Below are 40,399 nucleotides of genomic sequence, written 5' to 3'. Positions count from 1 at the left end.
GAGTTTGTCTCCGACAAACTCCCTATTAGCATTAGAGGTGAGAGTTTGTCTCCGACAAACTCCCTATTAGCATTAGAGGTGAGAGTTTGTCTCCGACAAACTCCCTATTAGCATTAGAGGTGAGAGTTTGTCTCCGACAAACTCCCTATTAGAGGAGGGACACGGTGTCACGCAGAAAATATGTCATGCTGCTGCTGAGCGTATTTACGATTTGCGCTGCGCTGCTTGTTCCCATGTTCGGCAAGCCGGGATCGCCGGTCACTCACTCCGATGACGGTCAATTATCGACCGACAAACCTCAGGTCGTTGACGGGGACGAGCAGGATCGAACGACACTTTCAATCGCAGTCTCGATGGACGAGACTGAATATCAATATTGGCAGGGTGAGAATGAGCGTTTTAAGCTCTCCCATCCTCGAATCAGTATTCAGATGACGAACATACATAACGAAGATGCTGATGAAGCAAGGAAGAAGGCATCGGAGAATGGCGAACCGTTCGATCTGATGCTGTTGGACAACGATCGCGTGCGGGAATTTGCCGTGCAAGGGTTTCTGCTCCCCGTTGATGACATTGTTTCGGGAGATACAGCTGCCGACCAAATGGAAGCGCTAACAAGTATTGTGAAATGGAATGGGTCGTTATGGGGAGTTCCGCTCGATTGCAATCCACTGCTTGTGGTTTGGCAGAAAAATGTACTCAAGGAAGCGGGTTTAAGTGCGCCGCCTAAGGATCTGGAAGCACTGAAGGCTGCCGTTGCGACAGTAGCGGCAACGAACCCTCAAATCAGTCCGTTTAATCTCAATACGGCTGATCCCAAGGAAATGGCGGCATGGATGGGCATGTTCAAGGAAAACAGCGAAGCGGCTGCTAATCTATCCCCGTTCACGATTACGCAGAAGGAACAGCTTTATTATGCCGCTGAATCTGCTGCCCAGATTTACAGGCTTGCGCCAGCTCAACAGAAGAATCAACTGCTAGGCGCATTTGGTGCCGGTACGCTCCTGTCCGCCATTATGCCGTGGACACTCTATAGATCCTTGACGAATGATGAGAGAGGACTGCTGACAATAGGTTCTACAGCCGGTCCTGTTGTTCGCGCCAATGGGAGAAGCTTCGTCATGCTGGCCGGGACGGAGAGACTGAGCGAAGCCAATGCGTACATTACAGAGATGACCTCTACAGAGGCGCAATTGGATCATTATCGGTCACTGGGGCGATTGCCTTCTCGAATATCGGCGATGACGAATGAATTCGAATATAACGATATCGAACAGCGACCACCGCATTTCCTTGTTGGCATGTTGAGCAGGGCTTCCGTAACGCCTGATCCTTCTTGGCGGGAAAGATGGGAACGCTGGTCGAAGCTGCTTGTTACGCTCGGAGGGAATCAGACTGCACTGGTGCCGGAGCTGGCGAGCACATTTATATCACAGTGGAATGGCGTGCCGGAACAACCAATAGGCGATGCCGAAGCACCGCCTGAGGAGCCGTTAAAGACTGATGCTAAGCTTAATCAATAGCTTGCCGTCTTCAACGGTGACCGATTTGGTTTTGAGGAAGGATACGATTTTGGAAGGATAGAAGCCGAGGTCGAATTCTTTCTCAAGTGCCGTTCTTGTCGTGTCCGGAAGCTCCAGGCCGTTAAAAATTAACGAATCGACATGAAACAAGATGGAGCCGTCCTTCTCTAGCGAATAATGCCCCGTTAATTGCACTTCCATGTTGTCGCGTTTGCCGGTTACGATGACTTCGCCTGGTTTGAAGACGAAGGAGAAATTGTTGAACAGCTCGTTCTGCTCTCGGAGGAATGCGTTAAGTTTATCATCCGGGATGGAGAGGGAATAATTGAAGCCGTCAATATCGAGCATGTCTTTATTGTTTTGCACCCAAGCCGGCATTTTCTTCATCGCTTTGGACAAGGCGCTGAAATATCGTTTTACCTCTAACAAACCGACATTTTGCCAGAAGTCCGTAAATTCGGTGATAAGCAGCTTGAGATTGTCAGCATCAGACCGCCCGCTTAGCGAGGAGTCGACATCCTGCTGAAGCGCAATAACGCGGTTTCGCTGCGTAGTAAGGCGTTCTTCGACTTCGGCAAGCTGTTCAGACTGCGTATCGAGCTTGCTGATGTTTTTCTTCAGCTCTCGATATTGCTTCATGTAGGTGTTCAGCGTAAGCTTGTCATTAGATAAGATAAGATCAAAAAAATCAAGCAGCTGCAGCAGCTCCGATAAATTGTCCGAGGACACAAGAGCCGTCAGAAAAATATCTCGTTCACCGGTGTAGTAGGCGCGAAGTACTTTCCCCGCCTCTGCACGCTTCTTCTCGATCGTTTGTTCTTGGCTTGCCAGCTTCACTTTGGAATCATCCAGCTGCGCAAGGATGGTCTGCTGCTGCTCTTTCACGCGTGCAATTTCTTTGTCAATTTCAACGACGGAGAGGCTTTTCTCCAGTATCGCTCGGACCTCTTCATCCTTAGGAGTTGCCGGGTCGGCGAATACGGGGTAAATGGTCAGCCAAACTGCGAGCGCGCAAACGGCGAACGCCGCAATCCGGCGGCGTATCGTTCCTTTCACGAAGGGCTCCCCTTTCTTCACACTTTGCATGCACTACTATATGCATGTACCAATTCTATTATATCTGCAGGCATTAATTTTGTCCTTGATTTGGAGGGATTGCATGAACAGAAAGAGCCGACGAATATCCTTAAATATTGAGGAACAAATTGCACAAAGTCAGATGAAGGGCAGGGCTTCCTTACACAACGGGGAGAATGTCGAAGTCAGCTGCATTTCGTTTCACGATTATATGGCCATTTGTTTATATGACGAGAAGGAAGGCTATTATCGTTCCGGAGAGATACGAGTCGGCAAGAAAGGCGATTTCTATACGAGCTCTGCGATCGGCTCCATTATGGGAGAGAAGCTGGCAAGCTGTGCAGCCGAATTGGTGAACAGCCGGAAGGATTCCCTGGTAATGATTGCGGAATGGGGAGCGGGTACGGGATTGCTCTCGCAGCAAATGATTGCGGCTTGGTCCGACGCTCGCCACTCGTGGTTGACACAAGCGCAGCATTACATCGTGGACAGCAACCCCGTGCATCTAGATGCGGCTCAGTCGAGGCTGGAGCTGGCGTTGGCTGATCTCGACAATGCAGCCGTACCGCGGCCTCAGCTGCAATTCTTGACGCCTGAAGAGGCGAAGAGCGTTATGAATGAGGCAAACCGCAGTAACGGAGCGACATCGGCGGCATGGCCGTATACAATCATTATTGCGAATGAGCTGCTGGATGCTTTTCCGGTGCATCGGGTCGTTATGAAAGAAGGTCAGCTGTGGGAGCTCGGCGTAGCAGGGAATGACGACGATGATGAAGAAGCTTTTCGCTACGTCTATACAGCCCTAACCGACGAACGGATTGCAAGGGTACTGAATCGGGATGGAATCGAGTTGCTGGAAGGGCAGATCACCGAGGTGAACCTTGCTGCCGAGCAGTGGATTACAGAGCTGGGACAGCTGATTGAACATGGAGCATTATTGCTTGTGGATTATGGTCACGAGGTGCCGGAAATTACGGCATCGCATCGTATGCAAGGGACACTGCTATGTTATAAGGAACATATGGCGCATGACCGTCCATTCAGCCTTCCGGGAGAGCAGGACATGACCTCGCATATCAACTACACGGCTTGCAGACATGCAGCCGAACAGGCGGGCTGGCATGTGCAGTATTATGACACGCAGAAGCAATTCCTTCTTGATCAAGGCTTGCTGCAGGACCTAGTTGCCCATGACGGGACTAATCCATTCAGCGAAGCGGCAAGACGCAATCGATCCATTCGTCAGCTTCTGCTGAGCGATAATATGAGCGAGTCGTTTAAAGTGATGGTACTGGTCAAAGGTGAATAAAGCAGGGAAACGAAAAAAGGCTGTTCCGGAGATGGTCGTCCATCTTCTCGGAGCAGCCTTTTGGCTATTTGTGAATGTCGGAAGGTCCGTTTAATTAGAATGGGTTACCCATTACAAATACGGTCCAATACGTGAAGCTGACGAACGAGATAAACATGTATCCCCAGAACATCAACATATAGGTTCTTTCGGAAAAGTTCAAATAGCCTAACAGGACAAACACGACGGTTTGAATAAAGAACAAGAGTGCCATCTCGGTCATATGCCCTGCAAACGCCATTAGCGCGATTACAAGCGTCCAGAAACCGAGCACTCGGAACATGCGTGCCATGATTTCATCCCCCTTCTCGTCAATCTCGACCCAATTACTATTGCCCATTATAACGTTTCAGGTAACATGTGTAAACTGTTTCAATCGTGACGAATTGGCAAACTTTTTGCCTTCTTTTCACGCTCTGATACAAGTTTGCTTCAAATTGCAATAAAACATGTATGAGCCGTCAAAAAAATGGATATACAAATTAGTATCCGATAGATTCTATGAACTCTACCAAGGGCATAGAGATAAAGTAAGCGCCTAATGTTAGGAGGTTTTGGTTGCATGACAGCAGTCAGACAAGATGCCTGGAGCCCGGATGACGATCTCATCCTAGCCGAAGTGACGCTGCGGCATATCCGCGAGGGAAGCACGCAGTTGGCCGCTTTTGAGGAAGTTGGAGAGCGGATCGGCCGGACTTCGGCCGCATGCGGATTCCGCTGGAACAGTTGTGTCCGCAAACGCTATGAAGATGCCATACAAATTGCGAAGCAGCAGCGCCAGAAGCGGAACTATATGAAAAAACAAACGTACGTTGCAACACCTCATGTATCCGCAATCAGCATGATCGACACAGAAGAGCGTACATTCAAGAATGATCCGTTGACGGAAGAATCGCTATCAATTGATACCGTTATCCGATTTCTGCGGCAATGGAAAGGTACTTATCAAGAGCTTAATCGCCAGATCAAGACGCTTGAACGCGATCTGCGCGAGAAGGATGAAGAATTATTCACCTTACGTGAGTTGAATGAAAGGTTGTCGCTTGAAGTCAACAATGCCCAAACGGATTATCGCGCGGTCAATGACGACTACAAGACACTCATTCAAATTATGGACCGTGCACGCCGCTTGACCGTGCTGACAGAAGAAGATGAGGCTAAACCTCGCTTCAAGATGGATGCAAACGGTAACTTGGAACGAATCGAATAGCCGGCTTGCTTCATTGAAAGGCGGCTCTCCAAAATCTCTCCGAACCTGCTATAGGTGCGGCGGGATTTTTTAGTTTGCTTCTGTTACGATAAGTTTAATCAGGCAGAGGCAGAAATGAGGCAAACCAGTGAAGATGATCATCGTAGGAGCGGGGGCGCTCGGACTTTTATATGGGGCAAGGCTGGCGGAAGCCGGAATGGAAGTTGTCTTATTGACACGATCGGAAGAGCAAGCGAAGCTGCTGCGCGAGGAAGGGATCCGGTTGACCAAACGGGATGGCGTGCATAGCCAAGTGCGTGTACAGGCTTCTACGATTGATAGCTATGTTCCGGATGTACTGCGACAAGAGGATTGGATATGGCTCACCGTTAAGCAAGTGCATCTGAGTGATCAACTGCTTCATCAGCTAGGATATATGACAGCTCGGGGCTGTTCCGTGCTTGCGCTTCAGAATGGGATTGGGCACCTGGATTTGCTCAGCAAGGTATGTCCTAAGGAGCAGCTTCACGCCGCCATAACAACAGAAGGTGCGATGCGAATCGACGATTATTCTGTTCACCATACAGGAAGCGGGACGATTACGTTCGGTAGTTGGCCGAAAAACGAAGAAAAAGCGAGCAAACCTCAAAAAATGTTGTTAAAAGCGCTCTTTGGTGCAGGAATTGAAGGCAAACTGTCGAATGAGATGGATAATGTTGTTTACAAGAAATTACTGATCAATGCTGTCATCAATCCGCTGACAGGCATATTCGCGGTGAAGAACGGAGAGCTCCCTTCTGATCCAAACCGGTTGCGCTGGATGAAGGCGCTGCATGAAGAGAGCGAACGTATTCTCATTCTTGCCGGGATGAAGAAGGACTCGGCCAGCTGGGATCAGCTGCTCCGGATTTGCGAAGCGACCGCGGGGAATCAGTCTTCCATGCTGCGAGATGTACAGGCAGGACGGATAACTGAGATCGATTGGATTAACGGCGGCATCGTGTCCTTGGCCGGGACAATGCAAGTATCTGCTCCGATGAATGAAGCGGTCCTGACACTAATTAAAACACTCCAGACGAACTAATAACCGTAGAGAGGGGCGAACCGAGGATGCAGTGGATTTGGGAAAGCATCAAGAATGTCTACGCTTTTCTTGCCGTTCTTCCGATAATACCGTTTCTTCTCGTTTATTTTGGTTATGGAGCTTTCACAGGAGATAAGAAGCGAGCATTTAGCACCGCTATGGATGTAACTACGGCACTTCTGATCGGCTGTGTGGCCGTATTGTTTAATAAAATATTTCACAGTTCTTTTGGTATTTACGGGATCTTGCTCGTTCTTCTTCTGGGCGGCGGGCTGCTCGGTAACGTGCAGTACCGATTAAAGGGCAATATCAATATGCGCCGCATCATGCGCGCTATCTGGCGTCTCGGTTTCTTTCTCATGAGTCTTTGTTACGTCATACTGATGTGTATCGGCATCGGGAAGAGTTTTTTTAACGTGTAATCGTTGTCAGCTAATCAATAAGAGATTAGAGGACCGCTCTCCGTTTCAGGAGGGTGGTTTTTTTTGACGGTGCGCTTTACGTTGTGTACAATGAATGAGAAAAACCGGACTTATTAAGGTTGATATTTACGAGGGAGAAAGGTAGAGACTATCCATGATAATCGATACGGTTCAGCTGCCTTTCGGACAGCCTGTCACCGAAGCTTATATACATCGAAGCCACCCCGGCGTAGAGGCGTTGTTCGGCAGCCACGCGGCAGAAAATATGCACTGGAAACGCAGGATGAGTTGGCTCTCGGAGAATGGAGATAAGCGCACGAATGCCCGTCTTCTTGGGGATACGCTCCAAACGTACAATACACGCTACAACAACGAAGCTGCGGTCATGGCGAATATCGACGCGATCCGCTCGGGGGCGCCGGTCATTGTAACCGGTCAGCAAGCAGGCTTATGGACAGGTCCGCTGCTAGTCATTCATAAAGCGGTTACGGCGATCTCGGCTGCGAAGGAAGCTTCGGCACGGCTGGGTTCTGTTGTTGTGCCGGTGTTCTGGATTGCCGGTGAAGACCATGACTTCGATGAAGTCAATCATGCCTATGTGCGGGGAGAAGCTGCTGCACTGACCCGGTTGGCCGTCACACGACCGAAGGGTGCTCGCACTGCTGTCAGCAGGACGAAGATTACGCAGGATACGTTCACGGAAGCGGTCCAGCTCTTAAGTGCTTCATTGCCTGACGCGTCGTTTAAGCCAGAGCTCCTTGAGAAGCTGGGCCAATTCGCGAAACAATCCGAGACGTTGTCCGATTTGTTCGCTTATTTGCTCGGGTGGCTGTTTGGCAGCCAGGGGCTTATTCTGCTCGATGCGGATAATGCTGCCATTCGGAAGCTGGAAGCGCCGATGTTCGGTCAAATGCTGGCACGTAACGATGAGCTCGAATCGGCTTACTTCCACAGCGCCAGCCAGCTTAGAGAGCATGGATTCTCGCCTGCAGCGGATGTTACGCAGGGCAGCGCGAATTTGTTTCTCTTCGACGAGGAAGAACGGATTCTGCTACATAAGCAGGAAGGTCAGTTTCGGAATCGTAAAGGCACCAAATCATGGCCAGTAGAGCAATTGCGTGAATGGGCAGAGCATGAACCTCAGCGCTTCAGCAACAATGTTCTGACAAGGCCGATCATGCAGGATTATGTGCTGCCTGTTCTGGCCGCGGTTCTTGGTCCTGGCGAGGTTGCTTATTGGTCGCTGACCGGTGAAGCCTTCAAGGTGTTAGGCATGGAGATGCCGATTATTGTGCCGCGGATGTCTTTTACGTTAGTAGAAGACAAAACGTCGAAGTATATGTCCAAATACGGATTGTCTTTCGAGGAAGTGGCTTTCCGATTTAAGGCCTGTAGAGAAGCATGGCTTAAGGAGCGGGATGAAACCGGAATTGAAGCTGGTTTCGCTGCAGCCCTTTCAGGAATTGAAGCACTCTACGAGCCCATTAAGGCATTAACCGTTTCTGTTGAGAATGGCCTAGGGGAATTGACCGATCAGAATCTGCATCGCATCAAGGATCAAATCTCGTACCTTGAGAAGCGAACCATGGATGCGCATGCCAAGAAGTTCGGAGCCGCGCTTCGACAATTGGACTGGATCGCCTTGTCATTATGGCCGGAGGGCAAGCCTCAGGAACGCGTATTGAATATGATGGAATTCTATAATTTATATGGAAGATCATGGATCGACAAGCTGCTGGACATTCCTTATGATCAACAGAGCGGCCATCATTTGATTTCGATTTAATGCAAGGATCAACAACGAGAACGTAGATGAAAGGGTGCTGAAGAACAATGACCGTTAATGCGAAGCAAAACAGTATCGTACGTGATATGGCGCTTGCGCCGGAAGGACATTTGAAGATTGATTGGGTTGCAGCCCATATGCCTGTACTTAACCGAATCCGGGAGCAGTTCGAGAAGGAGCAGCCGTTTAAAGGACTGAAGGTTGCGATCTCCCTGCACTTGGAGGCCAAAACAGCCTATTTGGCTAAAGTCGTTCAAGCCGGCGGCGCAGAAGTCACGATTACAGGCAGCAACCCGTTGTCCACGCAAGACGATGTATGTGCGGCGCTCGTTGAAGACGGCATCACCGTGTTTGCCAAATACAATCCGGAGCCGGCAGAATACAAGTCTCTGCTAGTTAAGGCGCTTGAAACGAAACCAGATCTTATTATCGACGACGGCGGCGATTTCGTCTCGATCCTCCACGCCGAACGCCCTGACCTCATGGAGAATATTCGCGGCGGTGCGGAAGAAACAACGACAGGTATTCTGCGTCTTAAAGCGATGGAGAAGGATGGTTCGCTGAACTTCCCGATGGTTGCCGTTAATGATGCTTTCTGTAAATACTTGTTCGATAACCGTTATGGCACAGGCCAATCCGTATTCGACGGTATCAACCGGACGACAAACCTTGTCGTAGCCGGCAAAACAGTCGTTGTTGCAGGTTATGGCTGGTGCGGTAAAGGGGTAGCGATGCGGGCGAAAGGTCTTGGCGCGCAAGTTATCGTAACGGAGATCGATGCAATTCGTGCAGTAGAGGCTTACATGGATGGATTTACTGTCCTTCCGATGATTGAAGCAGCTAAGCTGGGTGACTTCTTCGTTACGGTAACGGGTAACAAAGATGTCATTCGCGGCGAGCATTTCGAAGTGATGAAGAATGGCGCGCTTCTGTCCAACGCCGGTCACTTTGACGTAGAAGTGAACAAACCTGAGCTAGATGCACTTTCCAATGGCAAGCGTACAGTACGCCGTAACATTGAAGAGTACCAATTGAAAGACGGCCGCAGCATTTATTTGTTGGCGGAAGGTCGCTTGGTCAACCTGGCAGCAGGCGATGGTCACCCAGCCGAAATCATGGACATGACGTTTGCTCTGCAAGCGATGTCGCTTAAATATGTGAATGACAACTATAACAGCATCGGCAAGAAAGTCGTAAACGTTCCTTACGCGCTGGATGAGCAAGTAGCCCGCTACAAACTTGAAGCGATCGGTACTGGCATCGACAAGCTATCCGATGAGCAGAAGGAATATCTGGACAGCTGGCAAGAGCATTAATTTAGCTCAGTAATAGAGTCATACAAAGGCGCATGAACATGAGTTCCAATCGGAACCGGTTCATGCGTCTTTTTTCTCCCACAATATGCAACTTCTGCCTTTCACCCAACGTTTGATAGGTAAGTCGATTATATGACAAAGAAAAGTGGGGGTTGTATCATGAACATGCTTTATGGCGGAGGCGCAACAAAAAAGAGAAGCGTCAGATGGTTGATGCTGGTTGGCATTGCAGTCATGGTATGGATGCTGGCGGGTTGCTCTGCGAGCAACAGCGATCAGAATTCAGCGAAGAGTGATGGGTATGCAGGCAGCAGTGCAACGACGAACAACGCTGCGGCGAGTACGGAGGCAGCGGCGCCAATGACAGACGGCGACACAGAAATGACCACGTCGTCTTCAAACTCCAGTGCAAATACAGCTGCAAGCGCCGAAGAGCAGCCTGCAGCCGGAATGAGCGACACGAGCAGCAACATACCGGATGGCGAGTCCAGCTTCACTCGGAAGATCATTTATAAAGCGAACGTGAACATGGAGGTTGAAGACTACGGCAAAGCTCAAACCTCGCTGCGCAATTTGATTCATTTGTCAGGCGGTTATCTGCTCTCTTTCTCGGATAAGAAAACAACCTCCGAGCTGGGCGGGACCTATACCATTAAGGTACCGGCTGCCGGCTTCGATACATTCATCAGCGAGCTGGAGAAGATCAAGCACGAAGGCTTCGAAAGCAGTGCGCAAGGAACGGATGTGACAGAGGAATACGTCGATATGGAGGCAAGGCTGAAGGCTCGTCAAGTGGTAGAGGCTCGGCTGACCGCATTCATGGAGAAGGCGACGAAGACGACGGATCTGCTGCAAATTTCGAACCAGCTCGGCGACGTGCAAACCGAGATCGAGCGGATTAAAGGCCGAATTCGGTACTTGGACAAAAACGTGGAATACTCCACCATCGATCTAAGGATGTATCAAGTGTTAGAACCTGTTACTGCGAAAGATGAAGAGGAACCCGGTTTCCTGACTCGGATTACGGATGCCATGTCAGGCAGCACGAATGTGGTTTACGCGTTCATACAAGGTGTATTTATCTTCCTTGCAGGAGCGTTACCGGTATTGGCATTGGTCGCAATCGTAGGTATTCCTTCTTATTTGGCTTACCGAAGCAATCGGCGTAAGCGTAGTTCACTTCAGGCAGCCAGCACACAAAAAGTCCCGGAGATTGAGGCTGTAGAACCAGCCAAAGAGGAATCAGAATAGTAGAAGACCTAAGTAGCAAATCAAAGAGCTGCATCACATGTCCCCGGCGACATGTGGTGTCAGCTCTTTTTGCCGTGTTTGACTGCCGCCGGCAGCATGCTGAAGGGCAACAGTTATGGCGGTTTTCCTAGCGATCGCAGAGCGTTCCTCCTCGGAAGCTTCCAAGAAGATGGGGTTACGGAATAGAGCGGTCAGTGCTTCTTCGCTGGCAGCTGCTGCTTCTTCCTCACTGCGGAGTAAATAGTGTGTTACTTGATAGCAAAGCAGCTCGACCTTTCGAAGAAGGCTTATTTTATAGGTCAAGGCGGAAGTGCCGGTCACAGGCAGGCCCCCTTATGTATGATTCATCCAGCATTTCTTTTCTAGTGTACACGATCCAAAGCACTAAAAAGTTTCAAAATCGTTACAAGGTTAATCCCATAAATTATTTTATTAAATCCTGCTTAAGGAGCAGGATTTCAATTATTGGTGGCGAATAGTTCAACCTAAGTGGTGGAAAGTGGGGTTAAGTGGAGAATTTGGGGGAAGAGGTGGAGCGGTTCAATGTTTATGGGCGAACATCAGCATAGCATTGACGAGAAAGGCCGCATCATTATCCCGGCTAAATTCCGCGAACAACTCGGCGACCACTTTGTTGTCACACGAGGACTTGATAACTGTTTGTTTGTTTATCCGCAAAGCGAGTGGAGCTTGCTTGAACAGAAGCTGAAATCGCTGCCCATGATGAAGTCGGATGCACGTGCGTTCTCTCGTTTTTTCTTCTCGGGGGCAACGGAATGCGAGCTCGACAAACAGGGAAGGGTAAACTTACCGAATACGCTGTGCGAATATGCCAAGCTAGACAAGGACTGCATTGTGCTGGGCGTTTCGAACCGCGTAGAGATCTGGAGCAAACCGATCTGGGAGAGCTATTTCAAGCAATCCGAAGAGACCTTCAATGATATTGCAGAGAAGCTTGTTGATTTTGATTTTAATTTTTAGCTCGCTTGCCCAATCAGTAAGGACGAGCGAGGGGTTTAAAGCAGGGAGGATTACAGCATGTTTCAACACATCACGGTATTGAAAGAAGAAGCAGTAGATGGACTTGCCATTAAACCGGACGGCATCTACGTGGATTGTACACTCGGAGGAGCAGGTCACAGCGAGCTTATCGCATCCAGGCTTGGACCTAAGGGACGACTTATTGCATTAGATCAGGACGACTGGGCGCTCGATAACGCGCGCGTCAGGCTGTCCGCTTACATGGATCGTGTCACGCTGGTCAAAAGTAACTTTCGTTATTTAGCGCATGTGCTGAAGGGTTTGGGCATTTCCGGTGTAGACGGCGTATTGTTCGATCTTGGCGTTTCCAGCCCTCAGCTTGATGAAGGCGAACGCGGCTTTAGCTACAATCACGATGCGCCGCTTGATATGCGGATGGATCAAGACGGCATGCTGACGGCAGATGATATTGTCAATACATGGGACGAACGTGAAATCTCTCGTATCATTACGAACTACGGTGAAGAACGTTTTGCCAGATCAATCGCCCGTAAAATCATCGCGGCCAGAGAGCAGAAGCGAATCGAAACGACCGGCGAGCTGGTTGAGATCATTAAATCAGGCATACCTGCCGCTGCTAGGCGGACAGGCCCGCATCCTGCGAAGCGTACGTTTCAAGCGCTGCGCATTGCGGTTAACGATGAGCTTGGTGCAGAAGAGGAAGGTCTTGAACAGACGATAGACGTATTGAATGCCGGAGGACGAGCTTCCGTCATTACGTTTCATTCCCTGGAAGACCGGATTTGCAAGCAGCTGTTTGCGAAATTTGTTGAAAAATGCACCTGCCCAACCGACTTCCCGATGTGTGTTTGCGGCGGAGGCGGCAAGCTTAAGTTAGTGAATCGCAAGCCGATTCTTCCTAGTGAAGAGGAGCTGGAGCAGAATAAAAGATCACGCTCCGCAAAGCTGCGCGTTGCCGAGAAATTATAATCGCATAGAAGACAATACACCATAGATGAAGATGGAATAATAGCAGAGAAGGGGAGAGGGAACCGCAATGGCATATGTGAATGGGAATCTGGCGCTGCAGCCCAAACGAAAGCCGGAGCAGCGGCCGCAGTTCCGCGAGACCAAAAAAGTTGTCATCAAACGGAAGTCGCTGCCGGTGCAGGAGAAACTGCTGTATATGTTTACGATTCTCGTTTGTGTGGTTGTAGCTTTCGTCGTGATTTTCCGCTATGCGCAAATCTATCAGATGGAGCTTCAAATCAAGCAATTGACGAAGCAGCATGAGCAGTTGACCGAGCAGGTAGCCTTCTTGACATCTGAATACGAGAAAGCGAATGACCCGGCTAGTATTCGGAAGAAAGCGGCGGACCTGGGCTGGAAGCCGGATGACAATCCGATCAAAGTCAGCGTGGCGGAACCAAAAGCAACGAATGCAAGTGGAAAGAAATAGGTGGCAGCCATGACAAAGCGAATACGAATACGGACATTGTTGGTCGGAGGGTTTATCACCCTCCTTTTTCTTTTATTGGTGGGCCGAATCTATTGGGTTCAAGTTGTGAATGCCGACTTCTGGTCGGAGAAAGCTAGGGAAGTATGGTCGAAGTCGGAGAAGCTTATTCCGGTTCGCGGTACGATTTCAGATCGGGACGGTAATGTACTTGCAATGGATGTTGCGGCCTATACCGTCGCGGTTAATCCGAAGGTCATTCATGACCTGAAGCTGGAAAATGTCATCATTAACAAGCTTAGCGGCGTGCTTGGCAAATCGCAGATTACACTGCGTGAGATTGTCGAGGCCAAACAGAAGAACGGCGAATACTATCAGCAGCGTGAAGTGCGCAAAGAAGGCTGGAAGATTGACAAGTCGGTTGCGGATCGGATTCTTCGTTTCCGAGATCAGCTTGTCGAGGAAACCGGCCACAAGGATGTTGGTATCTACTTGATCGACCAACAGAAACGTTCCTATCCGAAAGGCAGCTTGGCCTCGCATATTCTCGGATATGAGAACAAGGAAGGCAAGGCTGTAATGGGGCTGGAAGCCTCGCTGAATGATCAGTTGAAAGGTACTGAGGGCGAAATTAAATACGAGCGGGACGGCAATGGTGTCATTCTGGAAGATGGGACCGTCAGCTTTAAACCTTCCGTGGACGGCAAAAATGTAAAGTTGACGATTGATATTGAGATTCAGCACTACATCGAAGAAGCAATTAAAGAAACGTATGATCAATATAAGCCGAAGAGCATTACCGCGATTGCGGCTGACCCGCAAACGATGGAAATTCTCGGCATGGCGAATTTGCCCAATTTTGACCCGAACCTGTACTGGACTGCACCGCAAGAGAACTTTTACGATCATGCTATTAAGTCCTTGTACGAGCCTGGTTCGACGTTTAAGATCGTGACGCTGTCAGGCGCTGTTCAAGAAGGCCTGTTTAACCCGGATGCGACTTACAAATCCGGTGCTATTAAAGTACCCGGCGGCACGATCCATGATATAAACAGAGAAGGCTGGGGAACCATTACGTACTTGGAAGGACTCAAACGGTCCAGTAACGTCGAATTCGTTAAGCTAGGCTATGAAGGGCTAAAGGCAGATAAGCTCAGAGACTATATCAACAAGTTTGGATTTAATCAAAAAACAGGCATAGAGTTGTCGGGTGAGCTGCCAGGACTTGTCCAATTTAAGTACCCGAGGGATATTGCTGCGGCAGCCTTTGGGCAAGGCGGTGTTCAAGTAACTCCGATTCAACAGGTTGCAGCTGTAGCCGCTGTAGCCAATGGCGGTAAGCTGCTCGTACCGCACCTAGTCAAGGAAATTCAAGATCCGATTTCGAAGAAAGTAGAAGTCATTAAACCACAGGTTGTCCGTCAGGTCATCTCCGAACAAACGGCTAAGAAAGTGGATGAATACCTGGAGCAAGTCGTATCTGACCAGGAGATCGGGTCCGGACGCAGAGCCTTTATTGAAGGCTACCGTGTAGCGGGCAAAACAGGTACGGCACAGAAGGTCGTTAACGGCAAATATGCGGAAGACAAATACGTGATATCTTTCATTGGTTTCGCGCCGGTTGGCAACCCGAAGATCGTCCTTTACCTCGTCATGGATGAGCCGAATGATCGGTTAGCGTCCGGTGGTACGGTTATGGCACCTGTATTCAAGAAGATTGTGCAGCAAAGTCTTCGCCATATGGATGTTGATCCCGTTACCAAAGTGAAGACAACCGCTTCAAACACGCCGAACCAAGAGCAAACCGTCGAAATTCCGAACTTGAATAAACTGGATTTAACGATTGCGAAAAATAAATTGAAATCCAGCAAGCTCAATTACGAAGTGGTCGGTAAAGGCAAAACCGTCCTGCAGCAAATTCCGAAGGCGGGCACATCAGTCAGTCCGGATCAGCGGATCTATCTCTTGACCGAAGAGAGAACGAAGCTGCCGATTCCGAATATGAAGGGCTTATCGCTTCGTGATGCTATGGAGATGTGCTCGATTCTGCAGATCCGCGTGATGACGACAGGGGAAGGTTTCGTAACCTCGCAATCATTGGCGAAGCAGGGAGAGAACAAAGTGCTTAAGCTTGTTCTGTCACCGCCGGCGATGCAAGTCTCCACGCAGACAGGCGAGGGCGAAGAAGCGACAAAAGAAGCAACAGACAACAGCAAATCGGGTACTACTTCTGGGGGATAGGCTTGTTCTAACCCCCTTTTTCTTTGAATAGGCTTGGATTAGGAAACGGATGGACGAACGTTCCCGTTTTACGAGCTATTCGGAGGGGATGTTAAGTGAAGGTTTCGAGTGTGACGATCAGGCGCAGGCTGTTTACGGCGCTTCTTATTGGCATTCTTGCATTCTCGCTGCTTGCAGGACGTCTGGGTTATGTGCAGCTGTGGAAAGGCGAGGAGCTGGCGGCCAAAGCGGAGGATTCCTGGCGCAGGGAAATTCCGTTCTCGGCGAAGCGGGGCGAGATTTTGGACCGAAACGGCACGATGCTTGCGTATAATATAAGCTCGCCTACCGTAATGGCGATACCCGCGCAAATCAAGGATGCAAAGTCGACTGCCGCTCAGCTTGCCAGTGTACTGGATATGTCGGAGGATGTTATCTATACAACGATCAAGAAGAAGCAGATGATAGTCAGTCTCAAACCAGGCGGTCGCAAAATCACGACGGAGAAAGCCCAGCAAATAAGGGACCTTAATTTACCTGGGATCGTGGTAGCCGAAGACAATAAGCGCTACTATCCGCTCGGCAGCTTTGCTTCCCATGTGCTCGGTTTTACCGGCATTGATAATCAAGGCTTAACCGGAATAGAAGCCAAATATGACGATATGCTGGAAGGCATTAACGGGAATATTTCCTTCTTATCTACGGCCGGAGGCAAGCAAATGCCCGGTTCAGGCGATACGTATTTGGAGCCCAAAGATGGACTTAATTTAGAACTGACGATAGACAAGCAGATTCAAACGATCATGGAGCGGGAGCTTGACCAAGCCATGGTCAAATTCCAGGCCGATGACATCATTGCCATCGCAATGGACCCTACGAATGGAGAGATTCTCGGAATGGCCAGCAGGCCAACTTACGAACCGGACAAATATCGTGATGTTGATCCGGCCATCTACAATCGCAATTTGCCGATTTGGATGACGTACGAGCCGGGGTCCACCTTCAAAATTATTACGCTGGCAGCTGCTTTGGAAGAGAAGAAGGTCAATCTCACAAGTGAGCATTTCTTTGATCCGGGTGCAGTTGAAATTGGCGGGGCAAGGCTGCGCTGCTGGAAGAAAGGCGGCCACGGCAGCCAGACCTTCCTCGAAGTCGTACAGAATTCTTGTAACCCGGGATTCGTTGCGCTTGGCAACAGACTTGGCAAAGAGAAGCTGTTCGATTATATTAAGAACTTCGGCTTCGGTAAGAAGACCGGCATCGACCTCGGCGGCGAGGAGAACGGGATTATGTTCAAAATGAGCCAGGTCGGACCTGTTGAGCTTGCAACTACCGCATTCGGTCAAGGGGTGTCGGTTACGCCGATCCAACAGATCACAGCTGTTTCGGCAGCGATCAACGGGGGTACACTGTATAAGCCGCATGTCGCCAAATCATGGATTAATCCGGAGACAGGCGATACCGTAAGCACGGTACAGCCGGAAGTCGTTCGAAACGTTATATCCGAGAATACGAGCAAGCAGGTGCGAGAAGCGCTGGAGAGCGTCGTAGCCAAAGGAACAGGACGCAACGCTTTCATAGACGGCTATCGTGTCGGCGGCAAGACAGGTACAGCCCAGAAGGTTATCAACGGCCGTTATTCACCGAATGAGCATATCGTTTCCTTCATCGGCTTCGCTCCGGCAGACGATCCGAAGATTGTTGTCTATGTCGCAGTCGATAACCCGCAAGGCATTCAATTCGGGGGCGTCGTTGCCGCGCCGATCGTACACAATATTTTGGAAGATGCACTGCCGTACATGGGCGTTGCTCCTCGTAAGGATCAGCTGAGCAAGGAGTATAAATACGGTGAAACACCGATCGTGGAAGTTCCGAATCTCATCGGCAAGACCGTCTCTGATATCTATGAAGATTTGAATATGAATTTCAGCCTTACCTCGGCAGGGAGCGGAGACACCGTGATCAGACAGTCACCTGCTGCCGGTACGCGGGTCGATCGAGGGTCAACCATACGGATTTATTTAGCAAAAGACGATGATGAAAGCTCTGTTCGCTGACTATAATGAGTATAGATAGATGAAGTAGGCCGCGACAAAGCTTTGCTGCTTCTTCATAGGCGGCCCTGCGCAGATTAGATCTGCTCACGGGAGGGGACTTAAGCGATGCGTGTGGAACACTTGGCTGCACTGCTGCTCACATCTGTTCTTGTCGGTGAAGGGACCGTGGAGGTTGGTGGAATTGAGACCGATTCCCGCCGCGTCTTGCCCGGCTGCGTCTTTATCTGTTTGCGTGGACATAAAGTTGATGGGCATGATTATGCGGGAGAAGCCGTTGCCAGAGGGGCCGTTGCTTTGGTGGTGGAGAGGCAGCTTGATCTGCCGATTCCTCAGCTTATTGTCAAAGACAGCCGTTATGCGATGGCCGTGATCGCGAATCATTATTTTGATTATCCGAGCCGTAAACTGAGATTGATCGGTGTTACGGGCACGAACGGTAAAACAACGACAACGTATTTAATCGAGAAAATCATGAGTGATGCCGGGTTCAGCACCGGTGTTATTGGAACGGTAGAAATGCGCTACGCCGGCCATACGCTGCCGATGTCGGGAACGACACCGGAAGCCCTTGAGCTTCAGCGTTCACTGGCTGCCATGGCAGAAGCAGGGACGGAGTATTGCGTCATGGAAGTTTCCTCGCATGCGCTGGAGCAGGGACGGGTGAAAGGCAGCAGATATCGGATTGCCATCTTCACCAATTTGACGCAGGATCATCTCGACTATCATGCTACTATGGAGCGATATGCATCAGCGAAAGGGTTGCTGTTCTCCCGGCTTGGCAATGAATTCGGGCGTGCGCCGGAGGATCGTTTGTTTGCGGTGCTGAATGCGGATGACGAAGCCTCGCCGAAGTACGCGGATGTTACGACAGCGGAGGTCGTCACCTATGGCATCGATCATGATGCGGATGTACGTGCCGACAAAGTGCGTATAACTGCGCACGGGACTGCCTTTCATGTAGAGACGTTCGCCGGATCTGCGGATATTACGCTGCGTATGGCCGGTAAATATAATGTATACAATGCGTTAAGCGCCATAAGCGCTGCTCTGATTGAAGGCGTGTCGCTGAAACAGATCAAGCAAAGTCTGGAAGATCTCCCCGGTGTTCCGGGCCGAGTCGAATCGGTGCAAGCCGGACAGAAGTTCGCGGTCATTGTGGATTATGCGCATACGCCTGACGGATTACAGAATGTGCTCACAGCCGTCAAGGAATTTGCGGTAGGTCGCGTCATTTGTGTGTTTGGCTGCGGTGGTGACCGTGACCGGACGAAGCGACCGCTCATGGGCCAAATTGCGGCGCAGCTTGCGGATTATTGCATCCTTACATCGGATAATCCGCGTACGGAGGATCCGGAGCGTATCCTGCTGGACGTTGAAGCAGGGCTTATACAGAACGAACCTGCGGCGATTCGTTATGAGCTGCTTGTTGACCGCAGAGAGGCGATACAAAAAGCGGTTGAAATGGCGAGGCGTGACGATGTAGTATTAATTGCGGGGAAAGGCCACGAAACCTATCAGGATATCGGCGGCGTCAAGTATGACTTCGACGACCGCGAGGTGGCTAAAGAAGCGATAAGGAGTCTTTCATAGTGATTACACGTAAATTAAGCGCGATTGCCGCCATGTGCGGTGGAACGATACAAAACGATACAGATGCCGGCAGTGTCGAAATAGCCGGCGTCTCCATTAACTCCCGGCGCATGTCGCCGGGTCAGTTGTTCATTCCGATCAAAGGCGAGAACTTTGACGGACATGATTATGCAAGCAGCGCGATCGAAAGCGGCGCTGTCGCTACGCTGTGGCAGCGGGACAAAGAACTTCCTGAGGCGCTTGCGAGTGGAGTGCCTCTTATAGTAGTAGACGACACGACTGCGGCGCTGCAGAAGCTTGCTTCCGCCTATCGCGACGAGTTAAAGGTACGTGTTATCGGCGTCACGGGCAGCAACGGCAAAACGACGACAAAAGATATGGTCGCAGCGCTGCTGTCGGGCTTTTTTCGCGTGCATAAAACAGATGGCAACTTTAACAACCATATCGGCTTGCCGCTGACGCTGCTGGCGTTAGCAGAAGGCGTAGAAGTTGTTGTGCTTGAGATGGGGATGAGCGAGTTCGGCGAGATCGATCTGCTGACTCGACTTGCGAAACCCGATGTCGCGATCATTACGAATATCGGCGAATCTCATATGCTTCAGCTTGGTTCACGTGCAGGCATTACACAAGCGAAGCTTGAAATTGTGGCCGGCTTAAAGCAGGGCGGTCTGCTGCTTATCAACGGCGATGAACCGCTTCTGCACGAAGGGCTTAAGGGGCTTGCGTTGCCGGAGCTGACAGAGGTACAAACCTTCGGTTTGCAAGGGGATAATCGTTGGGCGGCGGAGAACGTAATCGTGAACGCTACGACTTCAACCTTTGATGTAAAGGGCGATAATGGGCTCCAGCATGTTGAACTTCCTGTGGCCGGGACGCATAATGTATCCAATGCGCTCGCTGCGATTGCCACAGCGAAGAAATTTGGTCTGCCCGACGATGTGATCCGCAAAGGATTTGCTGGGCTGAAGCTGACAGCGATGCGCATTGAGCCGGGTGTTGCGTATAATGGAGCAATGCTACTTAATGATGCCTACAATGCCAGTCCGACTTCCGTCCGCGCAGCGATTGATCTCGTAGCAGGGCTGTCCGGTTATCACTGCAAATGGCTCGTCCTCGGCGATATGCTGGAGCTCGGGCCGGACGAAGAAGCGATGCATGGTGAAATCGGCGCCTATGTGAATCCGTCCAAAGCAGAGCGGGTGCTGACATTCGGCAAGCTTTCACAGCATATTGCTTCTGAAGCTGCAAAGCAATTTGCTGACGGCTCCGATCATATAAAAGCATTCGAAGACAAGCAACAACTTATAGAATGGCTCCGCGCACATCTGGTGCCGGAAGATCTCGTACTGGTGAAAGGATCCCGCGGCATGCGCATGGAAGAAATTATCCATGACCTGCAGCGTGCATAGAGGTGAAAATATGGACGTAAAGGTCATTCTTCTGTCAATCGGCGCTTCCTTCATGCTTGCATTACTGTTCGGACCTTTGTTCATTCCGCTGCTGAAACGGTTGAAATTCGGCCAGCAGATCCGTACAGACGGCCCGCAAAGCCATCTGAAGAAATCAGGGACACCGACGATGGGCGGCATCATTATTATGCTGGCTGTGCTGCTGGCGTTTCTGAAGTTCTCGGATAAAACGTCTTCTTTCTGGGTGCTGCTCGTTGCATCGCTCGGCTTTGGGCTGGTCGGATTTCTGGATGATTATATCAAAATCGTATTTAAACGGTCGCTTGGCCTGACAGCGATGCAAAAGCTGGTTGGCCAGCTGATATTCTCCGTCATTATATGCGTACTGCTCTATCAAATGCATCACAGTACGGTAATAAGCATTCCGGGAACATCCGCGGAGCTTGATTTCGGATGGTTCTACTATCCATTCGTCGTTATCATGCTGTTCGCCACAACGAATGCGGTTAACTTCACAGACGGCGTTGACGGATTGTTGGCAGGGACAGGCGCAGTGGCGTTCACGGCCTTCGCGATTCTCGCGCTGCATGCAAGTGAACATGAATCCGCCATCTTCTCGGCGACGATGATCGGCGCGATGCTGGGCTTCTTGGTGTTCAACGCGCATCCGGCAAAGGTGTTCATGGGCGATACAGGCTCACTTGGCATCGGCGGCGGTATGGCGGCTGTGGCGATTCTAACCAAAACCGAAATCTTGCTGGTCATAATCGGCGGCGTTTTCGTTCTCGAGATGCTGTCGGTTATACTGCAAGTAGGATCATTTAAATTACGAGGCAAACGTATTTTCAAAATGAGCCCGATCCATCATCATTTCGAATTATCCGGCTGGTCCGAGTGGAAGGTTGTTACTTCCTTCTGGTTCGTCGGCATCGTCTTCGCCGCGATCGGCTTGCTGCTGGGACGGTAAGTGCGTAAAGGGATGAAAGAGAATGGGACGCTGGGAGTACAACGCTGCGCGTGCGGATCATTGTTACGATCGCTGTTGTCCGTCGGATTTCTTTGAATCTATAGCAGATTTATCGGTAGAAATCCGCCAGACAAAGGCGAACGCTGACGCTTCTACACCACGACCGCCCGCTCCGCTCTTGTACCCGGCTATTCTTTCAAAGTCCCGAAGGGACAAGGTAACGAAGTTGCCGACAACTAACCCTGCGCGGGAATGGGAGCGTGTCCCGGAGGGACGAAAGCGGGCACTACGCCAAATGTTGCAACAACGACGCGCCTCTGGGGCTCAAACGTTACGATGTGACGAAGTCAACAGGTAACACGGGAGCGCCAAAATGAAAGTCAGTCCCGGAAGGGACTTCGAGCACCTCCACCAAATGTAGCTAGGAGCGTTCCTCTGGAGCACCAACGTTATACCTTCCGGGTGTCCAGAGGGCCGGGGCCCTCGGGGTCCCCCTTTCAAAGGGGGATTTAGGGGGATTGTCATTAAATAGGGGAATAATATTCCAATCTTAAAAAAGTGGATTGTCACTTAGGGAGTTGGCACATAGATGAAACACCCATCCTTATACAAGGATCAACAGGTTGTCGTACTCGGCTTAGCCAGAAGCGGAGTCAGCGTCGCGAAGATATTCCATAAACTCGGCGCAAAGGTAACCGTCAACGATATGAAGGAACGTCATTTATCTCCCGAAGCGGACGAGCTGGACGCTTTGGGCGTTTCTGTTATTTGCGGCAGTCATCCGGCGGATCTTATTGATGCGGATACGGCGCTGGTGGTGAAGAATCCGGGAATCCCTTATACGTCACCACCGGTTAAGCAAGCGGTGGAGCTGGGCATCGAGGTCGTGACGGAAGTCGAGGTGGCCTATCTATTGTCGCCTGCACCTATCATCGGGATTACCGGTTCCAATGGGAAAACAACGACAACGACTTGGATCGGCGAACTGCTGGAAGCAGCAGGGCTCAATCCGATCGTAGCCGGCAACATTGGGACGCCTCTGTGCGAAGCGGCGCAGACGGCATCGAGCGAGGATTGGATTGTCGCCGAGCTTAGCAGCTTCCAATTGAAAGGGACAACGGAGTTTCGGCCGCGGATCAGCATGCTGCTCAATGTGGTGGAGACCCATCTGGACTATCACGGCGGCATGGAAGACTATGTGGCGTCCAAAGCGAAGCTTTTTGCCAATCAGACGCCTGAGGATACAGCGATCTTGAATGCAGATGATCCGGTTTGCCGCGAGCTGATGCATGCTGGATCGATTCGAGCGCGCATTCTGCCGTTCTCTACAACCAAAGAGCTTACATATGGCCTATGTGTCATACCGCCGTACCCAGCGGATCTGACAGAGCCGGTCGGAGACGCGAACCGTCAACTTGTATGGCGTGATGAGCAGGGGCAGTCCCATGAAATAATCTCAGTTGATGAAGTGGGCATTCCGGGACGCCACAATACCGCGAACGCACTTGCGGCCATTGCTGCTTGTATAACAGCAGGGGCTAACATCGAAGCGCTGCTAGAGCCGCTTCGTCAGTTCCGCGGTGTGGAGCACCGAATGGAGTTTGTGCGCAATCATGGCGGAATCGCTTATTACAATAATTCCAAAGCAACGAACGGAACAGCTGCGATTATTTCGCTGCGTTCCTTCCAAGGACGCAGCATTGTGCTCATTGCCGGCGGGCTGGACAGAGGCTCCGATTATATGGAGCTGCTGCCGCATTTCCGCGATCAAGTGAAAGCGGTAGTAGCTTTAGGCGAAACCCGCGGCAAAATTGCCGAAGTCGCAAGACGTGCAGGTTTAACGACCATTAAAGTCGTCGAACCTGTGGAGGACGCCGAAAGCACGCTGCAGCTCGCAGTTCGAGAAGCAGCAGCCCTCGCGGAGCCCGGAGATACCGTTCTCCTGTCTCCGGCCTGTGCAAGCTGGGATATGTTCAAATCCTATGAAGAACGAGGGCGCATTTTTAAAGAATCGGCGCATAACTTGTAAGTAGGGGGCTTGTCCCTACTTAAGCTTGCAAGAGGTGTTCTCGCTATGGCAAAAGCCAGGTCTGCCCCGGATATGTGGATGATCATTTCGATTGGACTCATTTTGGCTATCGGACTTGTAATGGTGTACAGCGCCAGTGCGGTGCTGGCCTTCCATGAATTTGGAGACAAATTTTATTATGTGAAACGACAGGTGCTGTTTGCAGCGCTCGGCATTGGGGCGATGATCGTCACGATGAACGCAGACTATTGGATTTGGCGCAAATGGGCGAAGCTCGGTCTATTCGTTTGTTTCGGCATGCTGCTGCTCGTCTTGATCCCCGGCATCGGGGTCGTACGCGGCGGTGCGCGAAGCTGGCTTGGTATCAGCTCGTTTGGCATTCAGCCATCCGAGTTTATGAAGCTTGCGATGGTTATCTTTCTCTCGAAGATGCTTGCGGACAAACAGCAGGCAGTAACGCAGTTTACGAAAGGCCTTCTGCCGCCGCTTGGTATTATGGGACTGGCCTTCGGCCTCATCATGATGCAGCCGGATCTGGGCACAGGAGCCGTCATGATCGGCGCTTCGCTGCTCGTTATTTATACAGCAGGCGCGCGTTTAACGCATTTGGGATCGCTGGCTTTAGTAGGTGTAGCCGGCCTTGTCGGACTTATTCTGGCAGCGCCGTACAGGCTGCAGCGAATTACAGCCTTTCTCGATCCATGGGCAGATCCGCTTGGTGCAGGCTATCAGTCCATTCAGTCGCTTTATGCGATTGGACCAGGGGGGTTGGTAGGCCTTGGCCTCGGAATGAGCAGACAGAAATTCAGCTATCTGCCAGAACCGCAAACCGATTTTATTTTCTCGATTGTGTCGGAGGAACTTGGCTTCATAGGCGGAACTACGATTATTACATTGTTCGCTATCTTGCTATGGCGAGGCATGCGGACAGCAATTGCAGCTCCCGATACGTTCGGCAGCCTGCTGGCCGTCGGCATTATCGGCATTGTTGCCGTACAAGTGTTTATCAATATCGGGGTTGTTATCGGCATGATGCCGGTTACGGGAATCACACTCCCGCTCGTTAGCTACGGAGGTTCCTCGCTGACACTGCTTCTGACATCGTTAGGTATTTTACTGAATATATCCCGTTACTCGAGGTGACTAATACATGCGTATCGTATTGACAGGCGGCGGAACAGGCGGCCACATCTATCCCGCGCTTGCAATTGGCAAGCAGGTGATGGAGGAGCAGCCGGACTCGTCCATCCTGTACATCGGCTCCCCGAAGGGGCTTGAAAGCCGGATCGTGCCTGCGCAGGGCATTCCCTTCGAATCGGTCGAAATTACAGGCTTTAGACGAAAGCTTTCGTTCGAGAATGTCAGGACGGTCATGCGTTTCCTAAAAGGTGTTCGGAGATCCAAGCAGCTGCTGAGAAACTTTAAACCGGACGTAGTTGTCGGTACAGGCGGTTATGTGTGCGGACCCGTTATCTATGCGGCTGCAAAACTGGGCATCCCGACACTTATCCACGAACAGAATGCGGTTGCAGGCTTGACCAACCAATTTCTCTCCCGATATGCGAGCAGCGTAGCGGTCAGCTTCAAGGATGCGCTGTCGCAATTCAAGCGGCAGCCGAATACGATATTTACCGGAAATCCGTGTGCGACCAGCGTCGTTCGCGCCGATAAAGAGCAAGGCTACACCAGGCTAAACATTCCGGCAGGCAGTCGAGTCGTGCTGCTTGTAGGGGGCAGCCGAGGGGCGAAAGCGATAAATGATGTCATGGTGGACATGGCACCGCTGCTTAAGCGGCTGCCAGACGTCCATTTTGTGTTTGTGACCGGAGAAAGCTATTACGAGAATACGAAGCGCCGCATGGATGAAGTGCTGCAGGCACGTTCCGAGTACCTTCAAGTGCTGCCGTATTTGCATCACATGCCGGAGGTGCTGGCGATTTCCGATTTAGTAGTCGGAAGAGCCGGCGCATCCTCGATCGCCGAATTGACGGCACTTGGCATCCCATCGATTCTGATTCCGTCGCCGAACGTGACAAACAACCATCAGGAAGCGAATGCCAGAAGTTTGGTAGATGCCGGTGCAGCCGAAATGATCCTTGAACGCAACCTGAACGGTGAGCTCCTCTTCGAGCGAATCAATCAGATTATGAATAGCAAGCAAACGCAAACGGCGATGAATACCGCTGCGAAATCACTAGGCGTGCCGGATTCGGCAGCGCTGATTGTCAATCAATTGAAGCAATTAACAACAAGACAAAAATAAGTCTGTCCTATAGGCGATTGTCACACTCCTGTGCGGGAAGGCATAGTATATGGCATAATCGTGACCGTCACCCGGCGGGCCTCTCAGTCTTTGCTAAACAGCAAGGCGGCGGGCCACCCGGAGGAGCGAACGAGCGCCAGGCAAGTTTCAATCGCTATAGCAGAAGGAGGTACGACAGATGGAGCAGTTTTTGGCGGAGCTAAGCGAAATAGATGCAGGGAAAGTCCTGTTTAACAAGCCACTCTCCGAATTTACAACTTGGAAAATCGGTGGACCGGCAGATGTACTTATTATTCCGAATACCGAAGACCAGCTGGTGTCGGTCGTCCGGTTGCTCCATATACATGGGGTACAGTGGACCAATCTCGGACGCGGCTCCAACATGCTAGTCAGCGACAAAGGAATCCGCGGCGTCGTCATTCAACCGGGTGAAGCATTCGATTATGCACGATTTGATGGCACGCTCGTTCATGCAGGTGCCGCTTATTCCTTTATCAAGCTGTCGGTTCTGGCAGCCAAGGAAGGGTTATCCGGATTGGAGTTCGCGGGGGGAATTCCAGGATCGGTAGGCGGAGCTGTTTATATGAACGCCGGCGCTCACGGGTCGGATGTGTCACGTATCTTCAAATCAGCTGACATTGTACTGGAAACAGGGGAATTGGTTCGCTACGGAATAGAGGATATGAAGTTCACTTACCGTCATTCATGCTTGCATGAACGACCGGGCATCGTCATTGGAGCCGTGTTTGAGCTTGAGCAGGGAGAGCGTAAAGACATTATGTCGACTACTTCCTCTTATAAACAGCGTCGTCTGCTGACTCAACCGCTGCAATTGCCATGTGCCGGAAGTGTGTTCCGCAATCCGCCGAATGATTTTGCCGCAAGGCTCATTCAAGAAGCGGGTCTCAAAGGAATGCGCTGCGGTGGCGCCGAGATCTCAAACTTGCATGCCAATTTCATTGTCAACACCGGGCAAGCGAAAGCTGAAGACGTTCTCACCCTGATGAAAACCATTCAAAGCACCGTGAAGGACAAATTTGGAGTCGAACTGGTGGCGGAGGTACTGGTTATGGGTGAGCGGTAATCCGGAGGTGATAAATTGGACAAATTGGTGATTGAAGGCGGGAAACCTCTCTCAGGAACCATTGTTATCCAAGGCGCGAAAAATGCCGCTTTGCCGATTTTAGCTGCTAGTATGCTGGTAGAAGGAAAAGTGACGATCGATCATGTACCTAAACTGCTTGATATCGACGTCATGCTTAACATTTTGCGCGAACTTGGCTGCCGGGCAGAGCACGAGGACGAAACCGTCACGCTCGATACGTCAAGCTTGCATTCTTCCCACATTCCTGAGGCTCTTATGCGTCAAATGCGATCATCCATTTTTCTTATGGGGCCGCTGTTAGCAAGGTTTGGCGAAGTAACGATATATCAGCCAGGCGGCTGCGCGATCGGAGAACGGAAAATCGATTTGCATCTTAGCGGCCTTCGGGCGCTGGGGGCGCAGGTCGACGAGGAAGACAGCCGAATAGTCTGTTATGCAAAACGGTTGAAAGGCGCGGAAATTCACCTGGATTTCCCGAGCGTCGGAGCTACGGAGAACATTATGATGGCCGCGGTGCTCGCCGAGGGGCTGACTACGATCAGCAATGCTGCTCGTGAACCGGAAATTCAAGATTTACAGCATTTCTTGAACAGTATGGGTGCTAAGATTTTCGGTGCCGGTACGGATACGATTACGATCGAAGGAGTAGAGAAGCTGACGCCATGCCGCTATCAAGTCATTCCGGACCGGATTGTGACCGGAACGGTGATGGTAGCCGCTGCCGCAACGCGCGGGCAGGTGACGCTGCTGAATACATGTCCTTCGCACTTAACCTCTCTCATCCATGTGCTTAGACGCACAGGTGTTCAAATAACGGTTGACGATGATATAATCAAAGTAGGTACTGCAGCACGCCCTAAAGCTGTTGACCGCATCGTAACCTCGCCTTATCCAGCATTCCCTACCGATTTGCAATCGCAAATAATGGTTCTCCTTGCACTGGCAGACGGTGTAAGTGTAATGAAAGAAACGATTTTTGAAGGCAGATTCAAGCATGTCGATGAACTCTCACGCATGGGAGCGGACATCCGCGTTGATCTGAACTCCGCTTTCATCCGCGGGGTGTCGCGTTTGTATGGTGCTACGGTTGAAGCAACGGATTTGCGCGCAGGTGCAGCTCTAGTTATTGCAGGGCTTGCCGCGCAAGGAAAAACCGTCGTGGAGCAGGTGCATCATATCGATCGTGGTTATGACCGGATTGAGACCATGCTGGGCAGGCTGGGAGCCAGAATTACCCGCTATTCACCTGTGCCGAACAACCAAATCGTTCCATAACATCGTGTGTGGACAGATATAAGAACGCGTGAGCGGCTCTTGCCATGATTGGCGGGAAGCCGTTTGCGTTTATACAAAGAGGGGACAAGCTATGCAAGAGAAGATGCCCGTGCTGCGCGAACCCGTGAAACGGCGCAGAAGCGGCAAGAAGCTGTTAGCGGTGCTTTTCTTATTATTCGTCGTCATTCTTGGTGTACTATTCTTTAATTCTTCCATTAGCAAAGTAGCAACTGTGACTATTGAAGGCCAGCATTACCTGAATGCAGCCGAAATCCGCAAGGTAGTCGGCATCGCCGCAGGAGATTCTTTCTTCGGTACTTCCGAAAGCAAATTAGAAGCAAGAGTGCATACGATCAAGGCCATCGAGAATGTAAAAGTAACCAAATCGTTCCCCGGCAGCATTACGATCCATGTGCAGGAGTTCGAAACAGTCGCCTACACATTGTCGAAGAACGGAGAAATCACGGCGATTTTGGCTAACGGAACAGGGATTGCAGCCGGTTCCGAAATGATTGTCGACAAGCCGATTCTGTCCGGTTGGAAGTCGGATGACCCTGTATTGGCTGAGCTTTGCAAAACGCTGTCAGCGATTCCGGAAGACGCTATAGCAGACTTCTCAGAGATTAAACCAGAACCGTCCCCCTCTTACAAGGATCGGATCAAAATCTACACCAGGACGCGTTTTGAGGTCATTACTGCCGTGTCGCTGCTGCCTGAGAAAATCCCAACGCTGAATGCCGTGATTGAAATTCAGCCCCCGGGACTAATTACTATGCTGCTTGCGGATAAATATGCATCGTTTACGCCTGAAGTCGCAGATAATCAGGGTATTTCCCAAAAAGAGACTACTCAATAGCTTCAAAGAATGATAGAATTTTAGTTATGTAGATTTAATTGCCCTTTTTGCATTTTTTCGGAAGAACATCAACCAGAGCATGTACATTCATGTAATGGACGTTTAAATAAACCTTGAAAAAATTGTAGAAAAAAGAGGGATATTCAGGATTGCGTTGAATTAAAAAGAAATGCAAAGCAGTCACGACAATTAATGTGCCTAATTAATGTACCTAATTAATGTTGAACGGAGGTGCCAGAGGTTGAGCAGCAATGACATCATCGTCAGTTTGGACATCGGTACATCCAAGGTTCGTGCTATTATTGGCGAAGTGAATAACGGCGTCATTAATATTATTGGAGTTGGATCTGCCGACTCGGAAGGTATCCGTAAAGGGGCTATCGTTGATATTGACCAAACCGTTCAATCCATTCGCAATGCGGTGGATCACGCCGAGCGTATGGTCGGTATTCAAATAAGCGATGTATATGTAGGCATTCAAGGCAACCATATCGGTTTGCAAACGAATCACGGCGTTGTCGCCATCTCCAACGAAGATCGAGAAATCGGCGAAGAAGACATCGAACGCGTATTGCAAGCGGCGAAAGTAGTAGCTTTACCTCCGGAACGCGAAATCATTAACCTAGTTCCAAAGCAGTACTTGGTTGACGGTCTTGAAGGTATCTCAGATCCTAGAGGCATGATTGGTGTTCGTCTGGAAGTAGAAGCAACGCTCGTTACCGGAGCCAAAACAGCAATACATAATTTAGCCCGGTGCGTCGAGAAAGCAAATTTGCGTATTGCCGGCATTATTCTAATGTCATTGGCGTCTGGACAAATGGCGCTCACCAAAGATGAGAAAATGATGGGTACTGTCCTCGCAGACATTGGCGCCGGATCCAGTACCATTGCAATTTTTGAGCAAGGAAGCATTGTTGCAACCTCCACGCTGCCGGTTGGCGGCGAGTATGTGACCAGCGACATTTCCTACGGACTCCGTACTCAAACCGAACAAGCCGAGAAAATCAAGCAGAAATTCGGCTGTGCACTTATCGATGATGCGGCTGAAGATCAGAAATTCAAAGTTATGCGTATGGGCAGTAACGTGGAGAAGGAATTCTCTCAGGTTGACCTGGCCAACATCATAGAACCACGCATGCAAGAAATTTTCCACTTGATCCGTCAAGAAGTACGCCGACTTGGCTACGGCGATAAGATCAATGGATACGTTCTAACGGGCGGTACAGTGACGATGCCGGGAACATTGGCACTGGCCCAACATGAGCTGGAAGCAAGCGTACGCATTGCGGTGCCGGATTATATCGGCGTTCGCGATCCTGCTTTTACCAGTGGTGTTGGTATGATTCAATATGTTTCGAAGTATATGAAAGGTAAGGTAGTTTCTTCGCCTAAGAAGAGTGCCAACCGGAAGTCCAGTTCAACGAATTCGCCCTCGAAGCCTGGTCTTTTTGAAAAATTGAAAAATATGTTTAGTGAATTTATTTGATCGGGGGAGCAACAACATGTTGGAATTTGATTTCGATAATGAGCTGATGGCCCAAATCAAAGTCATCGGTGTAGGCGGCGGCGGAAGCAATGCTGTTAACCGGATGATCGAGAATGGAGTCAAAGGCGTAGAGTTCATAACTGTGAATACAGATGCGCAAGCATTGCATATGGCGAAATCGGAGCAGAAGCTTCAAATCGGTGACAAGCTGACTCGCGGACTAGGTGCAGGCGCAAACCCTGAGGTTGGTAAGAAAGCAGCTGAAGAATCACGTGAAGCGGTCATGAACACGCTGAAAGGCGCGGACATGGTATTCGTAACAGCAGGTATGGGCGGGGGAACCGGCACAGGTGCTGCTCCCGTTATCGCCGAGATCGCTCGTGAATGCGGCGCGCTGACAGTCGGTGTTGTAACTCGTCCATTTACGTTCGAAGGACGCAAACGCTCCGGACAAGCCGAGCTGGGTATCGAAGCGCTCAAAGAAAAAGTAGACACCTTAATCGTGATCCCGAATGACCGTTTGCTTGAGATCGTAGACAAGAAGACACCGATGCTGGAAGCGTTCCGCGAAGTGGATAACGTGTTGAAGCAAGCGGTGCAGGGCATCTCCGACTTGATCGCGATGCCAAGTCTGATCAACCTTGACTTCGCGGATGTGAAGACGATTATGGCGGAGCGCGGCTCTGCTCTGATGGGGATTGGCAACGCTACAGGCGAGAACCGTGCTGCCGATGCAGCTCGCAAAGCCATTCAAAGCCCGTTGCTTGAAACGTCCATCGACGGTGCACGCGGCATCATCATGAACATCACGGGCGGCGCTAATCTCTCGCTCTATGAAGTGAATGAAGCAGCTGAAATCGTCATTTCGGCTTCCGATCCGGACGTAAACATGATCTTCGGTGCTAGCATCGATGAGAATTTGAAAGAAGAAATTAAAGTAACGGTTATCGCAACAGGCTTCGAGCACCGTAACAGAGCTGAGGTTCGTCGTCCCGCAGCTGGACAACCCGAATCAACAAGCACTGAGGCTCCACGCCAACAAGCTGCAAGCACGGGTCCAAAACCGTTCGGCAGCAATGTATCCAGCAGTGATCAACTCGATATTCCGGCATTTCTTCGCAATCGTCGCAACACCTAGTCAGTAACAATAAGGACTTTAGCCGCTTTCCGGTACACCGGAAAGCGGCTTTTTTGCTATTTTTACCTGCTTCTGGCTCACTCGATTGCGAGCAAACCAATCACCTTTGCACTAACCGATCGCCGGAGATTGGCGATAACAGTTAGTGCGTCATCGACAAAAAAAGATCACTCCTGACGGCATGTTTAGACAGACATTGTAATAGGATTTAACTATACTAGACACAAGCCGCAAATCCTCGCTAAGCTTTTACGAGGGAAACGGCGAGCAGGGAAGTGCGGCAGGAAGGTGAATGCACTGGATGCAGTTTATCTCGACGTATTATTCATGGTCAACCTGCTCATAGACGGCTCGAATTTACTTCTCACAGCTTGGGTACGAAGTATACGTGCAAAGTGGTGGCGAGTTCTCCTCGCTGCCGGTGTTGGCAGCTTATATGCCGTAATGATTGTGTTTCCGCCGTTGTCGTTCTTGTTTACAATCGTCATCAAGGTCGCGTTGTCTATCATCATGCTGCTCATAGCGTTCGGATTTGGAAGCGTTCAATATTTTGCTCGACATGTCGGAGCGTTTTACGGCGTCAACTTCGCCGCCGCTGGTGCTGTAATAGGAGCCCATTACTTGTTTATGAACAGCTCCAATAAGCTCTGGCATACCGTCGCCACTGTAAATGGGAAATTATATTTCATGCTGAAGCCATCGATGCTCTTTGTCTTCAGTCTTATTGGCGTCGGCTATTATATCTACCGATCGGTGATGACACAGCGCAAAGAACGTGATTTGGTCACCAATCATCTCGCGGAGGTGAAGGTTCGAATCGAGGATAAGGAGTATAGCTGCACAGGTCTGATCGACACGGGTAACCAGCTGTACGAACCGCTGACCCGAACACCGGTCATGGTCATGGAAGCTGCCGTTTGGCAAGATGTGCTGCCTGCTTCATGGATTGCTCAAATTCGGGAATCGCAGGTCGATAAGCTCTTAGCGAGCATGACGGATGATACGCCCTTCATTTGGCGAGACCGGCTTAGACTAGTGCCTTATCGTGGAGTAAATCGTGGCGCACAGTTCATGCTGGCGATTAAACCGGATCAAGTCATCATCAATCGCGATGGTGAAGTCTATGAATCCAAGAAAGTGCTCATTGGTTTAGACGCCGGTAAACTCGCCCATGACGGCACCTACCAGGCGATCATCCATCCGTCACTTCTTCAAAATCGAAGTGTCACGATCGATACAATACACAGTTCTTCGGGAAGGGATGGAACAGCATGCTCGTCAAATGGAAATTGATCCTGCAGTTATATTATTATCGCGTTTTGTTTTTATTCGGATTAAAGAGCGAGGAAATTTATTATATCGGCGGGAGCGAGGCGCTGCCACCCCCGCTTACACGTGAAGAAGAGGAATATTTGCTCGAGAAGCTGCCATCAGGCGATTCCGCGATCCGAGCGATGCTGATTGAACGCAATCTTCGTTTAGTCGTGTACATTGCCAGGAAGTTTGAGAATACGGGCATTCATATCGAAGATTTGGTGTCCATAGGCGCAATCGGGCTCATTAAAGCGGTCAACACATTTGATCCAGAGAAGAAAATCAAGCTCGCTACGTATGCCTCACGCTGTATCGAGAATGAAATATTGATGTACTTGCGCCGCAATAGCAAGACAAGGACGGAAGTATCTTTTGATGAACCGCTCAATATCGATTGGGATGGCAATGAGCTGCTCCTATCCGATGTGCTTGGAACAGAGAATGATACGATCTACCGCAATATTGAAGAGCAGGTAGACCGTAAGCTGCTTCATAAAGCGCTGGATAAGCTGACCGAGCGCGAACGGATTATTATGGAGCTGCGTTTTGGTCTTGCGGATGGGGAAGAGAAAACCCAGAAGGATGTCGCCGATTTGCTCGGCATTTCGCAGTCCTATATTTCAAGGCTGGAGAAACGAATCATTAAACGGCTGCGGAAAGAGTTTAATAAAATGGTCTAATTGGTGAACAAATGTCCGCAATTCCCATAATCATGGGGATTGCGGGCTTTTTACGGTTAAGTAGCAATTCAATCCAGTGACAAAGCGTGTGAAAGTTGTTTATAATGCAGGTTGTTCTTTCAACATACGAAGGATGGCAGGAGGTTTTACCGCTGATTGAGCTCTTAGACATAAGCAAGTCATATAGCACCGGCAAGACGAAAGTGGATGCGATAACAAATATCAATCTTACTATAAATAAAGGCGATATATTCGGCATCATCGGACACTCCGGAGCAGGCAAAAGCACGTTGCTGCGTTGTGTAAATCTATTGGAGCGCCCTACCGCAGGGACTGTAAAGGTTGGAGATGTAGAGCTGACGAAGCTCTCTACGACGCAATTGCAGCAGGAACGCCGCCGAATCGGAATGATTTTTCAGCATTTTAATCTGCTCTCGATGGCGACGGTTCGTGATAACATTGCTTTCCCGCTGGAATTGGCGAAACAATCAAGGTCAACGATCAAGCAAAGAGTGGACGAGCTATTGAAGCTGGTGGGTTTGGAGCAGCATGCAGACAAATACCCGGCCCAGCTCTCAGGAGGTCAGAAGCAGCGTGTCGGCATAGCTAGAGCGCTTGCCAACAATCCGGATGTGCTCCTCTGCGATGAAGCAACCTCAGCACTGGATCCGCAAACGACAAACGCGATTCTATCCCTTCTGCTTGATATTAACGAGAAGCTCGGCATTACGATACTTCTAATTACGCATGAAATGCATGTCATTCGTTCGATTTGCGATCGTGTCGCCGTCATTGACGGGGGAGAAATCGTAGAGATGGGTGACGTGCTGGATGTATTCCTCAAACCGCAGCATGCCATCACGATGGATTTTGTCAGCCAGATTGCAGATTCCTTCGATCCGCGTGAATTAATCGGTACGCGCAGCGGTCGACTCGTGAAGATGAACTATGTCGGCGAAGTAACGTATGAGCCGCTTCTGTTTAATGCCGTTAAATCCACCACCGTGGAATTTACGATATTGCAAGGGACCGTTTCACGTATGAAGAATACTCCGTATGGCCAGCTTGTGATCGAATTTATCGGCAATGACCGTGAGATTGACGAAGTGCTTGCGGTCCTGCGCGATAAAGGGCTGGAAGTAGGTGAGCTGAAATGATGTTGAAACAAGGTATCGACTGGTCGGATGTTCGGCCGGAGGAAGTATGGAAGGCGACCAAGGATACGCTGACCATGCTTGGTGCATCGTTGCTGTTCACCATCATTCTCGGCTTGATTCTGGGGGTAGTTCTATTCCTCACTTCCAGAAGACAGCTGCTGGAACAGCCGGTTGTCTATGCCGCACTTTCACTTATTGTTAATATCCTTCGCTCTGTCCCTTTCGTTATTCTCATGATCATGATCATGCCGCTAACGAAAGCGATAACCGGTACAACGCTTGGCGTGCAGGGCTCAATTCCTCCGCTTGTGATTGCTGCCGCGCCGTTCTTCGCAAGATTGGTGGAGACTTCGCTGCGCGAGGTTGACCGAGGCGTGATCGAAGCCGCGCAGTCGATGGGGGCATCCCGCATGGACATTGTAAGGCGTGTGCTGCTGCTTGAAGCAAGGCCAGGTTTAATAGCGGCCATTACAATAACAGCTGTTACACTCGTTTCATACACAGCGATGTCAGGCGTAATCGGAGGCGGCGGTTTAGGTGACCTGGCACTGCGATACGGGTATCAGAGATTCCAGACCAGCGTCATGATTGTTACAGTAGCTTGTCTTATTATTTTGGTTCAGATCCTGCAGATGGCCGGTGATTATCTGGTACGCCGATTTAGCCGGAAGTAAGGTGAACAGCATAGAAAGCTTTATACAGATGGAGGAATGAAGAATGAAGAAGGTAAGTTTGGCTCTATTGCTTCTAGTGCTCGTTGTCGCGTTGTCCGCATGCGGAGCGAACAATAACGAAGCGAACAATTCGAATGTAGGTAATACGACTGCGGATAACGGCAATAACGCTGCTCAAGAAGTAACACTTAAGGTTGGCGCTTCACCATTGCCACATGCGGAAATTCTTAATTTCATCAAGCCGGCATTGAAGGCTAAAGGCATTAATCTTGAAGTTGTCGAATTCAATGACTACGTACAACCGAACACGCAGTTGTACGAGAAGCAATTGGATGCAAACTTCTTCCAGCATACACCGTACTTGGACCAATTCAACAAAGATAAAGGCTATGATCTCGTCAATGTTGCCGGCGTCCACATTGAGCCATTCGGTGCTTATTCGAAAAAAGTGAAAAGTGTAGATGAACTGAAAGACGGCGCGAAGGTCGTTATTCCTAACGATCCGACCAATGGCGGACGTGCACTTGCTTTGCTTGCAGCAAACAATGTCATCAAGCTTAAAGACGGCGTAGGCGTTGCAGGTACTGTTCACGATATTACGGAGAACCCGAAGAACCTGGCGTTCACTGAAGTTGAAGCTGCGACACTGCCACGTGTTCTGGATGAAGTAGACCTTGCGCTGATCAACACGAATTATGCGCTTGAAGCAGGTCTTGTACCGACGAAGGATGCGCTCTTCATCGAAGGCAGCGATTCGCCATACGTGAACATTCTTGTTGCTCGTCCGGATAACAAAGATTCTGATGCAATCAAGGCATTAACAGAAGCGCTGCACTCAGCAGAAGTGAAGAAATTCATCGAAGACAAATACGAAGGCTCGATTATCCCGGCCTTTTAATTAAACGAATGTACTCAAGGCACTGTCTCTCCCTAACCTAATAGGGAGGACAGTGCTTTTTATTTTACCGCAAACAAGGCAGTTGACAAAGGAGTGTACTACGGGTATAGTACACGTATAAGGTGTATGAACTAAGTAGTACACACACTATTAAGACGGAGTTGGAGCGTATGCATGATGGCGAAGGCAGCGCGGAATTGAAGTTCAATAACCGCGACCCTGTCTACCTCCAGGTAGTCAGGCACTTTAAGGAAGAGATCGCAACGGGACGTTTGGAGAAAGGGCAGGTCATCCCATCGCGCCGCGAAATAGCAGGTAAGTTGAGAATTAACCCGAACACGGCACAGAAGGCTTATAAAGAAATGGAGGAACAGGGTTTGATCGTAACGGAGGGCAATTCCCCAAGCCGGATTACAACGGACGAACAGGTATTAAGCTTAATTCGCAGTGAGCTCATTACAGATGCCGTCGATGCATTTGTTCAATCTATAGCCAAGATCCAAGTACCGGTCGATGAGCTGTTAGCCATCGTCAAGAGCAAAGTAGAAACAAGCTATACGCAAGCAGCAAAGGAGGGGCAAGCATGATTGAGTTTAAATCGGTTCGTAAGAAATACGGCCGCAGAAAAGTGCTTCAAGATATATCGTTTACGGCGAAAAAAGGAAATATTACGTGTTTGATCGGCATTAACGGGGTAGGCAAATCCACCGTGCTGAAAGCCATCATGGGACTAACGCCAATTGACGGCGGCAGCATCCAAGTGGACGGAATGCCGGTGGGCAAACATATTTACGAGCATGTCGCTTACGTGCCGGACAATATTACGATGCCTCCTAACATGACCGTCGGTGCGAGCATGCAGTTCATGAAAGATTTCTACGCCAGCTGGAACGAGGCGCGCGCGGAGGAGATGCTAATTTTCTTCAAGCTGAAGCGTAACGATCGGATTTCCGAGCTTTCCAAAGGAAATACGGCCAAGCTGAATTTGCTGCACGGACTGTCGCTGGATGTGGAGTACGTGTTGATGGACGAACCATTCTCCGGCATCGATGCGTTCAGCAGGGAGCAAATCGCAAGCGTATTTACAAGCAAGCTCGTGGAAGACAGAGGCGTTATTATTACGACACATGAAATTAACGATATCGAACATCTGATCGACGAGGTCGTACTGCTGGATAACGGAGTCGTGATGAGACAATTCAATTGCGAAGACATGCGCTTGCAGGAAGGCAAGTCGGTTATGGATGTTATGAGAGAGGTGTACAAGGGATGAATCGTTTTTTGAAGCTGCTTCATATGGAGGTTTCTCGTTTTTGGAAGCTGTATATCACCTTGTTCGTGATGACGCTGCTCATGCAATGCGGCGGCATTCTGTACGAGAGCAATAAATACATGCAAGTCGTAAAGGATAAGATGGGGCCGACTACGTCAACATTTGCAAAGTTTGCAGCCGAAAACGGCGTAGTGAGCTTTTCCGATATGATGAGCCGAGCAAACTTATTTATTCTTGCCCCAATCGCGCTTTGCATCGGCGGAATAGCGCTTTACGTATTTCTGATTTGGTATAGAGAATGGATGGGCAAAAACATGTTTATCTATCGGCTGTTGATGCTGCCTACGGAAAGACGCCATTTGTATTTGGCTAAGCTAAGCGCTATTCTGCTGTTCGTGTTCGGCTTAGTGGCCTTCCAACTGCTCATTCTGCCGCTTGAATCCGCATTGTTTACGGCGGTCGTTGACCCGGAATTGAGAGGAGTCTCCGAAACATTGACAACAGTCATCCAGAATCACTCGTTTCTGCAAGTTCTCGTTCCCCGTACCTTTACGGAATTTGTTTTGTACTATGGCAGCGGTGCCTTATTCGTCATCATATTGTTCACGGCGATCCTGTTTGAACGGAGTTACCGGTTGAAGGGTGTCTTGGCAGGCGTCATCTACATCGGAGTTGCATGTCTGCTTCTGATTGCACCGATGCTCATCATGAATCGAGATATTAAAGATTATTTGTACCCGAACGAAATTTTCATCATCGAGTTCGTAATTGCCGCATTGATCGGCGGCATGTCTCTTGCAATAAGCTTCTTCTTAATGAATAAGAAGATATCGGTATAGGAGGTTACTACACAATGAAACGCTATTGGTTTTCCATCCTGCTCGTCGTCTTTATCCTTGGGAGCATTGGCACCTATTACGTGGGAGCTGCTACGCGAAGCTACCCGGACTATAACCTGCTGACCGTTTCCGGTGATGATAACGAGGCGAAATCGCTTGTTCTGGAAGGCATGACAAAGGGCTATGGTTCCCTGGTCATTAGTTCGAAGGGGAGCAAGTATCAGCAGGAAGAGTCTTATTTCGAGCAGTTTTCGATCGCCAAACGATACAGCTATAATCAGGAAATGGTTCAACTGTTTAAAGAGCACCACGGCTTCATGCGGGCAAAAAGAAGCTCGAACTCGTTCTATCAGGATGAGAACACGCTTGCCTATGCATCCTTTAATAGTGGGTACGCTAATCGGAATTCTAAGTTCAACGTATCCACCCTTGACTTGAAAACGAAGGATGAACAAAGCTTCGAAGCAGCCGTACCTAATTACGAACAATACGGCTGGGCTTACGTGATGGACGTACAAGTGGATGGCCGGATGCTATACGTCTTTACCATCAATTATCGAAAGAATGACGATAGCGGGCAAAGCCTTGGGAACCAGGAGATTCATAAATATACGGTGGATCTAAACGCGAAGAGCATTGCCAAAGATGACGTGCTTTTTGCCGATAAGAAGCTGGATAATGGCCAATTCGTAAGATACAGTATGGAGAGTTCAACACCGTATAACGTTCCTAATGATGTGCTCGTATTTAGACAACAGACAGAGAAGCACGTGAAAGACAAAGAAGGAAATGATATCACCGAAAACACGAAGTCGGAGCTGTTTACGTTGGATTGGAAGACCGGACAAACGACGGCAGTGCCTGCTATTGATCCAAGCATTTCAGACTATTTGGTGAACGCAACTACAGATTCGATCATTATGATCGTTAAGCAAGAGAAATCAGCCCTTGTGAAGCACTATGATCTGAAGACGCGAGAAATCAAGGAGTTCGTAATCCCCGTTCAGTCCGTATCAAGCTCGATGGTCAGTGGGGACCGGTTGTATCTAATGTCCAAGGAAGCCGATACAATCGATGTTGTCATTGCCGACCTGAAGCAAAGTAAAGTCGTCTATACCGGCAAAATCGACATTAACGAGCAAGGTACGGAGCGTACAAAGCTTCTTAACGACCTGCAAATTTACTCGCTGTATGTGACCAAATAATAGGAATGCTCGAGCCCTCGGAATCACTGCGGGGGCTTGATTGCGTTTACATCGCAGGTCAGCTTTGGGAATGACTTTCTTCTTGCGCGAGGGGGAATAAATTGGGGGTCCAAGGAGATACTGAACATTAATGTTTCTCCTTGGGAGGTAATCACGTTGACCCGAAACAAAGTCGAGATTTGTGGAGTGGATACCGCGAAACTGCCTGTCCTCACAAACGCGGAGATGCGGGAGTTGTTTACCGCATTACAAACGCAGAATGAGTGGGCAGCAAGAGAGAAATTAGTCAATGGCAACTTGAGGCTAGTGCTTAGTGTGATTCAACGGTTTAATAACCGCGGGGAATTCGTCGACGATCTCTTCCAAGTCGGCTGCATCGGCCTCATGAAAGCAATCGACAATTTCGATCTCAGTCAGAATGTTAAGTTTTCCACCTATGCGGTTCCGATGATAATCGGTGAAATTCGCCGTTATTTAAGGGACAATAACCCGATTCGTGTGTCGCGTTCCTTGCGTGATATCGCGTATAAG

37 protein-coding genes (1 of these 37 only partly in view) are annotated in these 40,399 nt (G+C 49.9%); 34 read left to right on the top strand and 3 right to left on the bottom strand.

The features are described from left to right. Nucleotides 1-164: 164 nt before the first annotated feature. On the top strand, nucleotides 165-1,523 hold the full coding sequence (locus AC0YN4_RS08320) for an ABC transporter substrate-binding protein (RefSeq protein WP_475835548.1): 1,359 nt from the start codon (nucleotides 165-167) through the stop codon (nucleotides 1,521-1,523). On the opposite strand, the gene AC0YN4_RS08315 is transcribed toward AC0YN4_RS08320, so the two are convergent. Next, nucleotides 1,494-2,579, bottom strand: coding sequence for a coiled-coil domain-containing protein (locus AC0YN4_RS08315; RefSeq protein WP_475779190.1), 1,086 nt, complete (start codon nucleotides 2,577-2,579; stop codon nucleotides 1,494-1,496). The genes AC0YN4_RS08320 and AC0YN4_RS08315 overlap by 30 nt on opposite strands. 103 nt (nucleotides 2,580-2,682) lie before the next feature. On the opposite strand from AC0YN4_RS08315, the gene AC0YN4_RS08310 reads away from it, so the two are divergent. Further along, entirely contained in the window at nucleotides 2,683-3,909 is a 1,227-nt protein-coding gene (locus AC0YN4_RS08310; RefSeq protein ID WP_475835547.1) for a class I SAM-dependent methyltransferase, read from the top strand. Between the two features lie 94 nt (nucleotides 3,910-4,003). Here the strand turns inward: AC0YN4_RS08310 and AC0YN4_RS08305 are convergent, their stop codons facing one another. Then, nucleotides 4,004-4,240, bottom strand: coding sequence for a DUF2626 domain-containing protein (locus AC0YN4_RS08305; RefSeq protein ID WP_090979850.1), 237 nt, complete (start codon nucleotides 4,238-4,240; stop codon nucleotides 4,004-4,006). A 270-nt stretch (nucleotides 4,241-4,510) separates the two neighbouring features. Between AC0YN4_RS08305 and AC0YN4_RS08300 the strand changes: the two genes are divergently transcribed. The 6 genes from AC0YN4_RS08300 to AC0YN4_RS08275 all read left to right on the top strand — a co-directional run bounded on the left by AC0YN4_RS08300 (nucleotide 4,511) and on the right by AC0YN4_RS08275 (nucleotide 10,996). After that, on the top strand, nucleotides 4,511-5,158 hold the full coding sequence (locus tag AC0YN4_RS08300; protein ID WP_475779192.1) for an RsfA family transcriptional regulator: 648 nt from the start codon (nucleotides 4,511-4,513) through the stop codon (nucleotides 5,156-5,158). Between the two features lie 133 nt (nucleotides 5,159-5,291). Continuing rightward, nucleotides 5,292-6,221, top strand: a complete 930-nt coding sequence (locus AC0YN4_RS08295; protein WP_475780073.1) for a ketopantoate reductase family protein — start codon at nucleotides 5,292-5,294, stop codon at nucleotides 6,219-6,221. 26 nt (nucleotides 6,222-6,247) lie between these two features. After that, nucleotides 6,248-6,643 (top strand): DUF3397 domain-containing protein, encoded by a 396-nt coding sequence (locus AC0YN4_RS08290; RefSeq protein ID WP_475779193.1) that lies wholly within the window; start codon nucleotides 6,248-6,250, stop codon nucleotides 6,641-6,643. A gap of 154 nt (nucleotides 6,644-6,797) precedes the next feature. Further along, nucleotides 6,798-8,429, top strand: a complete 1,632-nt coding sequence (gene bshC, locus AC0YN4_RS08285; protein WP_475835546.1) for a bacillithiol biosynthesis cysteine-adding enzyme BshC — start codon at nucleotides 6,798-6,800, stop codon at nucleotides 8,427-8,429. A 47-nt stretch (nucleotides 8,430-8,476) separates the two neighbouring features. Next, nucleotides 8,477-9,745, top strand: a complete 1,269-nt coding sequence (locus AC0YN4_RS08280) for an adenosylhomocysteinase (RefSeq protein ID WP_475835545.1) — start codon at nucleotides 8,477-8,479, stop codon at nucleotides 9,743-9,745. A 159-nt stretch (nucleotides 9,746-9,904) separates the two neighbouring features. Next, the gene (locus AC0YN4_RS08275; protein WP_475835544.1) at nucleotides 9,905-10,996 is read left to right on the top strand and encodes a DUF4349 domain-containing protein; all 1,092 of its coding nucleotides are present in this window, start codon (nucleotides 9,905-9,907) and stop codon (nucleotides 10,994-10,996) included. Between the two features lie 33 nt (nucleotides 10,997-11,029). Here AC0YN4_RS08275 and AC0YN4_RS08270 read toward each other — a convergent pair whose 3' ends face one another. Next, nucleotides 11,030-11,317, bottom strand: coding sequence for a hypothetical protein (locus AC0YN4_RS08270; protein ID WP_475835543.1), 288 nt, complete (start codon nucleotides 11,315-11,317; stop codon nucleotides 11,030-11,032). Between the two features lie 222 nt (nucleotides 11,318-11,539). Between AC0YN4_RS08270 and mraZ the strand changes: the two genes are divergently transcribed. The 26 genes from mraZ to sigG all read left to right on the top strand — a co-directional run. Beyond that, a complete protein-coding gene (mraZ, locus tag AC0YN4_RS08265; RefSeq protein ID WP_090979835.1) occupies nucleotides 11,540-11,977 on the top strand; it encodes a division/cell wall cluster transcriptional repressor MraZ in 438 nt (145 codons plus the stop codon). 57 nt (nucleotides 11,978-12,034) lie between these two features. After that, a complete protein-coding gene (gene rsmH / locus AC0YN4_RS08260) occupies nucleotides 12,035-12,967 on the top strand; it encodes a 16S rRNA (cytosine(1402)-N(4))-methyltransferase RsmH (protein ID WP_475835542.1) in 933 nt (310 codons plus the stop codon). A gap of 67 nt (nucleotides 12,968-13,034) precedes the next feature. Then, on the top strand, nucleotides 13,035-13,436 hold the full coding sequence (locus AC0YN4_RS08255) for an FtsL-like putative cell division protein (protein ID WP_475835541.1): 402 nt from the start codon (nucleotides 13,035-13,037) through the stop codon (nucleotides 13,434-13,436). 78 nt (nucleotides 13,437-13,514) lie between these two features. Further along, a complete protein-coding gene (locus tag AC0YN4_RS08250; protein WP_475835540.1) occupies nucleotides 13,515-15,674 on the top strand; it encodes a penicillin-binding transpeptidase domain-containing protein in 2,160 nt (719 codons plus the stop codon). Nucleotides 15,675-15,769: 95 nt separating this feature from the next. Beyond that, nucleotides 15,770-17,710, top strand: coding sequence for a stage V sporulation protein D (locus AC0YN4_RS08245; protein ID WP_475779201.1), 1,941 nt, complete (start codon nucleotides 15,770-15,772; stop codon nucleotides 17,708-17,710). Between the two features lie 105 nt (nucleotides 17,711-17,815). After that, the gene (locus AC0YN4_RS08240) at nucleotides 17,816-19,300 is read left to right on the top strand and encodes a UDP-N-acetylmuramoyl-L-alanyl-D-glutamate--2,6-diaminopimelate ligase (protein ID WP_475835539.1); all 1,485 of its coding nucleotides are present in this window, start codon (nucleotides 17,816-17,818) and stop codon (nucleotides 19,298-19,300) included. Continuing rightward, nucleotides 19,300-20,709: a UDP-N-acetylmuramoyl-tripeptide--D-alanyl-D-alanine ligase gene (locus tag AC0YN4_RS08235; RefSeq protein ID WP_475835538.1), complete on the top strand. Its 1,410-nt coding sequence runs from the start codon at nucleotides 19,300-19,302 to the stop codon at nucleotides 20,707-20,709. Before AC0YN4_RS08240 ends, AC0YN4_RS08235 begins: the two co-directional genes overlap by 1 nt. A 10-nt stretch (nucleotides 20,710-20,719) precedes the next feature. Further along, nucleotides 20,720-21,676, top strand: a complete 957-nt coding sequence (mraY, locus tag AC0YN4_RS08230) for a phospho-N-acetylmuramoyl-pentapeptide-transferase (RefSeq protein ID WP_475779204.1) — start codon at nucleotides 20,720-20,722, stop codon at nucleotides 21,674-21,676. Between the two features lie 589 nt (nucleotides 21,677-22,265). Beyond that, complete coding sequence (murD, locus tag AC0YN4_RS08225) at nucleotides 22,266-23,705, top strand: UDP-N-acetylmuramoyl-L-alanine--D-glutamate ligase (protein WP_475835537.1); 1,440 nt, start codon at nucleotides 22,266-22,268, stop codon at nucleotides 23,703-23,705. 45 nt (nucleotides 23,706-23,750) lie between these two features. Further along, nucleotides 23,751-24,848, top strand: coding sequence for a stage V sporulation protein E (gene spoVE / locus AC0YN4_RS08220; RefSeq protein ID WP_475779206.1), 1,098 nt, complete (start codon nucleotides 23,751-23,753; stop codon nucleotides 24,846-24,848). Nucleotides 24,849-24,855: 7 nt separating this feature from the next. Continuing rightward, complete coding sequence (gene murG, locus AC0YN4_RS08215; RefSeq protein ID WP_475835536.1) at nucleotides 24,856-25,968, top strand: undecaprenyldiphospho-muramoylpentapeptide beta-N-acetylglucosaminyltransferase; 1,113 nt, start codon at nucleotides 24,856-24,858, stop codon at nucleotides 25,966-25,968. Between the two features lie 178 nt (nucleotides 25,969-26,146). Beyond that, the gene (murB, locus tag AC0YN4_RS08210; RefSeq protein ID WP_475779208.1) at nucleotides 26,147-27,052 is read left to right on the top strand and encodes a UDP-N-acetylmuramate dehydrogenase; all 906 of its coding nucleotides are present in this window, start codon (nucleotides 26,147-26,149) and stop codon (nucleotides 27,050-27,052) included. 15 nt (nucleotides 27,053-27,067) lie between these two features. Continuing rightward, on the top strand, nucleotides 27,068-28,348 hold the full coding sequence (murA, locus tag AC0YN4_RS08205; RefSeq protein ID WP_091219514.1) for a UDP-N-acetylglucosamine 1-carboxyvinyltransferase: 1,281 nt from the start codon (nucleotides 27,068-27,070) through the stop codon (nucleotides 28,346-28,348). 91 nt (nucleotides 28,349-28,439) lie between these two features. After that, a complete protein-coding gene (locus AC0YN4_RS08200; RefSeq protein WP_475779209.1) occupies nucleotides 28,440-29,204 on the top strand; it encodes a cell division protein FtsQ/DivIB in 765 nt (254 codons plus the stop codon). 241 nt (nucleotides 29,205-29,445) lie between these two features. Continuing rightward, complete coding sequence (ftsA, locus tag AC0YN4_RS08195; RefSeq protein WP_475779210.1) at nucleotides 29,446-30,690, top strand: cell division protein FtsA; 1,245 nt, start codon at nucleotides 29,446-29,448, stop codon at nucleotides 30,688-30,690. Between the two features lie 16 nt (nucleotides 30,691-30,706). Continuing rightward, a complete protein-coding gene (gene ftsZ / locus AC0YN4_RS08190; protein ID WP_475835535.1) occupies nucleotides 30,707-31,828 on the top strand; it encodes a cell division protein FtsZ in 1,122 nt (373 codons plus the stop codon). A gap of 288 nt (nucleotides 31,829-32,116) precedes the next feature. Further along, on the top strand, nucleotides 32,117-33,121 hold the full coding sequence (gene spoIIGA / locus AC0YN4_RS08185; protein ID WP_475779212.1) for a sigma-E processing peptidase SpoIIGA: 1,005 nt from the start codon (nucleotides 32,117-32,119) through the stop codon (nucleotides 33,119-33,121). Next, nucleotides 33,100-33,822 (top strand): RNA polymerase sporulation sigma factor SigE, encoded by a 723-nt coding sequence (sigE, locus tag AC0YN4_RS08180; protein WP_090638315.1) that lies wholly within the window; start codon nucleotides 33,100-33,102, stop codon nucleotides 33,820-33,822. The genes spoIIGA and sigE overlap by 22 nt, the downstream gene beginning before the upstream one ends. Before the next feature lie 152 nt (nucleotides 33,823-33,974). Next, nucleotides 33,975-34,979, top strand: coding sequence for a methionine ABC transporter ATP-binding protein (locus AC0YN4_RS08175; RefSeq protein ID WP_475835588.1), 1,005 nt, complete (start codon nucleotides 33,975-33,977; stop codon nucleotides 34,977-34,979). Beyond that, entirely contained in the window at nucleotides 34,976-35,653 is a 678-nt protein-coding gene (locus AC0YN4_RS08170; protein WP_475779213.1) for a methionine ABC transporter permease, read from the top strand. Before AC0YN4_RS08175 ends, AC0YN4_RS08170 begins: the two co-directional genes overlap by 4 nt. Nucleotides 35,654-35,696: 43 nt before the next feature. Then, a complete protein-coding gene (locus tag AC0YN4_RS08165) occupies nucleotides 35,697-36,551 on the top strand; it encodes a MetQ/NlpA family ABC transporter substrate-binding protein (RefSeq protein WP_475779214.1) in 855 nt (284 codons plus the stop codon). 170 nt (nucleotides 36,552-36,721) lie between these two features. Further along, nucleotides 36,722-37,138 carry a GntR family transcriptional regulator gene (locus tag AC0YN4_RS08160; protein WP_475779215.1) on the top strand — a complete coding sequence of 139 codons (417 nt, stop codon included), beginning with the start codon at nucleotides 36,722-36,724 and terminating at the stop codon, nucleotides 37,136-37,138. Further along, nucleotides 37,135-37,824 carry an ABC transporter ATP-binding protein gene (locus AC0YN4_RS08155; RefSeq protein ID WP_475779216.1) on the top strand — a complete coding sequence of 230 codons (690 nt, stop codon included), beginning with the start codon at nucleotides 37,135-37,137 and terminating at the stop codon, nucleotides 37,822-37,824. The genes AC0YN4_RS08160 and AC0YN4_RS08155 overlap by 4 nt, the downstream gene beginning before the upstream one ends. Continuing rightward, on the top strand, nucleotides 37,821-38,663 hold the full coding sequence (locus tag AC0YN4_RS08150) for a hypothetical protein (RefSeq protein WP_475835534.1): 843 nt from the start codon (nucleotides 37,821-37,823) through the stop codon (nucleotides 38,661-38,663). Before AC0YN4_RS08155 ends, AC0YN4_RS08150 begins: the two co-directional genes overlap by 4 nt. A gap of 14 nt (nucleotides 38,664-38,677) precedes the next feature. After that, nucleotides 38,678-39,868, top strand: a complete 1,191-nt coding sequence (locus AC0YN4_RS08145; protein WP_475835533.1) for a hypothetical protein — start codon at nucleotides 38,678-38,680, stop codon at nucleotides 39,866-39,868. 156 nt (nucleotides 39,869-40,024) lie between these two features. Beyond that, nucleotides 40,025-40,399, top strand: the start of a protein-coding gene (gene sigG, locus AC0YN4_RS08140; protein ID WP_090573745.1) for an RNA polymerase sporulation sigma factor SigG. 408 nt of this gene lie beyond the right edge of the window; only the first 375 of its 783 coding nucleotides appear in the window; it begins with the start codon at nucleotides 40,025-40,027; its stop codon lies beyond the right edge, outside the window.

The organism is Paenibacillus sp. J22R3 (assembly GCF_056269305.1).
The sequence above is the reverse complement of the archived record's forward strand: the minus strand, read 5'-3'. Positions and strand labels throughout refer to the sequence as shown.

What these genes read in the sequence shown, in the direction of transcription:
- AC0YN4_RS08310 (WP_475835547.1), top strand. Translation starts at nt 2,683, where the DNA reads ATGAACAGAAAGAGCCGACGAATATCCTTAAATATTGAGGAACAAATT.
- AC0YN4_RS08305 (WP_090979850.1), bottom strand. Translation starts at nt 4,240, where the DNA reads ATGGCACGCATGTTCCGAGTGCTCGGTTTCTGGACGCTTGTAATCGCG.
- AC0YN4_RS08300 (WP_475779192.1), top strand. Translation starts at nt 4,511, where the DNA reads ATGACAGCAGTCAGACAAGATGCCTGGAGCCCGGATGACGATCTCATC.
- AC0YN4_RS08295 (WP_475780073.1), top strand. Translation starts at nt 5,292, where the DNA reads ATGATCATCGTAGGAGCGGGGGCGCTCGGACTTTTATATGGGGCAAGG.
- AC0YN4_RS08290 (WP_475779193.1), top strand. Translation starts at nt 6,248, where the DNA reads ATGCAGTGGATTTGGGAAAGCATCAAGAATGTCTACGCTTTTCTTGCC.
- bshC (WP_475835546.1), top strand. Translation starts at nt 6,798, where the DNA reads ATGATAATCGATACGGTTCAGCTGCCTTTCGGACAGCCTGTCACCGAA.
- AC0YN4_RS08280 (WP_475835545.1), top strand. Translation starts at nt 8,477, where the DNA reads ATGACCGTTAATGCGAAGCAAAACAGTATCGTACGTGATATGGCGCTT.
- AC0YN4_RS08275 (WP_475835544.1), top strand. Translation starts at nt 9,905, where the DNA reads ATGAACATGCTTTATGGCGGAGGCGCAACAAAAAAGAGAAGCGTCAGA.
- mraZ (WP_090979835.1), top strand. Translation starts at nt 11,540, where the DNA reads ATGTTTATGGGCGAACATCAGCATAGCATTGACGAGAAAGGCCGCATC.
- rsmH (WP_475835542.1), top strand. Translation starts at nt 12,035, where the DNA reads ATGTTTCAACACATCACGGTATTGAAAGAAGAAGCAGTAGATGGACTT.
- AC0YN4_RS08255 (WP_475835541.1), top strand. Translation starts at nt 13,035, where the DNA reads ATGGCATATGTGAATGGGAATCTGGCGCTGCAGCCCAAACGAAAGCCG.
- AC0YN4_RS08240 (WP_475835539.1), top strand. Translation starts at nt 17,816, where the DNA reads ATGCGTGTGGAACACTTGGCTGCACTGCTGCTCACATCTGTTCTTGTC.
- mraY (WP_475779204.1), top strand. Translation starts at nt 20,720, where the DNA reads ATGGACGTAAAGGTCATTCTTCTGTCAATCGGCGCTTCCTTCATGCTT.
- murD (WP_475835537.1), top strand. Translation starts at nt 22,266, where the DNA reads ATGAAACACCCATCCTTATACAAGGATCAACAGGTTGTCGTACTCGGC.
- spoVE (WP_475779206.1), top strand. Translation starts at nt 23,751, where the DNA reads ATGGCAAAAGCCAGGTCTGCCCCGGATATGTGGATGATCATTTCGATT.
- murG (WP_475835536.1), top strand. Translation starts at nt 24,856, where the DNA reads ATGCGTATCGTATTGACAGGCGGCGGAACAGGCGGCCACATCTATCCC.
- murB (WP_475779208.1), top strand. Translation starts at nt 26,147, where the DNA reads ATGGAGCAGTTTTTGGCGGAGCTAAGCGAAATAGATGCAGGGAAAGTC.
- AC0YN4_RS08200 (WP_475779209.1), top strand. Translation starts at nt 28,440, where the DNA reads ATGCAAGAGAAGATGCCCGTGCTGCGCGAACCCGTGAAACGGCGCAGA.
- ftsZ (WP_475835535.1), top strand. Translation starts at nt 30,707, where the DNA reads ATGTTGGAATTTGATTTCGATAATGAGCTGATGGCCCAAATCAAAGTC.
- sigE (WP_090638315.1), top strand. Translation starts at nt 33,100, where the DNA reads ATGCTCGTCAAATGGAAATTGATCCTGCAGTTATATTATTATCGCGTT.
- AC0YN4_RS08170 (WP_475779213.1), top strand. Translation starts at nt 34,976, where the DNA reads ATGATGTTGAAACAAGGTATCGACTGGTCGGATGTTCGGCCGGAGGAA.
- AC0YN4_RS08165 (WP_475779214.1), top strand. Translation starts at nt 35,697, where the DNA reads ATGAAGAAGGTAAGTTTGGCTCTATTGCTTCTAGTGCTCGTTGTCGCG.
- AC0YN4_RS08160 (WP_475779215.1), top strand. Translation starts at nt 36,722, where the DNA reads ATGCATGATGGCGAAGGCAGCGCGGAATTGAAGTTCAATAACCGCGAC.
- AC0YN4_RS08155 (WP_475779216.1), top strand. Translation starts at nt 37,135, where the DNA reads ATGATTGAGTTTAAATCGGTTCGTAAGAAATACGGCCGCAGAAAAGTG.
- AC0YN4_RS08150 (WP_475835534.1), top strand. Translation starts at nt 37,821, where the DNA reads ATGAATCGTTTTTTGAAGCTGCTTCATATGGAGGTTTCTCGTTTTTGG.
- AC0YN4_RS08145 (WP_475835533.1), top strand. Translation starts at nt 38,678, where the DNA reads ATGAAACGCTATTGGTTTTCCATCCTGCTCGTCGTCTTTATCCTTGGG.